Source organism: Agromyces sp. H66 (assembly GCF_004959775.1).
Lineage (GTDB): Bacteria > Actinomycetota > Actinomycetes > Actinomycetales > Microbacteriaceae > Agromyces.
On sequence record NZ_SJZG01000001.1, the window covers coordinates 111,012 to 165,241 of the forward strand.

Here is a 54,230-nt window from a genome sequence, read left to right on the forward strand (position 1 = left end):
TTCGGCCTGCTGTTCCTCGTGCTCATCATCCGGCCGCAAGGCATCTTCGGCGCTCGCAAGGTGCGTGAGGTCTAGGCATGTTCGAATACTCGTCACTGCTCACCTTCATCGCGCTGACCGCGATCCTCGCGTTCAGCTTCTACGCGGTGCTCATCGCCGGGCAGTTGAGCCTCGCGCAGGTCGGGCTCGCATCGCTCGCCGCATTCACGTCATCGCTCGTCGTCCCGAACGAGCCGCTGTTCGGGTTCATCCCCCCGCTCCTGATCGGCGTCGTGTTCGGCATGGCGGTCGGCGTCATCGCGGCATTCGTGCTCGGACTGCCGGTCATGCGACTCCGCGGGGTGTTCCTCGCCATCGCCACGCTCGCGTTCGGCGAGATGGTGCGGATCTTCCTCATCAACCAGTCGTGGACGAACGGCGCACAGGGACTCAGCTTCCCGAAGCTCGTCGGCATCGAGACGGCATGGATCGCCCTCGCGCTGGTGGCGTTCTGGTTCTGGCGGCTGTCGGGCTCGCGCATGGGCCGGGCGTTCGCCGCGATCCGCGAAGACGAGCTCGCGGCGACCACGATGGGCATCGACGTCCCCCGCTATCGCATGGCCTCGTTCGTCATCGCGGGCGCGGTGGCCGGCCTCTACGGGGTGCTCTTCGCACACTTCACGCGGTTCGCCGACCCGAACCAGTTCTCGTTCGAGGCCGCCGTCGACGGACTCGTCACCGCCGTCGTGGGCGGCACCACGTTCTTCGTCGGGCCGCTGCTCGGATCCGTCTTCCTCTCCACGCTTCCCGAACTCCAGCGAACCCTCGGCATCGACGCCGGCTGGATCCGGCCCGCGATCTCGGGACTCCTGCTGCTCGTCGTCATCCTGTTCCTCCCGGGCGGCCTCGCCGGACTCATCCCGCGGCGCAGGTCGTCCACGAAGCTGGTGAGCGATCCGGCGGCGCTCCCGCAGCTCGAGCCCCTGCCCGCACGTGGCACGGAGGTCATGAGCCTTCGCGGCCTCGGCAAGTCGTACGGCGGCGTGCGAGCGGTGCACGACGTCGACCTCACCCTCGCCACGGGGGAGATCCTCGGCCTGATCGGTCCCAACGGGGCGGGCAAGACGACGCTCGTGAACATGGTCACCGGCGTGACCGCCCCGACCGGCGGATCCGGAACGGTGCTCGGCATCGAGCTGGCCGCCAAGACGCGCGCCCACCGGCTCGCGTCGGCGGGAATCGCGCGCACGTTCCAGCAGATCAAGCTCTTCAATCGTCTTTCGGCCCTCGACAACGTGCTCGTCGGCGGCTACCGCATCAGCCGGGACACCCTGCTCAGGCGGCTGGTGTTCCTTCCCTCCGCTCGCCGGTTCGAACGGCAGGCGGCGGCTGTGGCATCCGCCCAGCTGATTCGCGTGGGGCTGGGCGACAAGGCGACGACCGCGGCCGGAGACCTCTCGTACGGCGACCAGCGCCGGCTCGAGATCGCCCGCGCGCTCGCGTCGCATCCCACGTTGCTGGTGCTCGACGAGCCGGCCGCGGGCATGAACCACGTCGAGGCCGAGCGCCTGTCGGAGCTCATCCGCTCCCTGGCCGCCGACGGCGTCGCGGTGCTCATCATCGAGCACAACGTGCGGATGATGCTCGCCCTGTGCGATCGCATCACCGTGCTCAACTTCGGCGAGGTCATCGCGGCGGGCACGCCGGAGGAGATCGCCCGGGACCCGAGGGTGCTCGAGGCTTACCTCGGAGCGGACGGGGATGCCGCAGCCGCCACCGCAGCGGAGGAACTCGCCGAGGTCGCGGCCGACGCGGTCAAGGGCCACGACGACGCGGCCGGAACGGAGGACGCACGATGAGCGAGCCGATCCTCAGCGTCGAAGGCCTGAACGTGAGCTACGGGCGCGTCGACGCGGTACGAGATGTCTCGTTCGCGGTCGAGCCCGGGGCCCTCGTCGCCCTGATCGGCGCGAACGGCGCCGGCAAGACGTCGATCCTCAACGCGATCGCGGGCCTCGTGCGCCCGAAGAGCGGCGCCGTGCGATTCAACGGCAGGGACATCACCCGGAAGCCGGCGCACCAGCTCGTCAGGGCCGGCCTCGTGCAGGTGCCCGAGGGCCGCGAGATCCTCGGCACGCTGACCGTCGATGAGAACCTCAGCCTCGGCGGCTGGCATCGCAGTCGAACGATGGCCGGCAGCATCGCCGAGGTCTACGAGCGGTTCCCGATCCTCAACGAGCGCCGGAAGCTGCCGGCCGGCGCGCTCTCCGGCGGTGAACAGCAGATGCTCGCGATCGCCCGGGCACTCGTGGCGAAGCCCGAGGTGCTGCTGCTCGACGAGCCGTCGATGGGGCTCGCCCCGAAGATCGTCGACGAGGTCTTCGCGGTCATCGCCGAGATCCGCGATGCCGGCACGACCGTGGTGCTCGTCGAGCAGAACGCGCGACGAGCACTGGCGGCGGCCGATGTCGGCTACGTGCTCGAGACCGGTGAGATCACCCATTCCGGTCCTGCCGGCGACCTGCTCGCCGACGAGCGGGTGATCGAGGCGTATCTCGGGCTGAGCTGAGGGCGCCGGGCTACTTCACCGGCGCCGGCTGGGCGGCCAGCCAATCCGCGAAGGTCGTCGTCGCCAGCTGCGCGTCGGGTCCGGGGGTGAGCTCGTCGCCCGTCAGCGTCGTGCCGAAGTACGGCGCGTCGGGGTCGGCGACGACCGAGCGGGTGTCGCCCTTCGCGGCGAGGCCGCGGCCGATGAACTCCGCCATGGAGAGCTGCTCGGGGCCGCCGATCTCGACGATCCCGTCGGCCGGCGAGCCCTCGGCGACACGCGCGACGGCGGCCGAGACATCCGCTGCCGCGATCGGCTGCATGCGCCCCGTCGACACGCGGACCGTGCCGTCGACCGTCGCCTCGTCGGCGATGCGGAGCGCGAACTCGAAGAACTGCGTCGCGCGAACGATCGTGTACGGGCGGCCGGACTCGGCGATGAGACGCTCCTGCGCGACCTTGGCGCGCAGGTATCCGCTGTCGGGCAGCCGGTCGCTCCCGACCACCGAGAGCGCGACGTGGTGCTGCACGCCCGCCGCGCGCTCGGCCGCGAGCAGGTTCCGGGTCGACGTGGTGAAGAACGCGAGCACGTCGGCGTCGGCGAACGACGGCGAGTTCGACACGTCGACGACCACGTCGGCGCCCGCGAGCGCCTCGGCGACGCCCTCGCCGGTCAGCGTGTTCACGCCCGAGTTCGGCGACGCGGCGATCGCCTCGTGCCCGCGCCCGGCGAGCTCCGACACGACCCTGGATCCGATGAGGCCGGTGCCTCCGATGACGACGATCTTCATGACCTGGTGCCTTCCGTGTGGGGCTGCGGCGGTTCCGCTGCCGTCACAAGCTCCGACCGGGCAGCCGGGGCGTCTGTGACAGTGGCGCGAGCGGATGCTGCGACCCTCCTCACTCCACGACGGGCCGACGCCGATTCCAGTGCGCGAGCCTGCCGGGCGCGGTGGTCAGCCAGAGCCGGTCGATCGCGTGGCCGCCGTCCGGCTCGCGGCCGCGGTCCGCGTCGATCACGAGCACGCCGACGACGCAGCCGTCGGGACGGCGCATCGCGAGACCGGGCCCGCCGTTCACGTGCACGATCTCGAGCGAGGCATCCGGATGCGGCATCCGCAGCCCGAGCAGTGCACGGATGACGCGCACCCGACCGCGCAGCTCACCGCCCGTCTGGTCGCCCGTGTCGGCGACCATGGCGACGTCGGGGGTCAGGAGGCTCGCCAGCGCACGCTCGTCGCGCAGGTCGAGCGCGAGGAGGAGGCGGGCGGCGAGGTCGTCACGCGGCACGGTGCGTCACGGCGCCGAGCTTGTGGGGGTTCATCATCCAGAGCACCTGGTCGATGCGCCCGGGCGACGCGACCACGGTGAGCACCGCGAACGTCGCGCCGTCCTTCGAGAGGAGCACCGAGGGCTGGCCGTTCGCGACCGCCTCGGTGACCTCCACGCCGGTCCAGAAGTGGGTGTGGAACGCTCGCACGTACTTCGCCACGGTCTCGCGGCTGCGCACCGGGAACTTCGACGCGCGCACGTAGCCGCCGCCGTCGGAGTATGACACGACGTCTTCGGCGAACAGGCGCTCGAGCGCGTCGAGATCGCCCGTCTGCGCGGCACTCACGAACGCCGTGAGCAGGCGCCGTTGCTCCTCCTGCGACACCTCGCGCCGACGCTCCCCGGCGAGGTGCTTGCGCGCGCGGCTGACGAGCTGGCGCGCGGCGGGCTCCGAGACCTGGATGATCTCGCAGATCAGCGAGTACGGGTACGCGAACGCCTCGTGCAGCACGTAGGCGGCACGCTCGGTCGGCGTGAGTCGCTCGAGCATCACCAGCACCGCGAATCCGAGGGCCTCGGCACGCTCGGCACCGAGCGTGGGGTCGTTGCTCGTGTCGACGGGCTCGGGCAGCCATGGGCCGACGTACGTCTCGCGGCGGGCACGCGCCGACTGCAGGGCGTTGATGGCGAGTCGGGTCGTGGTCGTGGCGAGGAACGCCGGCGGGTTCTCGACCACCGATCGATCGGTGCCCTGCCAGCGCAGCCAGGTCTCCTGCACGAGGTCCTCGGCCTCGGTGGCGCTGCCCAGCATGCGGTAGGCGATGCCGAAGAGCCGCGGGCGCACGGCGGAGAACGTGGCAAGGGCCTCGTCGAGGTCGGCATCCATGCGGTGATCCCAATCAGTCGGCGGATGGGGTCGAATTCGTCCCCTGCAACTGAGACCGGGTGGATCGCACGGTTGTGACAGCCCCCGCCGACTCGTTCCGGATGGCACGGACGATACTCCGGATGCCTCGGACGCGCGAGACCCGGGGTGGGTTCCGCGCGCCCGGGGCATCGGCTCGGGCTTCGGCTCGGGCGTCGATCGATGCGGGGTCCGGCGGTGCCGGCTCACGCCGCGGCGGCGCGCGCCTCGGTCACGGAGCGCACGGCGTCGAGGATCGTCGCCGCGACCGCGTCGGGCTGCGACACGGTGATGGCGTGCGAGGCGCCCTCGATCTCGGTGGTGCCGCGCGACCCGGCGCGCTCGGCCCCGGCGCGGAACACGGCGACCGGGATGTTGCGGTCCTCGCTGCCGAACACGTGCCACGACGGGCGGTCCTTCCAGCCGGGTACGGATGCCGCGACGGCATCCCGCAGCGCGGCCTCGGTGACCGGGCGCTGCGTGGCACCCATGAGGCCGGCGACCTGCACGGGCACGTCGGCGGCGAACTGCTCTCGGAACACGTCGCGACGGATCGCGAACTCGATGCCGCCGGTCGAGATCGGGTGCGCCTCGAGCGCTTCGCCGAGGGTCGATCCGGGCGCGCTCGCCGAGAGCGAGAACGCGCTGTCGCCCGGCTCGGGGGTGAACGCGGAGGCGTAGACGAGGGCGGCCACGCGGGCGTTGCCGGCGGATGCCTCGCTGATCACGAGTCCGCCGTAGGAGTGGCCGACGAGCACGACGGGCGCGTCGATCGACGCGATCACGTCGCGCACGTACGCGGCGTCGCCCGCGAGGCTGCGGAGCGGGTTGGCGACGGCGACCGAGGTGACGCCCTCGGCGTACAGGCGCTCGATGACGCCGTTCCAGCTGGCGGATTCGGCGAACGCGCCGTGCACGAGCACGACGGTCGGCTTGTGGTCTGACATGGGTGTTCCCTTCTCGATCCGGTGCCCACGGGGTGCAGGCGCGGTGTTCGATCAGCTCTGACCGGACGCGGCGGCAGGATGTGACGCGGGCTCCTCCGCGGGTTGAGGAGGCGCGCAGCGCCGTCTCGAACTCCGCGGGTTGAGGAGGCGCGCAGCGCCGTCTCGAAACCCGGCGGGTCGCGCGGGTCGAGGCGCTCCTTCGTCGCTCCTCGACCCGCGAACTCGATCACGCCTCGGGGCACCTGCGCTCAGGGTCGGCGCCGGCATCGGATCGCCGCCCGTGCGGTCAACCGTTCGACAGCGGCGTCACCTCGACGTGCACGTTGCCGAACACGAACGGGAAGAAGAACGGCTCGGTGCCGTCCCAACCGTCGAGCGGGATCGTGAAGAACGAGACCTGCGTGACCAGCGTCCAGGCGACGACGACGATGATGATCGCGACCGCGGCGCGATCGAGCGTGCGCATCGCGGCGGCCTCGCTCGCGGCGGACCGCAGGACGCGCGTGATCGCGGCGAGCACGATGATCGTGATGGCCGCGTAGACGATGCCGCCCGGCTGCAGCGTGAGCGTGAGGCATTGCGGCGCGACATCCGTCGGCTGCCCGGAGGCGTCGAGGAATCCGCCGTTGCCGGTGAACCCGCCGGGGCAGTACGACCGCGACCCCACCCCGAGCGCGGTGTAGGCGAATGCCGCGATCAGCGCCCCGATCAGCAGTCGGCGCGTGCGAAGCAGCACCGCCGCCCCGGGCAGGGTCGAGAGCGCGGCGCTCGGCCGGCGTTCGAGGATCTCGGGCATGCGGCCTCCGCGGTCGTAGGGTTGCCGCCATGCTGCCAGCGGTCGCGCTGCTCGCGCAATCTGCAATTCAGGGGTTGCAATAATTCTCCCAACCTGCAACTGTCGAGTTGCACTGATCGGGGAGAGATGATGACGGCCACCCGCAACCCGTTCGTAGCAGGCATCCGCAGAGAGGAATGATCATGGTGAGCATGACCGACAACCCGGCATCCGTCATCGACGAGGCCGCATTCAGCGTTCGTCGCACCATCCGCATCGCCGCCCCCGTCGACAAGGTGTGGCGCGCCGTCACCGAGCCCGAGCACATCTCGCGGTGGTTCGGGCAAGTGGTGCTCGACGGCGCGGGCGCCGGGGCGACGGGCACCATCACCTTCCCCGAGTTCGGCGTCGTTCCGCTGCGCCTCGAGGCGGTGGATGCCCCGCGCATGGTGTCGTACCGCTGGGGCAACGCCGACTCGGCCGGGCGCCTGCCCGACGCGATCGACGACCGTTCGACCGTCTTCACCTTCACCCTCGAGGAGGTGCCCGACGGCACCCGGCTCACGGTCGTCGAGACCGGATTCGACCTCACGTCCGATCCGGCCGCGAACATGGCGGACCACGCCGAGGGCTGGGTCCTGGAGCTCGACAAGCTGGTCGCGCTGCTCGAGGGCTCCGAGGGCTCCGACGGCTCCGAGGGTGCCGCGTGACCTCTGGAACGCTGGTTCCGGTGTTCGCGGCGCTCGGCGACGAGACCCGGTGGAGCATCCTGGCTGCGCTCGGCGAGGGAGACGCGTCGGCGTCCGCCCTCGCCGGGCGCCTCCCCGTGTCCAGGCAGGCGATCGCGAAGCACCTCGCCGTGTTGCAGGGCGTCGGCCTCGTCGAACCGGTGCGCGTGGGCCGCGAGGTGCGCTACCGCGTGATCGGGTCGCAGCTGAGCGCCACGGCCCGCCGGCTCGAGGACATCGGCGCCGAGTGGGATCGCCGCCTGGCCGCGATCAAGGAGATCGCCGAGGGGCTCTAGCCTCAGGTTGCGCCCACGGCACGACGGTGGGCCGGTTGCCCGATCGGGCAACAGCTGCTGCCCGCACGGGCAGCAGTGGTGCGGTGTCCGTGTCGCGGCGGTAGCGTCCGATCCATGCGAGGTACGGCAGGCGCGAAGCCCGGCGTGCGTCCCGGCCGGCCGGTCCCGCATCCGGTTGTGGGCGCCGCGCGTTCGCAGCGGCCGTCCGCCCCGGTGGCGGGCCGCGCCGCGACGACCGCACCGGCGCTGCCCAGGATCTCGATGAACCCTTCATCGGGACTCATGCGCATGCCGGGCGCCGACCTGCTCGCGTTGCAGCGCACGGGCGGGAACGCCGCCACCGCCCGGTTCGTCGCGGCATCCGCTCGCGACGGGGTCGGCGATGACAGGACACGGATGACCGTTGCGCGCCAGGCCACGCTCGTCGTCCCGCCCGAGCTGACGCTCACGCCGACAACGCCGACGAATCCGAACATGAGCATGGCACCGTGGGCGACCGGTGGCGGAGGTCCGGCGCCGCGCGCCGCGCCGATCGGTGCCGACGGCCGACCGCTTCCCGACCGGTACACGTCGCTGCTGCGGCCCGCTCTCGGCGAGGGCGACGCGAACCGGCTGCGGCAGGCGACCGGCGGCAGCGATCTGGTGGGCATGATCGAGCGACGTGACTCGGCCCGCCGGGCACTCGCCGACATGGAGGCCAGGGCGCGCACCGCCGGCGGTGACCAGGGCGGCCTGTTCGAGGAGTACGCCACCGCGCACGGCTATGAGGCGGACCTCACGAAGCGCATCGACGCGCGGCTGGCGCAGCTCGGTGTCGCCGACGAGGCGGCGCTGCTGCGCCTCGTGAACGAGGAGTTCCCGCGAATGGTCCTCCGCGAGGCGCGTCTCGTGGCCGACGGCATGCTCGACGCCAACGAGGAGCAGGCCCGCGCCGAGCAGGAGCGCTACTCGCAGAACGTGTGCAGCCCGGACATCGACGGGCTGCTCGACGCCGACCGCACCCTCGGCGAGATCGACCCGCACCCCATCGAGATGTCGATCCGCGTCGCCGAGGAGGCCCTGCGCCGGTTCCGCCCGGTGGCCGGCGTGCCGACGGCCGAGGAGTTCGAGGCGATGATCCCCGAGGGCGAGCGGAGCGTGCTCGTCGACATCGCGAACCTCGAGAAGAACCGGCAACTCCAACCGCAACGTCGCGCCGTCTACGATGCCGCCCGGTTCGGGTTCGGACGCGACTACCCGATCCTGCTCAACTCGACGTACCGCCCCGGCATGTTCTCGAGGGCTCCCTACGATGAACTCGGCGAGGTCGTGCGCGGACCCGTGGCCGACATCCTCGAGAACATCGCCCGGGTGCGCGGCGCCATCGCCGACGACGAGCTCAAGGTGTGGAACCTGCACAACGTGCTCCAGATCACGCTGCAGCGGCTCGGGGTCGAGGACCCGGTGCTCATCGGAGCCGTGCGACGTCGCATCGCCGAGATCGAGTCCGACGAGACCTTCCTCGGCTGGGTGAAGGTCGCGCTCGCGATCGTGACCTCCGTGGTCGCGGGCCTCGTGTTCACCCCGGCCGTCGGCATGGCGGTCGCGGCCGCGTGGGGAGCCGGCAACCTCGCAGGCAGCATCTCGGAGTACCGCACCGAGTCCGCCGCCGAGAACGTCGCGGTCGAGGAATCCGTCGCCGACATCTCGTTGAAGGAGCCGACGCTCACGTGGGTGGTCATCGACGCCCTGTCGCTCGGCCTCGAGCTCGGGCCGCTCGCGCGGGCGGTGCGTCCGAGCGCGCGGGCCCTCGGGGCGATGCGGACTCCCGAGGCGCTCGGCGCGTTCCGCGCCCGGGCGGCGACGGTGGTCGGCGACGAGGCCGCCGACGAGCTCGGCCGCAAGGCCGCGACGCGGTTCGGGGTCGCAGGAGACGCCGCGGCATCCGCCGACACCGCCGCCGCCGACGTCGCCGCCGATGTCGCGAACGCCGGCGAGCGAGCGCGGTTCCACAAGGCGACGGTCAGGGGCGAAGCATCGAAGCCCGCCGGCCACGGCGGCACCAACCGGTACGGCGACTACTGGTACTCGACGCAGGGCACGGTCGCCGAGCAGAACCTCGCGAGGTTCCACGAACAGGTGCACTCGATCCTGAGCCCGAAACTGCTCCTGTTCCGCGAGTTCCGGGCCAGCCTCGGCATGACGCTCTACAAGAAGTCCTACATCATGCGCGGCCTCGAGGAGGCCCTCGCCGAGACGGTCGCGCAGCTCCGCGTCAACGGCATCAAGGGCCTGCCGACCGGCCTGATGTTCCCCATCAAGAACGGCTACCTGACCGTGTCGACGGCGGCCGACGCGGCGCGGCTCGGGGGTGAGATCGTGCTGGGCACGGTGATCGTCTCGGGCTACTCGTACACCGTGTACTGGATCGCGACGCGCGACACCTCGTCGGCGAGCGGGGACTGAGCGGCCGGCGCGCGTGCGCCCGGGTCAGCCGGTCGCGAGCACGGCGTCGAGGCTCGCGCGCACGATGGCCAGACCCCGGCCGAGCTCCTCCTCCGAGATCGTGAGTGCCGGCAGGAACTTCAGCACCTCGTCGAAGGCGCCCGAGGTCTCGATCACGAGCCCGCGGCGGAACGCCTCGGCCGAGATGCGGCCGGCGAGGCTGCGGTCGGAATCGCACGCGAGGCCCTGGAAGAGGCCGCGGCCGCGCACGACGAGGCCCTGGTCGCGGTGGTCGGCGGCGATGCGCTCGAGCTCATCGTGCAGAACCCCCGCCTTCGCCGCGATGGCCTCGGTGAACGCGGAGTCGGCCCAGTAGGTCTCGAGCGCGACGCGTGCGGAGACGAAGGCGAGGTTGTTGCCTCGGAAGGTGCCGGTGTGCTGGCCGGGCTTCCACACGTCGACGTCGGGGCGCAGCAGCACGAGCGACATCGGCAGTCCCGAACCCGAGATCGACTTCGAGACGGTGACGAGGTCGGGCACGATGCCCGCGTGCTCGAAGGCGAAGAACGTGCCGGTGCGGCCGACGCCGGCCTGGATCTCATCGAGGATGAGCAGGATGCCGCGAGCGGCCGTGATCTCGCGGAGCCGCTGCAGCCAGGGTGCGCTCGCGACGTTGATGCCGCCCTCGCCCTGCACGGCCTCGACGATCACCGCGGCCGGAAGGTCGAGGCCCGAACCCCGGTCGTCGAGCATCTTCTCGAGGAGGTCGAGCGTGTCGACATCCGGTCCCAGGTATCCGTCGTAGGGCAGGCGCGCGATGTCGTCGAGGCCGACGCCCGCCGCCCCGCGGTAGTGGCTGTTGCCGGTCGCGGCGAGCGCGCCGAGGCTCAGGCCGTGGAACGCGTTCGTGAACGCCACCACGGTGGAACGGCCGGTCGCCCGGCGGGCGACCTTGAGTGCCGCCTCGACGGCGTTCGCACCGGTCGGCCCGGTGAACTGCAGCTTGTAGTCGAGTCCGCGCGGTTCGAGCACGAACCGTTCGAAGGCCTCGATGAACGCCTTCTTCGCGGACGTGGCCATGTCGAGGCCGTGGATGATGCCGTCGTGCTCGAGGTACTCGATGAGGGCGCGCGTGAACGCCGGGTTGTTGTGCCCGTAGTTGAGCACGCCGGCCCCCGCGAAGAAGTCGAGGTACTCGCGTCCGTCGGCGTCGACGAGCGTCGAACCGGTCGCACGGTCGAACACGGTCGGGAACGCGCGGATGTATCCGCGCACCTCCGACTCGCGACGGTCGAAGACATCCAGGGCTGCGTCGCTGCTCATGGCAGGCGTGCTCCTCTCGAGGCAGGGTAAAGACGGTGAATCGACCCTACGTCCTGCGGCCGGGCATTCCGTGCACGCCGCCGTCCCGCACCCGCTCGCGGGCCGGGTCGGGCGGGCGGGTGCGGGACGGCGCTCCGGTGCTCGCGTGCGCCGCGGAACCCTAGACCTGCCCGGCGCCGGAGAAGAACGCGGCGGTGCGCTCGGCGGATGCCCGCGCGACTTCGTCGGGCTCGCCGGCGGCGATGGCGGCGTCGCCCCACGCGGTCGCCGACGAACGGATGAACGTGAGGCCCTCGCTCGACGTCGCCCACTCGGTCGACTCGACCGGCGCCTCGGTGTCGAAGGCGAGGTATGCCGCGAGTCCGAGCAGGGCGTTGTCCCACCCGACGCCCGTCGCACCCGGGCCGAACTGGTCGTAGAACTCGTACGGCACCTCGCCGGAGTGCTGCAGCGTCAGGCGCGTGGCATCGCCCTCGGGCGCGAGCGTGACGGTGAGCTCGCTCGTGCCGCCCATGAACTCCCAGGTCGCGGTGAATCCGGTGGGAGCGTCGCAGGTGCGGATCGTTCCCGAGGCGTTGCCTTCGACGGCGTAGCTGCCGCCGACGCGGAAGTCGCCGCTCACGGGTCCGAACCAGCGCGCGAGGCGTTGCGGGTCGACGATCGCGTTCCAGAGGTCGTCGATGTCGGTGCGGTAGAGATGACTCGCGGTCAGCACGGTGGCGGCCGCGGCATCCTGCTTCTCGATGGTCACCGATCGCCGCGCCTCGGTGATGAGGCGGTCGGCCTCGGCCGCGTACTCGCTCATTCCCGTTCCTCCTTCTCCTTCGTGTTCTGCGGTTCGTCGTCGCTCGCTCGCTCGGCCCGCCTGCCGCGGGCGATCTCGGTCTCGAGCGCGAGCAGTCGCGGGGTCCAGTACCGCCGGAACGGCGTCATCCACTCGTCCACCTGCCGCATCCCCTCTGCCTCGAAGGAGTAGACGCGTCGCGGGCCCTCGGCGCGCGAGGAGGCGAAGCCGCTCTCGCGCAGCACGCGCAGGTGCTGCGACACGGCCGACTGGGTGATGCCGAACTCGTGCATCACGGCCTCGGTCAGTTCGCCCGCGCTGCGTTCGCCGTCGGCGAGCAGTTCGAGCACGCGCCGGCGCACCGGGTCGCCCAGGACATCGAACGCGTGCATGCGGTCGATTGTATTAGCGAGAGCTTATATGAGTCAAGGCTAATTCGATCGGGCCGGCAGGCGCAGCCTCGGCCGACGGGCTGGCGTCATTCCGGCGGCCGCGGCAGGATCGAGGAACGCGAACGAGGAGGCATCCCGATGACCGTGGCATTCCTGCTGACGACGCTGGTGGTGGTCGCAACCCCGGGCACCGGCGCGGTGTACACGATCGGCGCCGGCCTGGCACGCGGCCGGCGCGCCAGCCTCATCGCGGCGTTCGGGTGCACGCTCGGGGTCGTTCCGCACATGGTCGCCGCGATCATGGGTCTCGCCGCGTTGCTGCACGCCAGTGCGCTCGCGTTCGAGGTGGTGAAGTGGCTCGGCGTCGCGTACCTGCTGCTCCTCGCATGGCAGACGGTTCGCGATCGTTCGGCGATCGAGGTCGATGCCGACGGCACCCCGGTCTCCTTCTGGCGGGTGACGGGCACGGCCGTGCTCATCAACCTGCTGAACCCGAAGCTGACCATCTTCTTCTTCGCGTTCCTTCCCCAGTTCGTTCCGGCGACCGCGGCGAATGCGACGCTGACGATGATCTGGCTGAGCCTCGTGTTCATGGCGGTCACCTTCGTGGTGTTCGCCGTCTACGGCGTCTTCGCCGCGACGATGCGCCGGCAGGTGATCGGCCGACCGCGAGTGATGGCGTGGCTGCGCCGCACCTTCGCCGCGACCTATGTGCTGCTCGCCGGGCGGCTCGCCCTCGAGGCGAGGTCGTAGCGCAAATATCTACTTGCGTGTATATATACGACGGTGTATTCTAACGTCATGACCACACACAGCGCTCCAACACCAGCTCGCATCCGCCGCGTGCCCGCTGGGGTGGCCGTGCTCGGCGGCGTCGGATTCCTGGTGCTCTTCGTCGTCGCACATCTGGTGCAGCCCGGCGTCGACCCCTCGTGGCAACCGCCGAGCGAGCTCGCGCTCGGGCCGTCGGGCTGGGTGATGACCATCGCATTCCTGGCGCTCGGCGCCGGGTGCGCCGGGCTCGTCATCGCCCTCGCGTCGCAGGTCACGACCTGGCCCGGTCGCATCGCCCTGATCGCCCTCCTGCTCGCCGCGATCGGATGCCTCGTCGCCGCCGTGTTCCCGGCCGACCCGGCGATCGCACCGCCCTCCGAGGCCACCCTCAGCGGCACCCTCCACTCGATCGGCCCCGTGCTCTTCGACGGGCTGCCACTGGCCGCTGTCATCCTGGCGATCTCGCTGCCGCGGCGCAGCCCGCAGTGGCGCCGGCTCCGCCGGCTGCTCATCCTCGGCGCGGTGCTGACCGTCGTTGCCGCCCTCCTGCTCACCGTGAGCCTGGGCGTGCTCATGTCGGAGGCCGGGCAGCTCGGACCCGACGTCCCGGTCGGCTGGCAGGGACGGTTCCTCCTGGCCGTCGACGCCGTGTGGATCGCCGCGCTCGGTGCCGCCGCGCTTCGGCTGCGGCGTCACGCCGACGCGGCCGATGACGAAGCGGCTGCGGCATCCGCTCGCCCGGCCGCCGCGACCACCGGACGGCCCCGATGAGCGCCGCGACGAACGCCCCGGCGCTCGACCTCGAGGTGCTCACCGCGCTCGCGGAACCGAACCGGTTGCGCATCGTCGAGCTGCTGCGCGAGGGGGGCCGACCCGTCGGCGAGATCGCCGAGACACTGTCGCTCCTCCAGCCGCAGACTTCGAGGCATCTCAGGATCCTCGCCGAGGCCGGCCTGGTGCGCGCCGACCGGCGGGCCCAGTCGCGCGTCTACCACCTGCTGCCGGCGCCGTTCCGGTCGCTGGAGGCGTGGCTCGACACGTTCGGCCAGGTCTGGGAGACCCGGGTCGACCGGCTCGACGCCTACCTCTTGGAGCTCGAGACGCAGGAGGGCGAGCCCGATGACGAGTAGGGTCACCAAGGACGTCGAGGGACGCCGGCTCATCGTCGAACGCGACTACGGGGCATCCGCCGACCTCGTGTGGCGCTGCTGGACCGAGGCGGCCCACCTGCGGCGCTGGTGGGGGCCGCACGGCTGGTTCGTCGACATCTTCGAGCTCGACGTGCGCCCGGGCGGGCTCTGGCGCTACCGGCTGCGCCCCGACGGCGAGCACGAGCTCGACGATGAGCACTGGGGGAGGGCCGTGTACCGCGTCGTCGACGCGCCGCGCCGGCTGGAGTTCGACGACGCCGTCGCCGATCCCTCGGGCGTGCCCGTCGAGGGCAGTGAGATGCCGACGACCGTGGAGATCGGCGCCGAGGGCGGCCGGACGTCGGTCACGATCGTCGTCGCGTTCGCCGCAGCCGAGCAGCTCGAGGCGGCCGAGGCGATCGGCATGGTCGAGGGGTTCACCGACGCCCTCGAGCGACTCGAGGCCGCGCTCGCCGAGGCGGCGGACGCATGATCCCGCCTCGGTCGGCGACGCCGCGCGACGCACGAACCCTGTCCCGTCCAGGAACGGAGTGATGACGATGAAGACGAAGACGGATGCCGCGACCGGCCGCGCCGAGGGAACGGTCGTCTCGGCCGACGGCACCACGATCGCGTACGAGCGATCGGGAGCCGGCCCGCTGGTCGTGCTCGTCGCGCAGGCCCTGTCGGACCGGTCCGACAACCGCCGGCTCGCCGCGTTCCTCGCGGCGTCGTTCACGGTCGTGAACTACGACCGCCGTGGACGCGGCGCCAGCACCGACGCGGGCGACTGGGCGATCGCCCGCGAGGTGGAGGACATCGAGGCGCTCATCGACGCGCACGGTGGAACGGCCGCGCTGTTCGGCGCCTCCTCCGGCGCGGTGCTCGCGCTCGACGCGGCGGCCGCGCTGCCCTCGAAGATCTCGCGCGTCGTCGCGTACGAGGCGCCGGTGATCGTCGACGACCGTCGCCCGCCGGTGCCCCGCGACCTCGCCGACCGCCTCTCCCGCCTGGTGGGCGAGGGGCGCGACGCGCAGGCCGTCGCCGAGTTCAACACGGCGGCGATCGGCGTATCGCGATCCATGGTGGCCGCGATGAGGCTCATGGTGCCGATCTGGCGGTCGATGGTCGCGATGGCGCCGACCACGGTCTACGACGTGCGGCTGTGCGCCGGCCTGCAGGACGGCACGCCGCTCACCACCAGTCGGTGGGCGGCGCTCGACGTGCCGGCGCTCGTGCTCGTGGGCGGCAGGGGCGAGCCGTTCATGCAGAGCGGGGGCGCGGCGCTCGCGGCGCACGTCGGCGCGGAGCACCAGGTCGTTCCCGGCGCGCATCACGCGACGCCCATGATGAAGCCGGCGATGCTCGTGCCGGTGCTGAGCCGGTTCCTCGCGGGTCACGCCTGAGCCGAACGATCGATGCCCACGTCGGCGGTGACCGCCGCTTCGTCCTGCGCGAGAATGGACGTCGACGCGAAGGGGTTTCGACATGGGTGATCACCCGATCGGTTCGACGACGGATGCCACGACGCCGACGAACCCGGATGTGCCTGCCGCCGCGCACGAGCCCGGACATCACGCCATCGGCTGTCCCGAGTGCTTCGAGGAGCTGCAGCGAAACCACGACTGGTGGAAGGCGCGGCCCGAGGGGTCGCGGCTCGTCGGCCTCGTGGTGCCGCGCGACGACATGCCGCCGATCCTCGAGCAGCGCAACGACCTGACGCGGTTCGGCGTGCAGATCCTCGACTTCCGGTATCCCACGCCCGAGGTGCCCGAGTCGTGGGAGCAGCGCCTCGCCCGCCTGTTCGAGACGCTCCGGGCGGGCGACGTGCTCGTGGTCGTGAACGAGCGTGCGCTCGGGCGAACGTCCGACGAGGTCGCGCGCACCATCCGCACGCTTCGCCGGCACAACCTCGTGGTCAAGGTGCTGAGCCATGGCGCGCCGCACCTGGAGGATGCTCGGGCATGACCTCCGATCGCGACATCGCACGCTGGCGACTGCACTCGCAACTGCTCGCCGCCCCGGTCGCGGGTGCGGAGCAGGTGGTGTCCTCGCTGCTCGCCGTGCAGGCGGAGAATCCGTCGCAATCGGCATGGGCGGTGGCCACGCGCACCGCCGCGCCCCGCCACGACGACCTCGCCGAGGCGATCGCGAGCGGCCGCGTGCTGCGCACCCACGTGCTGCGGCCGACCTGGCACTACGTGCACGCGGATGACGCGGGGTGGCTGCTCGAACTCACCGCGCCGAGGGTGCTGCCGGTCGTCGACCAGCAGTTGCGGCCGATGGCCGAACGGATGTCGCAACTGACCGATGCCGTGATGTCGATCCTCGCGGAGAGCCCCGACCGCACGCGGGGCGACCTCGCCGACGCGCTGGCCGAGCGCGGGATGGACGTCACGGGCCAGCAGCTCATGCTGCTGCTCGCGGGCCTCGAACTGCGCGCGCAGGTGTGCAGCGGCGTGCCGCGCGACGGCGAGCACACGTACGCGCTGTTCGCCGATCGGGTGCCCGACCCGCGGCGGCTCGACCGCGATGAGGCCCTCGCCGAGCTCGCCGTGCGGTACTTCACGTCGCACGGTCCCGCCACCGAGCGGGATCTCGCCTACTGGGCCACGCTCACCCTGACCGACGTGCGCCGCGGGATCGCGGGCGCCGCCGACCGGCTCGCCTCGTTCGAGCACGACGGACGCACGTTCTGGCACGCACCCGGCGGCGGCGCCCCCGATTCCGTCGACCCGGCCGGTCACCTGCTGCAGCTGCTCGACGAGATGTACCGCGGCTACCAGGATTCACGCATGGTGATCGACGCCGATGGGCTCGCGCCGCGTGGCCGCGAGACCGCCATCGGCATCGCCCTGGTCGACGCCCAGCTCGTCGCCGGCATGCGGCGTACGGTCACCGCGAAGGCGGTCACGTTCGCGCTGCACCCGCTGCGCGACCTGCGTCGGCGCGAGCTGGACTCCATTCACGATGCCGCCGGCCGCTACGCCGACTACCTCGGCGTGGAGCCCCGGGTCGAGGTCGTCGAGAGCTGACGGGTCTCCGCACGAATCTGCCGGGTGCGGGATCTCGGCGGCCAGGGGGCCGAGTCGGTGCCGCCTCGATGCGCGGGCGTGTGACCGCGGTCGAGGGCAGACACGTCAACCCAGCTTCGCGAGGAAGTCGAGCACGCGCTGCGTGAGGAGCTTCGTCGCGTCGGCGTCGTAGCTCGGCAGGCTGGAGTCGGCGAAGTAGTGCTGGTCGCCGGGGTAGAGGAAGAGCTCGGCGTCGTCGGCCGACTCGACGAGGTCGCGGGCGGCGTCGACGTCGCCCTCCTCCATGAAGATCGGATCGGCGTCCATCCCGTGGACCTGCGCCGGCACGCCGGCCGGCCACTCGCCGAACTCCGCGACGGGGACGCAGGAGGAGAAGAACAGCGCGCCCTGTGCGCCGGTACGGTTCTGGGCGAGCCATTGCGCGGGCATGACGCCGAGCGAGAACCCGGCGTAGACGAGTTCGTTCGGCAGCGACTCGGCCGCGCGCTCGCCGCGTGCCATGATCTCACCCCAGCCGACGTCGCCGGCGTAGGCGACACCCGCTTCGATGGTGTCGAAGGTGCGGCCCTCGAAGAGGTCGGGCGCGTGCACGGTGTGGCCCGCCTGACGCAACTCATTCGCGAAGGCGTCGAACCCATCGGTGGGCCCCAGTGCGTGGTGGAAGAGCAGTACCTCGGCCATCGTTCCTCCCGGCGTGCACCCCATTGTGCACCCGACCACCGACGGTGCACCGACCCGCTCACTCCGAGACGCGCACGCTCGTGACGCGAAGCACCTCGCCGTCGGACCGGACCATGCACCGGAGCGCGGCATGATGGTCGGCGCCGGCGTCATCCAAGAAGGTCACGGTGCCCGACACGCGCTGGGCGTCGCCCGCCGTGGTGAGCTGCAACGATCGGGCCACATCGATGTCGGAATGCCCGCGTGATTCGAGGTGCACCGTCACGGCCGAACCGCACAGGGCCTCGGGGGTCGCCGGTGGCGACGATCCCGCCGCCATGAGGCTCGCGACCACGGCCGTGCCGCCCGCGACGACGGCGACGGGCACCGCGATACGCGCCCACGGCGGGATGCGATCGAACCACGCTGATGCTGTGGTGGGCCCCTCGAGGGCGGGCCTGCCGGATTCGGGTGTCATGGGCGTGAAGCTACGCGTGCCGGGTCGGCGCGGCATCCGTGTGCCGCACGGATCTTGGCGCGGCCCGACCGAGGTCGACGGGGCGATCGGGCGATCGAGGGCGCGAGCCGACGCGGATGTCGCGATCGTGCGCGATCCTCGGTCCTCCAACCGGCGATGGCCGGATAGGTTCGTGGCGTGCGCCAGAACATCGCCGTCGCCGTCACGGCGTTCGCCCTCCTGTCGGCCCTGACCGGATGCTCCGTGCCCGCCCCCGTGGCGACGCCCACACCGACCGCGTCGCCGGAACCGACGCCCGCGGCATCCGGCCCACTCACCTGCGACGACCTCGTGACCGTCGACCTCGTGGCCGCGGCGCTCGAGGGTGCCGACGGCGTGCCGGTCGAACCGGTCGCCGCAGCGAATCGGCTCGACGTCTTCGACGCCGTGCTGCTCGAGGGTGCGGGCGGCCTGCCCTGTTCGTGGCGGGTCGGCGGCGGCATGCCGGAGTACAACGCGCCGAGCGACTGGGCCTACCTGCGCATCGACGTGCTGCCCGGGGCTGCCGACCAGTGGGTCCCCATCCAGCTCGGTGATGCGCCATCGGACGTGACCCGGGAGATCGCGGGCGTCGAGGCATCCGTCGCGGGCGGCGACCCCGGGTGGTCGATCTCGGCGCCGGTCGGCGACAGCTGGGTGGTCGCGAGCATCAGCGCTGCCGCGCTGACCTCGACCGGCGGCCGGTTCGCCGGGCTGGGCGCCGACGTGATCGTCGACCGCCTGGCCGACGTGGCGGAGGCCGCGTTCACGACGCTGCAGCAGGCGACGCCCGACCAGCTCGACTGGCCGGCCCTCGAGCTCCGACAGGCGGATGCGATCTGCAACGGCGGACTCGACGAGCAGGGCATCGTGGCTGCGTTGCAGCTGCCGGCCGGCGCGGTCGTCGAGTACACCGCGTCGGACCCGACCACCGAGCCGCCGATGTCGTTCGCCGGGGCGGTCGGTGCTGCGGCGCGCGCGTTCACGTGCGAACTCGAGGCCGATGACGGGACGCAGCTCTGGTGGCTCACGATCACGGCGGCGCGCGGCCTCTCACCGCTCTTCGATCGCTACAGCGAACCCGATGCGGATGTCGCGCTGAGCCCGCTCGAGCTCGCCGATGCGCCCCGGGACGCGGAGGCACTGGTCATCGGCAGCGGCAGTGGCAGTGGCGACGGACGCGCGTCGACCGTGTACCTGAGCCTCGGCGGCACGCTGTACGAGATCCAGGGCGACCGCGCCCCGGAGGTCGCGCAGGCGATCGTCGCGCAGACGTACTGATCCGCCGGCGCCTCGCCCGTGGGGCGCCGCGACGAGCCTCGGGCGGTGGCATCGCGAGCCTCGCGGGGCGCCATGGCGAGCATCGGGCGGTGCCATGGCGAGCGTCGGGCGGTGCCATGGCGAGCCCGGGTGGTGCCATGGCAAGCCCGGGTGGTGCCATGGCGAGCCCGGGTGGTGCCATGGCGAGCCCGGGCGCGCCACGGCGAGCCTCGGGCGACAGCACGGCGAGCCTCGGGTGCGCTCGGGGCGAGCCCTGGGCGGTGCCCCGGCGTGCCGTGTCATGCCGCCCTGCCCTCACGCACCTCGAATCGTGCGCGGCCGCCGAGTCGTGGAACCTGCTCGGGGTCGATGTGTGGTGGCGGGGTGAACCAGATCTCGGATGGGTTCGCGTGGATTTGCCATCCGTCGCGGTGGATCATGTGGTGGCAGGGAGTGCAGAGGAGGACTCCGTTGGTGAGGTCGGTGGGGCCGGTGTCGCGTTCCCACCAGTTGATGTGGTGTGCGTCGACGTAGGTGATGTTCTGACCGCAGGACGCGCAGCCGCCGTCGCGTTCGGCGAGCGCGAGTCTCTGGGCTTTGGTGAAGAGGCGGGCGGTTCTGCCGAGGTCGAGGGGGAGGCTGTCGCCGCCGAGGACGGCGGGGATGAGTTCGGCGTCGGCGGACATGCGCCTGGCGGTGCGGGCGGAGATGGGTTGGTCGATGCCGTCGATGCGTGCGTGCCCGAGCCCGGTAATGAGGGTGTCGTGGTCGAGGCGCACCACGACCGTGGTCTTCGCGAGCGGGGTGAGGGTCTGCTCGCACCCCAGGGAGTGGCGGCAGATGGCGGCGAGGGCGTCGGCCTGGATCTGCGGGATCGACCGTCGGTCGTCCACGACCGGTGCCGGGCCGGGTTCGCCGGGTTCGCGGTGGCGGAGGGTGTCGGTGACGAGGGCTTCGATCGCGGTCTTGATGGGGGCGGCGGTTTCGGGGTCGAGGCGGGCGTGCAGGTGCAGCATGCCGTGCCCGTCTTCACGGATCGTGAGGGACCGCTCCATGCGGAGGTGTTCTTCGCGCGGTTCGACGCCGTCGGGATCGAGCCGCGCTTCGGCCTCGCGGACCCCGCGGTTGAGCAGGTCGAGCGGAACCCGTGCGGCGAGGTCGACGAGCGCCGCTTCCACGATGTCGGCCTTGGACGAGACGGCCCTCGCTGATGCGCGGTCGAGCATCTGGGTGATCGCGGATGCCGCCTCGACACCGATGCGACCAGATTCCAGGGCTGCGGCGACGTGCGGGTGCCGCGACGGCAGCCGCTCACCGGTGAACGTCTGCCGCTGCGCGGTGGCGGTGCCGACGGCGATCAGTCGCTGTGCGTCGGCGCGGGACGCCCCGGTGGACGCGGCGATCAGCCGGGCCGGGTTGTGGAAGCCGTGCGCTTTCGCGAGCCCGACATCGCCGAACTCGGGCCCGGATCGTTTCGTGACCTCGGCGGCGACCGTGGCGAGCAGCACCTCGATGTCGCGGCGCGTCTTCGCGAGCGCGTCGGTGACCTGCACGAGCCCGGCGTCGCTCATCTGCTCGATCTCGACCTGCGCAGCGCCGCCGATGGCACCGAACGCGGGCATCGAGCCCGCCCACACCTCACGCAGCGCCGCGACGTCACGCTCGAGCGCGACCAACGCCAACGGCACCTGCTGCTGGTGCGGGGGCTGTTCCATGCTTCGATCCTGCACCCACCCACCGACATTCGATCGAGCGCGAAAAGCACCGGTGATCAGCAATTCTACCTGTGGAGAACTCGCCCCGACGGGCCCCTGTGGAGGACAAGTCGACCGGTCGAGGCATCCGTCGCCTCAGGCAGGCCGATGCTGGCGCCGGGCCGACCGGTCCGGCGCCGCGGACGGCGGCACGCCGCCGTCCGCCGACACCGACCGCCGGCTCGCACGCGCTCGTGAGCCCTACCGCAGACGAAGCCGACCGGGCAGGAACGGGAGCACCGGTGCGCGGTACACGAGCGCGGGCGGATGCTCCGGGCTCAGGGCGAACTCGGCCCTGCCGAAGCGCCAGACCCGGTTGAACAGGAACACCTTCACGATGACCGTCTCGTCGGCCGGAACCTTCCACGTGCCGACTCCCCACTGCGCCGGCTGGCCTCGTCCGCCGACCACGACGGTCGGCCTGATCCCCGCAACGAGCGAGAACCACGGCTTGTGCAGGTTCAGTTCGATACGGCGGGATGCCGGTGCGTCGCGGGATGCCGGTGCGTCGCGGGATGCCGGTGCGTCGCGGGATGCCGGTGAGCGGCGGGATGCCGGTGAGTCGGCGTTCATGGCGTTACGCGACGAGCTCGATCTCGACTCGGGCGCCGAGCGGCAGCCCGGCGACCGCCACCGTCGTCCGAGCCGGATACGGGGCGGCGAACACCGTCGCGTACACGCGGTTCATGGCGGCGAAGTCGTCCATGTCGACGAGGTACACGTTCACCTTGACCACGTCGTCGAAGGTTCGGCCCGCCGCGGCGAGCACCGATTGCAGGTTCGCGAAGACGCGGCGCGTCTGCTCCTCGACATCGCCCTCGACCAGGGAGCCGCTCGCGGGGTCGATCGGCGTCTGGCCCGACAGGTACAGGGCTCCGGTGCCGCTCACCGCGGCATGGGAGTACGGGCCCACGGGCTCGGGGGCGTGCGGGTCGGTGATGGTCGAACGGGTCATGAGCGAAGCCTAGAAGCGGATGCGTCCGTTCGCGTAGCCACGACTGCCGGTGGCCGACATACCCTGACGTGATGGACGCCTGCACCGCCCTCGCCGAATCGATCGACCGCCTCGCCGAGCGCGGGTACTCGAGTCGACGGTTCCTCAAGGAGTTGGGGCGTGCGGCCGGGGTGCGTCGAGGACCGCTCTGGCTGACGGACGCGGCATCCGGTGGTCGCAATCGGCTTCGCGGTCGAGGATTCCACCCGACGCTCGACGACGACACCGAAGGGCAGGCGCGGCACTTCGCCGGTACCGTCGCAGTGGCCGCCCGCCTCGGTGGCACCATCACGCGCTGGCTCGTCGTGCACGTGCTGCGGGATTCGCCCGACAGCCCGGACGGCCGGCTCAGCGACGAGGCGATCGAGTTCGTGCGGCTGGTCCGTTCGGGTGAGCTCGCGCAGACGGATGCCGCGGGCTGGGTGCGTCGGCGGCTGTGCCACGCCCACGCGGCATCCGAGACGGAATGAACCGCACGCGGCATCCGCTCGGCCATCCGACCTAGCATGGGCGGGTGGACTTCTCCTTCGCCTTCACCCCCGACCTCATCGCCGTCTTCCTGACGCTGTTCGTGCTCGAGATCGTGCTCGGCGTCGACAACGTCATCTTCATCTCGATCCTCGCGTCGAAGCTCCCGAAGGAGCAGCAGGCCCGGGCACGGAACCTCGGGCTCACCCTGGCCATGGTGATGCGGGTCGTGCTCGTGTTCTTCGCCGGGTGGATCATCACCCTGAAGGACGACATCGTCGAACTCTGGGGCATGGGCTTCTCGGTGAAGGACTTCATCCTGATCGCCGGTGGCCTGTTCCTGGTCTACAAGGCGGTCACCGAGATCCATCACAAGCTCGAGGGAGCCGAGGAGGAGCACGGCTCGGCGCCCAAGAAGATCACGTTCGGCTCGGTCATCGCGCAGATCCTGGTGCTCGACATGGTGTTCTCGCTCGACTCGGTGATCACGGCGGTCGGCATGACCGAGAACCTCCTCGTCATCATCACCGTGGTCGTGCTCTCGTTCGGGATCATGTTGTTCGCGGCGCGGTTCATCTTCACGTTCGTGAACCGGCACCCCACGGTGAAGATGCTCGCGCTGTCGTTCCTCCTGCTCATCGGCGTGTTCCTCATCGCCGAGGGCTTCGGCGTCAAGATCGACAAGGCGCTCATCTACGCGCCGATGGCGTTCGCCATCCTCGTCGAGGCGTTGAACCTCGTCGCCGCCGCACGCAAGGCCAAGCGCGAGCATCGACGCCGGCAGGCCGTGCAGCTTCGCCCGCAGTACCCCGACGTCGACGAGTCGGTCGCGGTGGCGGCCGCGACCTCGAAGAGTGCGGGCGCAGGGTCGGTCGGCCTGTCGAGCCGCCCGGTCTCGGGCGAGACGGATGCCGCAGAGGAGCGCGCCGGGCTCGGGTGAGCGCCGGGGGAGCGCTGCACACCTCGCACCGCCCGGATGCGGTTCACGGATGCCGGCTACGCGTACCGCGGGCGGCCGTTCGGACGGTAGGTCTGCGCCAGGATGCCCGTCGGGAACCGCCGCGATTCCAGCAGCTCGAGGGCGAAGTCCTTCCCCTCGTCGGGGAACAGTCGTGTGCCCGCGCAGACGATCAGGGTCAGCTCGTCGACGAGCTCGCGTTCGAGCAGCCAGCGGATCAGCTGCCCGCTCCCGTGCACCTGCAGCTCTCCGCCCGGCTTCGCCTTGAGCTCACGAATGCGCGCTTCGAGGTCTCCCGAGAGCACGGTCGTGTCGGCTCACTCGGGGTCGGTGATGGTGTTCGAGGCGACGTACTTCGGTCGCGTGTTCAGCGAGCTCACGAACGGGCTGTCGAAGTCGTCGCGCACACCCCAGTACCCGGCGAAGAGCTCGAAGGTGCGCCGGCCGAACAGGAACGCGTCGGCGCGCAGGTAGCAGTCGCCGATGTACGCGTCGGACTCCTCATCGCCCAGCGGCAGCGCCCACCCGCCGCGCTCGAAGCCCGGATCGAACTCCGGATTGTTGCCGCCGTTCGCCTGCATCACGCCGTCGACGGTGATCTGGGTGTTGGTGATGAGCTTCATGGCCGTGGTTCCCTTCCCGGGGCGCCCCCGCGGAGGCCTCTCACCACTGCCACGAACGACCAGGCTGCGATCCGACAGGGCCCGCATCTCGGTCGACGCGCTCCAGGAACTCGGTGATCGCCCGGGCGAGCGCGTCGGGCGCCTCCATCGCGACGTAGTGCCCCACGCCCTCGAGCAGGACCGACGTGACCTCGCCCTCGGTGACCTGCCGCATGGTCGCCTCGGTGAACGGGCCGCCGAATCCGCCGACCGCGAGCACCGGCATGCGCAGCGGGTGGGATGTCGCGAGCTCCCTGAGCTCGTCGCCCTCCGCGAGCATCGACCGATACAGTCCGACCGCGCCGCGCCAGCCGCCCGGTCGCGCGTAGGTGCGAGCGAATTCGTCGAGGTCCTCCTCGCCGATGGCGCCCGGCACCGCCGTCATCGACGGGAATGCCCACGTGCCGAGCAGCTCTCGTTCCCGTCCGGTGAACAGGAGGTCCGCGATCCCCGGGGCGGCGAGCACGCCGATGTGCCACGAACCGCCGTGCGTGACATCCGCGAATCCTTCGAGCCCGAATCCGGCCAGGCCCATCTCGGTCGCGGTGAGGCTGATGACATCCTCCGGATGCGTTGCCGCGAGGCGGAAGACGGCGCTGCCGCTGATGTCCTGTGCCGCGAGGTGGACCGGGCCGACGCCCAGGTGCGCGATGAGTCGGTGCAGGTCCTCCGCGGCGGTCGCGCTGCTGAAGTCGTCGCCGTCGTTCGCGGAGTCGCCGAAGCCGCGCAGGTCGACCGCGAAGACCCGATGCCGCCCGGCGAGCAGGGGGATCAGCTTGTGGAACGCCCACCAGGTCTCGGGGAAGCCGTGCACCAGGAGCACCGGCGAACCTTCCGTGCCGGCCGACACGTAATGCAGGGCGGTGCCGTTGACGCCGGCCGTGTGGTGCGCGATGCCGGTCACGGTCGGGGCCGACGTCGTGGTGTCCGTGTTCATGTCCATGTTCTCGGTTTCGCCTTTCCTTGGATGGTCAACCATGTTGTCCATCATAGACAACATGGTTGTCGTTCGGTACGCGGTCGTGAACGTAGGCTTGGCTCATGTCGCGATCGGGTGCCGAGCTGGCGTTGCTCCTCCTCGGCGCGTATCGGCGCATGGTCGACGAGGTGGTCGCAGGGCTGGCGGCCCAGGGCTACCCCGACGTGCGGCCCGTGCACGATTTCGCCATGCGCGCGATCGCCGATGGCGCGGACAGCGCCTCCGAGCTCGGGCGACGCATGTCGGTGTCGAAGCAGGCGGCGGCCAAGACGATCGCGGTCCTGGTCGAGCGCGGATACGTCGACCGCGAGGCCGATCCCGCGGACGCCCGCCGGAAGCGCCTCGACGTCACGCCGTTGGGGTTCGAGGTGATGCGGGCCGGCGAGGCCCTGTTCGACGAGCTGCGCGAATCGTTCGCCCGCGAGATCGGTGCCTCGGGGCTCGCCTCGCTGGAGGCGGCGTTGCAGACGCTGGTCGGAGATTCCGTCGTCAGGATCGAGACCCCCGGGTGGGTCGCGCAGGAGCTCGACTGAGTCGCACGCCCCTGCGCGTCGAGCCCGTCGTGGCCGTCGTGGCCGTCGCCGAGCGTGCTCCATCGGGGTTGGAACGACGGGTCATCGAGGAGTCAGGGGCCTTCCTCTGGCCGTGACCGCGACCCGCCGCTCAGCGAGTGGCGCGCTCGAGGAGCTCGAGGATGTGCACGTACGGCGCCCCGGTCGCGCGGGTCATGCCGATCTCGCACGTGCGGTTGCAGGACGCATGCGCGTCGAAGCCGCGTTCCGAGAGTTCCGCCGCCTCAGCGGCCGTCGCCGATTCCGTCAGCTCGGGGTGCAGCATGCCCCGGTCGCCGGCGAACCCGCAGCAGCCCCAGGCATCGGGAACCACGGCTTCGGCGGCGAGGGCGTGCGCGAGTTGCCGGAGGTGATCGTTGGAACCCAGCCGGGTGCTCGAGCACGTCGGATGCAGCGCGACCGATTCGAGGCGCTCGCGAATGTCGAGCGCCGGCAGCAGGTGCTCGGCGGCGAAGTCGACCGCGTCGATGATGCGCAGCGAGACGGGTTCGCCGTCGAGCTCGGCCGTGTTCTCGATCGCGTGCACGAGCCCCTCCGTGCACGACGAGTTGTCGCAGACGATCGGCAGCCGGCCGCCATCGGATGCGGCGAGCAGGGCTCGCACGGTCTTCTCGATCGCCGTGCGATAGCCCGCCGCAAGGCCCTTCGACTTCCACGGTGTCCCGCAGCACAGGCCGTCGATCCCCTTCGGCGTGACGAGCGCGACGCCGGCCCGTTCGCAGAGCAGCCGGAACGAGGCCGCCGCGCCGATGCCGCCGTCAGCGGGGCCGAACATCGAGCCGACGCAGGCTGAGAAGAAGACGACGTCGCCGCTCGCAGGGGAGCTGTGCGCGCGTCTCGCTCCGCCGCGTGGCAGGTCACGTGTCCACCGCGGCACCATGTCATCGCCGAGCACCGCCCGCCCGATCGTGCTCGCCGCCGTGGCGACCGGCGGGACGGCCTTCGCCGCCGACAGCGCGAGCGAGGCGCCCCGGCTCACGGTTCGCCAACCGTCGGCCAGGCCCGCCGCGATCGCGCGTGTCGGCCCGTTCGCGTCCTGCTCCCGCAGTCGGCGCACCAGGTCGCCGGTGTTGATGAGCACCGGGCACGCGGTCTGGCACATGCCGTCGGCGGCGCACGTCTCGACGGAGGCGTACTCCTCGGCGGCGGCGAGGCGGGCGTCGAGCGAGGTGTCGCCCACGGCCCGGGCGGCGGCGCGTGCGCTGCGCACGGCGATGCGCTGACGGGGTGTGAGCGTGACATCCTTGCTCGGGCACACCGGCTCGCAGTATCCGCACTCGACGCAGCGGTCGACTTCGGTCTCGACTGCGGGCGTGAGCTTCAGGTGTTCGAGGTGCGCCGTCGGTGACTCGGTGAGCAGTACGCCGGGGTTCAGCACGTCGCCGGGGTCGCAGAGTTCCTTGACCTCGCGCATCACGGCGTACAGCTCGGAGCCGAACTGTCGCTCGACGAAGGGAGCCATGATCCGGCCGGTGCCGTGCTCCGCCTTGAGGGTTCCGCCCGCGCCGAGCACGAGCTGCACGAGTTCCTCGGTGAAGCGCTCCTGCCGGTCGATCGCACCATCGACGGTGAAGTCCTCGGTCAGGAGGAAGTGGATGTTGCCGTCCTTCGCGTGCCCGAAGATGACCGCGTCGACGTACCCGTGTCGCTCGAACAGCTCCTGCAGCCCGGCGCACGTCGACGCGAGTCGCTCGACCGGCACCGCGATGTCCTCGAGCAGCGCGGTGGTGCCCGACCGGCGTGCCCCGGCGACCGCGGCGTAGAGCCCCTTGCGGACGTGCCAGAGTCGGGCGCGCTCCTTCGGATCGCGGGTCACATCGAGTGCCGGTGCGCCGGCCGCGGTGAGTGCCGCGCCGGCGCGGTCGAGCTGCTCGGCGAGGTCGGCGTCGTCGGTGCCGTGGTACTCGACGAGCAGCGCGGCGTGCCCGTCGATGACGAGGTCGTCGACGATCCCGGATGCCGCGGGGTCGGCCTGGATGACTCGCAGCGAGGCGGCGTCCATCAGCTCGAGGGTGGCGGCGCCCGTGCCGACGAGCACCGGCAGGACGCCGGTCGCCGCCTGGAGCGAGGGGAACACGACGAGGGCGGTGGCGACGCTCGGCGCGATCGGCACCGTGTCGAAGACGGCTTCGGCGACGAATCCCAGCGTGCCCTCGCTGCCGACCATCAGGTGCGCGAGGATCTCGACCGGTTCGGTGAAGTCGAGGAACGAGTTGAGGCCGTACCCCATCGTGTTCTTGCCGCGGTACTGGCGCTCGATCTCGGCGCGCAGGTCGGCGCGCCCGCGCACCAGGTCGCGCAGGCGGGCGATGCCGGCGTGCAGCTCGGGTTCCGCGTCGGCGAGCCGTGCGTCCGCGTCGCGATGCGACGTGTCGACGACGGTGCCGCTCGGCAGCACGAACGTCATCGACGCAAGGGTGCGATAGCTGTTCTGGTGGGTGCCGCACGCCATGCCGCTCGAGTTGTTGGCGATGACGCCGCCGATGGTGGCGGCGATCTCGCTGGCCGGATCGGGGCCGAGCTTCCGGCCGTACCGGAGCAGTCGCGCGTTCACCTGGCGCACCGTCGCACCCGGCTGCACCCGCACGCGCAGGCCGTCGTCCTCGGATCGGATGCCGCGGAACGCCGAGCGCGTGTCGAGCAGGATCCCCTCGCTCGAGGCCTGACCCGACAGGCTGGTGCCACCCGACCGCAGGGTGACGCCGAGGCCGGCGTCGGCCGCGAACCGCATCACCGCCGCGACGTCGTCGACACTGCGCGGGGTCACGACCACGGCCGGGGTCAGCAGCACGTGGGAGGCGTCGACGCCCGCGACGATGCGGTCGAACTCGGCGACCGAGACATCCGGCCCGCTCGTGCCGAGGAGTCGGCCGAGCTCGGTGGCGAGTCGGGTGTCTCCGGGGGAGACGGTGGAGCGCTGGGCGGTGGCGGACGGAGTCATGCGGTGCGGCTTCCTGTGGTGACCGTTCGGGGCGTTCGGATGCGGGTGGCCGACAGCACGGCGATCGCGAGGCGGAGGAGGTCGGTCATCGCGTGCGCCGCCGGCGCGGCGGTGGCGATGAACGGCGAGGCGGGGGCGGCCGGCGCCCGATGCGCCCCGCTCACCGGTGGACGCGGAGGTGGTGGACGGCGGCGTACGTGTTGCGGATGGCCTCCATCGACTGGTCGTAGCTGGCCTGCGCGACGCCGATGAAGATGCAGTCGACGACCATGAGCTGCGCGATACGGCTGCCGAGCGCACCGGAGCGGAACCCGGTCTCACGTGCCGCAGTGGTCAGCACGATGTCGGCGTGCTCGGCGAGCGGCGAGCCGTCGTGGTTGGTGATCGCGATCGTGGTCGCTCCGGCCGCGCGCGCGATGGCGAGGAACTCGACGGTGTCGACCGTGCTGCCGCTGTGGGAGACGGCGATGGCCACCGCGTCGCGGCCGAGCGTCGCCGCCGAGGTCCACGCCGCGTGCGGATCCGACCAGTTCAGGGCCGTGCGGCCGATGCGGGTGAGCTTCTGCTGCAGGTCGAGGCCGACGAAGGAGCTCGCCCCGACACCGAAGATGTCGACGCGGTGAGCGTCGCCGACCGCGTCGACGGCCGCCTCGAGGGCGTCGATGTCGAGCGACTTCGCGGTATCGGCGATCGAGAGCGTCTCAGCCGTCGAGACCTTCGCCACGATGTCCTCGAGGCGGTCGTCGCGGTCGATGTCGCCCGAGACCTCGGGGAGGCCGGCCGTCTCGAACGTCTCTCGGGCGACCTCGCGAAGCATGTCCATGCGCAGGTCCTTGAGGTGCTCGTAGCCGATGCGCTTGCAGAAGCGCACGACCGACGTGGTCGACGTGCCGCAGCGTGCCGCGAGTTCGGCGATGGAGAGCTTCGCGATCACGCTCGGCTCGGCGATGAGCAGCGATGCGATGCGCTGTTCGCTCGGTCGCAGTTCGGGCAGCATCGCTCGGATGCGCACCAGCACCGGGCGTTCGTCGGCGGCTTCGGTGCGGACCTCGCGTGCGGGCATGGCTCTCCTCGTGGACGACGGTCGGTTCCCGTATCGGGCCTGTGGAGACCACAGTAGAAGAAATTTTGTTACATGGGTAGTCGATGTGATGTACTTTTGTGACCCAATGAGATCACCGTTGCTCTTCGGCCCGGCGCCCACAGCGAAGTACCCACCGGACGAGGCAGCACACAGCACTGAGGAGTTCCCCCATGAACGGTGGCACCCGCGGCACACGCGGCGCCCTCGCGGCGGTCGGCCTGGTAGCAGCCGTCGCCCTGACCATCACCGGCTGCAGCTCGGCCGATCCGGCGCCGACCGAAGAGGGCGCCGCCGGCGGCACGCTCGTCGTCGGCGTCACCAGCGACCCCGACACCCTGTTCCCGTGGAAGGCCACGCAGTTCCAGGCCGTCAACGTGTTGCAGAACCTGTACGGCACCCTGACCGAGTTCGACGCCGACCTCAACGTCGTGCCGGGCCTCGCGGAGTCGTGGGATGTCTCGGACGACGGCCTCACCGTGACCTTCAAGCTCCGTGAGGGCGTCACCTTCGCCGACGGCAGCACCTTCGGGTCCGAAGACGTGAAGTTCTCGCTGGACGCCATCGGCGACGAGGCCACGGCCGCCGTCGCGCGCACCTCGCTCGCGTCGGTCGCCGCGGTCGACGCCCCCGACGAGAACACCGTCGTCGTCACGCTGACCGCACCCGACGCCGCCCTGCCGGCGAACCTCGCCGTCATCAACATGGCGATGCTCTCCTCCGACGACACCGAGGCCGGCCTCAACACCACCCCGAACGGCACCGGGCCCTTCGTGCTCGAGGACCGCACGGCGAGCCAGTCGCTCACCCTCGCCAGGAACGACGCGTACTGGGGAGACACCGCGAAGCTCGACACCGTCGAGTTCCGCGTGATCCCCGACGAGTCGTCGATCGTCTCGGCCATGCAGTCCGGCAACGTGCAGCTCGCCGTGTTCGACGACCCGCTGGTGGCGCAGACCGCCGAGAGCGGCACCGTCGCCGTCGAGGAGACTCCGCAGCTCAGCTACCACGTGCTGCAGTTGAACGCCCGTCGCGGCGATCTCGCCGACGTGAATGTGCGTCTCGCGATGCAGTGCGCGATCGACCGCCAGGAGGTGCTCGACACCGCCGCCCTCGGCGAGGGTGAGGTGACCGGGCCGATCACGTCGCCGGCGTATCGTTCGGACCCCGACGCTCGGCCCTGCCCCGAGCGCGACCTCGACAAGGCCGCCGAGTACCTCGACAAGGCCGGCAAGTCGGCCGGCGTGACGATCAAGACGATCGTCTCGCAGGGCGAGTACGCCACGAGTGTCAACGAGGCGCAGAACCTCAAGGCGCAGCTGGCCGAGGCGAACATCACCCTCGAGCTCGAGGTGCTCGAATCGGGCGCGTTCGTCGACCGCTGGATCGCGGCAGACTTCGACGCCGCCGTCGCCCTGAACGGCGGACGGCCCGACCCCGACGGCATGTACGGCCGCTACTTCACCAGCACGGGCAACCTGAACCAGGTCGCCGGCTACAGCTCGCCCGAGCTCGACGAACTGTTCGCCGAGGGCAAGCAGAGCTCCGATCCCGATGAGCGCAAGGCGATCTACACCGAGATCTCGGAGCACCTCGAAGACAATGCGGCATGGATCTGGCTCTTCACGAGCTACACCTACACCGCGACGGCGTCGAACGTGCAGGGCTTCACGCCCATGGCGAACGGTTCGCTGCAGTACCTCCGCACCACGACGGTCAACTAGCCCCCGAACGGCGCGGCGCCCCACACATGCGCCGCGCCGTTCGGCCCGACCCACGGAAGACCATGCTCCGACGATTCATCAGGAACCCGGTGCTCCGGCGCGTCCTCGCCGCACTGGCGACGCTGCTCGGGGTTGCGGTGTTCGTCTTCATCATGTTGCGGGCGATCCCCGGCAACCAGATCACGGCCGGACTCGGCACCGAGGCCGCCGCTCTCACCCCCGCGCAGAAGCAGGCCCTCGAGGCGTACTACGGACTCGATCAGCCGCTCATCGTCCAGTTCTTCAGCTGGCTGGGCAACATCTTCACGGGCAACCTCGGCTTCTCGGCCCGCGCGCAGCAGAGCGTGCTCGAACTGACCGCGCAGTCGCTGCCCGTCACCCTCGAACTGGCGGTCTTCTCGATCGTCCTCGCGCTCGTCATGGGCATTCCGCTCGGCATGCTCTCGGCGTCGAAGCCCGACTCGCCGCGCGACGCGTTCGGGCAGCTGGTGGGCCTGGCCGGCCTGTCGATCCCCGCGTTCCTCCTCGCGACCACGCTCCTCGCGTGGCTCGCCGCCTCGCTCGGGTTCAACCCGAACGGCAAGGGCTTCGCGTACTTCTTCGAGGACCCGTGGCTGAACCTCCAGCAGATGCTGCTGCCCTCGATCGTGCTCGGCTTCGGCATCGCCGCGCCGATCATGCGCACGACGCGCACGGCAGTGCTCGAGATCCGGTCGAACGACTTCATCCGCACCGCGAGGGCCAAGGGGGTTCCAGCACGCCGGCTCCAGGTCGAGCACGTGCTCGGCAACGCGCTCGTGCCCATCGTCACGATGACGGGCCTGCAATTCGGCTACCTGCTGGGCGGCGCGGTCGTCGTCGAGCAGATCTTCTCCCTCCCGGGCATCGGCCGCCAGGTGCTGCTCGGCATCCAGCAGAAGGAGTATGCACTCGTGCAGAGCACCGTGCTCGTGATCGCCCTCGCGTTCGTGATCGTGAACCTCCTGACCGACGTGCTCTACCGCATGATCGACCCGCGGGTGCGCGCCGCATGACCGACATCACGCAATCGGCCGAACTCGCCCCCGGCGGCGGACGCACCATCGAGCGCGTCCGGCTCCTCCTGCGCAGCCGGAGCGGCCTGGTCGGGCTCATCCTGATCGTCATCCTCGGGGTGCTCAGCCTCCTCTCGGCCTTCAGTCTGCTGCCGTACGATCCGATCGCGCAGGATCCGCCGTCGCGACTGCAGCCGCCCTCGGCCGAGCACTGGTTCGGCACCGACCAGTTCGGCCGCGACGTCTTCGCGCGGGTCGCCGCGGGGGTCGCGAACTCGGCGCTCATCTCGATCGTGGCGGTGGCGTTCGCAACGGTGGTCGGCACCCTCGCCGGCATCATCGCCGGGTTCTACCGCGGCGTCTCCGACGGCGTCATCTCGGGCGTCACGAACGTGCTGTTCGCCTTCCCGCCGCTGCTGCTCGCGCTCTCGCTCGCGTCGGTGTTCGACCGCAACTGGTTCACCATCGCCGTGGCCATCGCGATCGTGTACGTGCCGATCTTCATCCGCGTCACGCGCGGCCCCGTGCTCTCGCTGCGCGAGATCGAGTACGTCAAGGCGGCCACGAGCACGGGCCAGAGCCGGGCGATGGTGATGTTCCGCCATGTGCTGCCGAACATCACCTCGATCATCATCGTGCAGGTCACGCTCTCGCTGTCGTGGGCGGTGCTGACCGAGGCGTCGCTCAGCTTCCTCGGTCTCGGAACTCCGCCCCCGGCGCCGTCGCTCGGCTCCATGATCTTCGAGGCACGCACGCTCATCGGCATCGCACCGTGGACGATGTTCGCGCCCGGTGTCGTCGTCGTCCTCCTCGTCGTCGGCCTGAACCTCCTCGGTGACGGACTGCGCGACGCACTCGACCCCAGAAACAGAGGAAAGAAATGACCACCCTCGACGGCGACCTGGCGAACCTCGCCACCGAGACGAGCCACCCGCGCTACGCGGAGCTCGACCGGATGAGCGTCGCAGAGCTCGCGGCCGTCATGAACGAAGCCGACATGACGGTTCCCCGCGCGGTCGGGGCCGCCCTGCCGCAGATCGTTCCCGCGATCGAGGCCGCGAGCGAGCGGATGTCGCGGGGCGGACGTCTCGTGTACGTGGGTGCCGGCACGCCCGGTCGCATCGGCGTGGTCGACGCATCGGAGTGCCCGCCCACGTTCAGCACGCCGCCCGAGCTCGTCTTCGCGATCATGGCGGGCGGCCCGTCGGCGATCGTGACGCCCACCGAGGGCGCCGAAGACGATGCCGAAGCCGGCGCCGCCGCGATCGACGAGGCGCGCATCGGACCGCTCGACACGGTCGTCGGCATCGCCTCGAGCGGGCGCACGCCGTACGTGATCGCGGCGATCGAGCGGGCACGCGCGCTCGGCGCTCTCACGGTAGGGCTCTCGTGCAACGTCGACACGCGACTGAGCGCCGTCGCCGAGTTCCCGATCGAGATCGCCGTGGGGCCCGAGGTACTCGCCGGTTCCACCCGGTTGAAGGCCGGCACGGCCCAGAAGCTCGTGCTCAACATGTTCTCGACGATCGTGATGGTGCGGCAGGGAAAGACCTACGGCAATCTCATGGTCGACCTGAAGCCCACGAACCACAAGCTCCGGCACCGGGCGGTGCGGATGGTGGCCCAGATCGCCGAGGTGCCGCGCGAGCGGGCTGCGGCGACCCTCGTCGAGACCGACTACGACGTCAAGGCGTCCGTGCTGATGCTCGCCCGCGGCGTCTCCCAGGCCGCGGCGGTCGAACGACTGGCCGCGGTGGGCGGCCGGCTCCGTCCGGCGCTCGAGGGGGCATGATGCGTGTCCTCGGCATGATCTCGGGCACCTCGCACGACGGCATCGACGTCGCGGTCGTGGAGTTCGACGAGCACGACGGCGCGCTCACGGGTCGCGTGCTGCACGAGGCGAGCACCCCATATGCGCCCGAGTTGCGGGAGCGGCTGATCGCGGCACTGCCGCCCGCGGCCACGACGCTCGCCGAGATCTGCGAACTCGACACCCTGATCGGCCAGGCGTTCGCGGATGCGGCGGTGGCGGCATCCGATGCGACGGGCGGGGTGGACGCCGTCACCTCGCACGGCCAGACCGTGTACCACTGGGTCGACGGGGGCCACGCGCTGGGCACGTTGCAGATCGGCCAGCCCGCCTGGATCGCCGAGGCGCTCGGTGTGCCGGTGGTCTCCGACGTGCGCATCCGCGACATCGTCGCCGGCGGGCACGGCGCACCGCTCGTGTCGTTCCTCGACGAGCTGCTGCTGCGGGGCCGCGCGGGGGTGTCGGCGGCGCTCAACCTGGGCGGGATCTCGAACATGACCGTGGTCGCCGACGGCTCGGTCGTCGCCTACGACATCGGCCCCGCGAACGCGCTCGTCGACGCGGTCGTGGTCGACGGCGCACTGAACGCGCTCGGCTACGACGAGGACGGCCGCATCGCCGCCGACGGCGGCGTCGACGAGGAGCTCCTCGCCGCGCTGCTCGACGACCCGTACTACGCCCTCCCTGCGCCGAAGAGCACCGGCAAGGAGCACTTCCATCTCGCATACGTCCGGGCGGCGGAGGCCCGCATCGGTCGCTCCCTCGAGGTCGCCGACCTCGTGCGCACGCTCACTGAGCTCACGGTGCGCACGGTGGCGCGCGACGTGCGTGCGGCCGGCATCGGCTTCCTCGCGGTCTCGGGCGGCGGATGCCGCAATCCGCTGATCCTCGACGGGCTCCGCGCCGCGCTCCCCGGGGTCGAGGTGGTCCTCGCCGATGAGCTCGGTGCTCCGGCCGACAGCAAGGAGGCGATCGCGTTCGCGCTGATCGGGTGGTGCACGCTGCACGGCGTCGCGGCCACCGTGCCCGGAGGCACGGGTGCCGAGGGGCCGCGCATCCTCGGCACGATCACCCCGGGCGCCGGCCCCCTGGTGCTGCCGCCGCCGCTCGAGGGCGGTCTGCGTTCGCTCGTGCTCGGGACGGGACGCTGACATGCCGGTGACGCTGCGGCCCGCGACGAGCGAAGATCGCGACGCGATCGTCGCGGTCTTCCTCGACTGCTGGCGCGAGAGCTACGTCGGCGTCCTGCCGAGCGCCGCGATCGAGGCGATGACGGATGCCCGTGCACAGGCGCTCTGGCGCCGGGTGCTCGCGTCCACCGAGGGCACCGTGCTCGTCGCCGAGCGCGACGGCGTGGTGCTCGGCGTGACCCGGTTCGCGGCCTCGCCCGAGGGCGACGACGGCGCGGTGCACTCCCTCTACGTCTCTCCGCGGGCGCGTGGGCTCGGCCTCGGCACGATGCTGCTCGACCGCGCGTACGAGACGTTGCGGGCCGGCGGCGCGCGGTCGGTGGCGCTCTGGGTCTTCGAGGCGAACGCCCCCTCGATCGCGTTCTACCGGGGGCGCGGCTGGCTGCCCGACGGAGGATCACGCACGCAGGACGAGTTCGGCGAGCCCGAACTGCGGCTGCGCCGTGGTGGCGAGGAGCCCGCATGAGCACCCTCGCCGAACTGCGCGTGCACCGCGTGCCGAGTCCCCTCGTGCGCCCGTTCGTCACGGCGATCCGCCGGGCGGAGCACCTCGACGTGCTGCTCGTCGAGGCCGTCGACGCCGACGGCCGGAGCGGTTGGGGCGAGGCCCCCACGAGTTGGCGGGTCACGGGGGAGAGCCCCGAGAGCGTGCGCGCGGCGGTCACCGGGCCGCTCGCCGAGGCGGTGATCGGCGTACCGACCGCCGAGCGCGAGCGCTGGTCCACGGCGATCGCCGCGGCCCTGATCGGCAACAGTGCTGCGAGGAGCGCCGTCGAGTGCGCGCTCACCGACCTGGCCGCCCAGACGGCCGGATGCCGCGTGGCCGACCTGCTCGGCGCCGCGCCCGGTGTCGACCGGGTGCGCACCGACATGACCCTCTCGGCCGGTTCCGCCGAGGACCTGGTCGCGTGGGCTCGCGGCCACGTCGATGACGGCTTCGGATGCCTCAAGGTCAAGGTGTCGGCGAACGAGGCGGCGCTGCCGGCCCTCGTCGCGCTGCGCGCCGAGCTCGGCCCCGTCATGGCCCTGCGCGTCGACGCGAACCAGGCCTTCACGCCGAGCGCCGCCATCCGGTTCATCCGCGACGCGGAGGACGCCGGCATCGACCTGGAACTCGTCGAACAGCCCGTGGCCGCAGCCGACCTCGACGGGCTCGCGCTCGTCACGGCCGCCGTCGACACGCCGATCCTCGCCGACGAGTCGGTGTGGACGACCCACGACCTGCGCCGCGTCGTGCGTCGCCGCGCCGCCGACCTCGTCAACGTCAAGCTCGCGAAGACCGGCGGCCCGACCGAAGCACTCCGTCTCGCGGCGGAGGCCGTGGCGAACGGCGTGGGGGTCGTCGTGGGCTGCATGATGGAGAGCACCGTCGGCGTCGCGTCCGCCGCCTCGCTCGCCGCGGCGATCCGGCCCGGTGCCGTGCACGATCTCGACGCCGGGCTCTGGCTGCACGACTCGCCGGTGGCGGGCGGACTCCGCTACGCGGGCGAGCACGCGGTGCTCGGCGACGGCCTCGGTCTCGGCATCCGTGCCCTCAGCGGGCGGGTGGCCGCATGAGCACCCGGGAGAGCCTCCGCGAAGCCGCCGAAGCCATGGTGGCCCCGGCCGCCTCGGCACCCGCCGGGTGCGTCATCGGCGTCGAGGTCGACGGCGAGCGGACGGTGGCCGCGGCCGGCGTGGCCTCGCCTGCGCCGGCCCGCACCCCGATGCGCCGGGAAACGCTCCACGATCTCGCCTCGGTGACGAAGGTCGTCGGCACGACCACGGCGCTGCACCGTCTCGCCTCCGAGGGAGCCCTCGCGTTCGACGATGCCGTGGTGCGATACGTGCCGAGCTTCGGCGGCGCGGACGACACGAGCATCCGCGACCTCCTGCAGCACCGCGCCGGGCTCTGGGAGTGGCAGCCGCTCTACCTCGCGCCGCAGGCCGACCCCCGTGCGGCGCTCGATGCGCTCCCGCTCCGCTACCCCGCAGGAGCCGAGCGGCACTACTCCGACCTCGGGTTCATGACGCTCGGTCGGGTCGTCGAGGTCGCGGCCGGCGAGCCCCTCGACGCGGCGGTCGCCGACCTCGTCGCGCACCCGCTCGACCTCCGAACCCTCGGCTACGGTCCCGTCGACGGGGCGGCCACGAGCGCGGGCGGCGACGATGCCGAACGCCGAATGGTGGCGACGGGGCATCCGTACCCCGTCTCCTGGCACGACGACGGATTCGTGTGGCGCACCCGACCCATCGCCGGCCAGGCGAACGACGGCAACTGCTTCCACGCGTTCGGAGGCGTGGCCGGGCACGCCGGGCTCTTCGGATCGATCGACGACCTGCTCGACGTGACCGCCGCCCTCAGCCGGGCCGACGAAGCCGGGTACTGGGACCCCGCCGTGACGGCTGACGTCGTCGCCGCCGGCCTCGACCCCGAGCAGGCGCTCGGCTGGCGCCGCCGCGAACTCGTCGTGCACGGCGAGCGACTCCCACTGCTCTGGCATCCGGGCTTCACCGGCTGCGCGGTGGGCTTCGTGCCCGGCCGGGGCATCGCTGTGGCCCTCGCGAGCAACCGGCTGCTCGCCGCGCAACCGGCACCGACCGACATCCTCTGGCGCGACGTCGTCGACACGCTCGCCTCGATCCTCAGCACACAGGAGTGAACCCACCATGACCACGAACGACCCGGTCCTCCGCATCAGCGGGCTTTCGGTCGCCTTCCGCACCGGCGGCCGCCTCGTGCCGGCCGTCACCGACGTCTCCATCGACGTGGCCGCCGGCGAGACCGTCGCCGTCGTCGGCGAGTCGGGCTCGGGCAAGTCGACGACCGCCGCAGCGATCAACCGACTGCTCCCCGAGAACGGCGTCATCACCGCGGGCAGCATCCGGTTCGAGGGTCGGGAGATCACCGGGCTCGGAGAGAACGAGCTCGTGCGCCTGCGTGGCGCGGGCATCGGGCTCGTGCCGCAGGATCCGATGTCGAACCTCAACCCCTTGATGCGCATCGGCGACCAGATCGGCGAGGCGCTCGAGGTGCACGGGTTCGGTACGGCAGCCGAGGTGTCGGCGCGTGTGCTCGAGCTGCTCGAGCTCGTCGGGATCCCCGACCCGGAGCAGCGCGCCCGCCAGTACCCGCACGAGTTCTCGGGCGGTATGCGCCAACGCGCCCTCATCGCCATGGGCCTGGCCTGCCGGCCCCGGCTCCTCATCGCCGACGAGCCGACCTCGGCACTGGATGTCACGGTGCAGCGACGCATCCTCGATCAGCTCGACGAACTGACCGGTGCGATGGGCACCGCCGTGTTCCTCATCACCCACGATCTGGCGCTTGCCGCCGAGCGAGCCGATCGCATCGTGGTGATGTTCCGCGGCGCCATCGTCGAGACGGGCACCTCGGCCGAAGTGCTCGAGAATCCGAAGCACGACTACACGAAGCAGCTCATCGCAGCCGCGCCGAGCCTCGCTTCCCGGCGGGAGCCCCTGCCCGTCCGGGGCGGCGACGTCGAGGCCGGCCCACTCGTCGAGGTCGTCGACCTGCGCAAGGAGTTCCCGCTGCGCTCGCCGAAGGCGGGCGAGCCCACGACGTTCACGGCCGTCGACGGGGTGAGCTTCACGATCCCCCGCGGCAAGACGGTCTCGATCGTGGGAGAGTCGGGTTCGGGCAAGTCGACGACCGCGAACCTGGTGCTCGGGCTCGAACCCATCACCTCGGGTCGCATCGACGTCGACGGCACCGACCTCACCACCCTGAAGCGCCGCGAGCTCTTCGCGTTCCGGCGCCGCGTACAGCCGGTGTTCCAGAACCCCTATGCCTCGCTCGACCCGCGCTACACGGTCGAGGAGTCGATCGCGGAGCCGCTCAAGGTGCACCGCGTGGGCAACGCAGCATCGCGTCGCGCGCGCGTCGCGGAGTTGCTCGAGCAGGTCGCGCTCCCGGCCGCGATGGCCTCGCGCCTGCCCCATGAGCTCTCGGGCGGGCAGCGCCAGCGCGTCGCGATCGCCCGTGCCCTGGCCCTCGAGCCAGAGCTCGTGGTGCTCGACGAGGCCGTCTCGGCGCTCGACGTGCTCGTGCAGGCGCAGATCCTCGAACTGCTCGCCGGGCTCCAGGCTCGCCTCGGCCTGAGCTACCTCTTCATCAGCCACGACCTCGCGGTCGTGCGCATGATCTCCGACGAGGTGCATGTCATGCAGCGCGGACGCATCGTCGAGAGCGGCACCCCTGAGCAGATCTTCGATGCCCCGCAGGAGTCCTACACCCGCGAGCTGCTGGCGGCGATCCCGGGCGCCCGGCTGGCATCCTGAGCCGCAGGTAGCCGCAGCATGATCATCCACATCCTTCCCGACGCCGACCGCCTGGGCGCGCTCGCGGCTCGCCACATCGAGGTCGCGCTTCTCGGCGTCGCCGATCCCGTGCTCGGGGTGGCGACGGGCTCGAGCCCCGAGCCGGTCTATGAAGCGCTCACGGCTCGCGCGACGGCGGGAACCTTCCGCGTGGAGCGCCTGCGGGCGTTCGCGCTCGACGAGTACGTGGGCCTCCCCGAGGACCACCCGGAGCGCTACCGAAATGTGCTGCTGCGGGCGTTCGCGGATCCGCTCGGCGTGCCGGCCGATCGCGTGGCCGTGCCGGGCGGCGCCGGAGCCGACCCCTCGGCGGCGGCCGCCGAGTACGAGCGCGCGATCCAGCGCGCCGGCGGCATCGACCTGCAGCTGCTCGGCATCGGCCGCAACGGGCACATCGGGTTCAACGAGCCCGGCAGCGACTTCCGCTCGGCGACGCGCGTCGTCGAGCTGGCGCCGTCGACGCGTGCCGCCAACGCGCGGTTCTTCGCGGACATCGACGAGGTGCCGAGGCACTCGATCAGCCAGGGGCTCGGCACGATCATGCGAGCGCGCGCGGCGGTGCTCATCGCCTCGGGAGCCGAGAAGGCGGCGGCCGTGGCCGAGGCGTTGACCGGCCCGGTGTCGACCGAGCTTCCGGCCTCGGTGCTTCAGCGGCATCCGCGTCTGAGCGTGTACCTCGATGGCGACGCCGCCGGGCTTCTCGACCTGTCGTTCCTCGGCTCCATCTCGGTTGTGCACGACTGGCGCTGAGCAGCGGCTCCTCGCTCTCCGCCCGCCCGGCGACGGCGACTCCGCGGCATCCGCCCCCCCCCGGTCACGGGGGATGCCACGACTGACCCCCCGGCTGGGCGAGTTGATGCCATCTGCACCGCTGGTCGGCGCCATCGGTGCAGATCGCATCCACTCGCGTTTCGAGCACTGCCACGAGGAGGCCGCGCAGCGCATCGTCGAGAGCGGCAGCCGGCTCTGGGTGTTCTTCATCCCGCTGTTCACGTTCGCGCGCCGCTACGTCATGGTGTGCTCGCACTGCGGCTGGACCGTCGAACTGAGCCGCGAGGCGGCGATGCACGCCGCCGACCTCGCCGCGCAGAGCCGGCCCCCGGCCGCCTGATCAGCACAGACCGGAGGTCACGCCGCGCGCCCCGCTCACCCGACCTGTTCGGCCAGCGCGAGGATGATGCCCGAGGGCCCGCGCAGGTAGCACAGCCGGTAGGCGTCCTCGTAGTTCGCGATCTCGCGCAGCAGCTCGGCGCCGTGCGGGCGCAGGCGAGCGAGCGTGTCGTCGAGGTCGTCGACGGCGAACATCACCCGGTGGAGCCCCAGCGTGTTGGGCGGCAGCGCGGCCGGTGAGGTGGCGGATGCCTCGGGGTGCAGGTATCTCGTCAGCTCGAGCCGGCCGTGGCCGTCGGGCGTGCGCATCATCGCGATCTCGCTGCGGATGCCGTCGAGGCCGACGGCCTCGTCGGCGAAGCCGCCCTCGATGTGCGCGTGGCCCTCGACCTCCATGCCGAGTTCGGCGAAGAAGGCGATCGCCGCGTCGAGGTCGTCGACGACGATGGCGACGTTGTCCATGCGTTGAATGGTCATGGGGCGACTCTTCCGCGGTCGGTGCGAAATGCCAAGGTCGCGATACGCGTCACTCAGGTGGAGTCGCGTGTGACGAGCTCGATCGGCACGAGGGTGACCGGGTCGATCGTTCCGCCCTGGATGAGCTCGACGAGCTTCTCCACCATCGCGGCTCCCTTGTCGGCGGTGTGCAGGTCGACCGTGGTCAGCTGCGGGCTGGTGTTCGTCGAGAAGGCGTTGTTGTCGAGCGTGGCGATGGCGACGTCTCCGGGCACCTCGAGTCCGCGCTCGTTCAGGACGACCAGTGCGCCCGCCGCCATCTGCGCGGACGCGATGAAGACGGCGTCGAAGGGCGTCGTGCTGTCGAGCAGCCGTCGGGCGGCCGCCGCGCCGCCCGACGGCGTGTAGTCGCCTTCCTCGCACGCGCCGGGCACGAGCCCGGCGGCGGTGATGGTCGCGCGCCATCCCTCGAGCCGCTCCCGCCCGGCCGACGTGTCGAGCGGACCGGAGATGGTTGCGATCCGCGTGCGGCCGCGATCGATGAGGTGCTGCGTCGCGAGCGCGGCCGCCGCCGTGTTGTCGACGTCCACGATGTGGATCTCGGCGTCGATGTCGCCGGTGGGGCGCACGCCGAACACCACCGGAATGGATCGCGACAACTCGAGGTACGCCGACGAGGCGCTGAAATGCGACAGGATCAGCGCGCCGTCGACGTTCCCGCGCCGGAGGAACTGGTGCGTCTTCTCGGGGGCGCTCTCCGACTCGATCAGCAGCGTCAGCGAGTAGTCGGTGGACGACGCGTACATCGCCGCCCCCTGGATGACCTCGGCGAAGTACGGGTCGGCGAAGAACTCCGCCGTGCGCTCGGGAATCACCATCGCGATCATCTGCGTCCGCCGGCGAACGAGGCTGCGGGCGGCGCGATTGGGCACGTAGCCGAGCCGAGCGATCGCATCGTTGACCCGGGCCACGGTCTGCTCCGTGACCTGGGGCGACCCGTTGATGACCCGCGACACCGTCGAGCTGGACACGCCGGCCAGCGCCGCGACGCCTTCCAGCGTCGGGCTCAGGGTCGTGTCATGGGATGTCTCCGTCGTCACGTCTCGTCTCCTGCCGCCGGGCGGGCGGCTCTGGTTCCTCGGATCACATACGGCACAGCATCACCGTACGTCACAACGAATCGGCGATTCATCCCGGGATCACGCGGGATTCGATGAGCGAGGCCAACCAGCGCCCGCTGTCCTTGACGGTGCGCTTCTGGGTGGCGTAGTCGACGTGCACGATGCCGAACCGCTTGCTGAATCCGTACCCCCATTCGAAGTTGTCGAGCAGCGACCACACGAGGTACCCGCGGAGGTCGACGCCCTGCTGCATCGCACGATGGGCGGCGGTGAAGTGCCGCCGAAGGTAGTCGGTGCGCTGGTCGTCGAACACCCGGTCGCCGATCACCTCGTCGTCGAACGCCGCTCCGTTCTCGGTGATCATGAGCGGCAGCCCGGGGAACCGGCGGTGGAGCGAGAGGAGGAGGTCCTCGAACCCGTCGGGAGCGATGTTCCAGCCCATCGCGGTGTACGGTCCGTCCTGGCGCAGGAACTCGACCTGATCGCTTCCGGGCCACGGCGACCCGCCGGCCGCCTTGTGCCCGTCGGCCCGCTCGCGCGGCGACACGCCGTCCCACATGCGCACGCGTGTCGTCGAGTAGTAGTTGACCCCGAGGAAGTCGAGCGGTTGCCGGATGATCTCGGCGTCTCCCGGCAGCACGAACGACCAGTCGGTGACGGATGCCGTGTCCTCGATCAGGTCGGCGGGGTATCCGCCGTTCAGCATCGGTTCGGTGAAGGCGCGATTCGCCAGGGCGTCGATGCGGCGCACGGCCTCGGAACTCGAGTCGTCGGCCCCGCGAACGACGTGGAAGTTCAGCGTGACCGACACCTCGGCCCGGGGCACGACCTCACGCAGGACCTGCACCGCGAGGCCGTGCGCGAGGTTGAGGTGATGCATGGCGCGGAGCGCCGCAGCGCCGTCGGTGCGCCCGGGCGCGTGCGCCCCCGATCCGTAGCCCAGGAAGGCGCTGCACCACGGCTCGTTCAAGGTCGTCCAGACCGGCACGCGGTCGCCGAGCGCCTCCGCCACGTGCCGCGTGTACTCCGCGAACCGGTAGGCGGTCTCCCGGTCGGTCCACCCGCCCGCGTCTTCGAGCGCCTGGGGGAGGTCCCAGTGGTACAGCGTCGCGATGGGGCGGATGCCTCGGGCGATGAGCCCGTCGACGAGCCGGCTGTAGAAGGCGAGGCCGGCCTCGTTCACGGCTCCCGATCCGAGCGGCTGGATGCGCGGCCACGCGATCGAGAAGCGGTAGGCCTCGAGCCCGAGTTCGGCCATCAGGTCGAGGTCCTCGTCGAGGCGGTGGTAGTGGTCGTCGGCGACGGCGCCCGTGTCGCCGTCGACGATCTTGCCGGGGGTGGCGCTGAAGGTGTCCCAGATCGACGGACCCCGCCCGTCGGCCGTTGCCGCGCCTTCGATCTGGTACGCGGCCGTGGCGGAGCCGATGAGGAACCCGGTCGGGAACTCGAGTCCCGAATCCCGGTAGTCGTGGCTCTCCCCGGTGCGTGTCGAACTCTCGATGGTCATATCAGCCTTTCACTGCGCCTTGCATGATGCCCGCCACGAGCTGTTTGCCCGCGACGACGAAGAGGATGAGGAGGGGGATCACCGACAGCACGGCGCCCGCGAGCACCATCGCGTTGTCGGGATTCTGGCCGCCGGCGGCGCTCAGCGCGGCCAGCGCCGTCTGCACGCTCGGATTCCGGGGGCTGAGCACGAGGAGCGGCCACAGGTAGTCGGTCCACGCGGCCATGAAGGTGAACAGTGCGAGGACGGCCATCGCGGGCCGTGCCGCGGGGAGCGCGACGTGTCGGAACGTTCCCCACATGCTGGCCCCGTCCACGCGGGCGGCCTCGATGAGCTCGTCGGGGATCACGTCGACGAGGTACTGACGCATGAAGAAGACCCCGAACGCCGTGACCATGCCGGGCACGATGACGGCCTGGAGGGTGCCGACCCAGTGCCACTCCGCCATCAGCATGAACAGCGGGATGATGCCGAGCTGCGTCGGAATCGCCATGGTGGCGATCACCGTCACCATGAGGCCGTTCCGGCCGCGGAAGCGCAGCTTGGCGAACGAGTACCCCGCGAGCGTGGAGAAGAACACCACCGAGACGGTGATGGCCCCCGAGATGACGACGCTGTTCAGCAGGCCCTGGAGGAACGGGACCGTGTCGAAGACCTTTGCGGCGTTGGCGAGGAAGTTGGGACCGGGCAGCACGGCGGGCGGCACGAGGTTCGTGTCCGACGATTGGCGACTGCCGATGACGAACGACCACCACAGCGGGAACGCCGAGCCGAGGAAGAAGGCGGCGAGGAGTGCGTAGGTGAGCACCCCGGGCCGTTCGTAGGCGCGCTTGCGTCGGGCGCGACGTTCGGCGTCGACGAGTCGGCGGTCTTCGAGCGACGGCGACCCGGGTGACTTCTGCGACTTGGGCGACTTCGGTGTCGAGATCGTGGCGGTCATGATTCTCCCTGCTGAGCGCCGACCGGGGCGGCGCTCGACCGAGCCGGTTTCACGTCGGCGGTGCGGATGGCACGGGTGATGGCGAAGCTGATCAACCCCACGAGCACGATGATGAGGAACAGGATCCACGCGGTCGCCGACGCCTGGCCGAAGTCGCGCCTGGGGAACGCGAGTTCGTAGAGGTAGAGCACGATCGTCTGGAACTGGCGATCGCCGCCACCGTTCGTCCGGCTGTCGAAGAGCTTCGGCTCCGTGAAGATCTGCAGCCCGCCGATGGTGGCGGTGATGACGACGAAGATGAGCGTCGGCCGGATCATCGGGATGGTGATCGACCAGAAGCGGCGGAGCTTGTTCGCACCGTCGATGGCGGCGGATTCGTACACGTCGCGGGGAACGGCCTGCATGGCGGCGAGCAGGAGAAGGGCGTTGTATCCGGTCCAGCGCCAGTTCACCATGCTGGCGATGGCGATGTGCGACGGCAGCACGTCGAACGCCCAGCGGATCGGGTCGAGCCCGAACAGCTCGAGGAGTCCGGCGATGGGGCCGCGGTACTGGTTGAAGATCTGGAGGAAGATGACCGTGACCGCGACCGGCGCCACGATGTAGGGGAGCAGGATGCTCATCCGCCAGAAGGTCTTTCCGCGGATCGCCTGGTCGAGCAGCGCCGCGATCCCCGTGGCGATCACGAGCTGGGGGATCGCCGACAGCAGGAAGATGCTGACCGTGTTGCCGAACGCGTTCCAGAAGAACGGGTCGGACAGCACGGAGACGTAGTTCTCCAGCCCGACGAAGTCGCCCTGGCCCTTGAGCAGGTGCCAGTCGTAGAGGGAGACGTTCATCGTGTACACGATCGGGAAGACGCCGATCGCCGCGAACAGGATGAAGAACGGCGCGACGTAGAGGAACGGGGAGAACGCGTAGTCGAAGCGACTGACCTTCTGCCGGAAGGTCAGGTCGGAGCGGGCCGGTCGGCCCAGTGTCGAGCTGGTCATCGTTGAGCCAATCCGCGAGACGATGAATGATGCGGCGAACGGGGGGTGGGCGGCTCGACGCGGTGCGTCGAGCCGCCCGGACGGACTAGCCGACGAGCTGGTCGAGCAACGTCATGGCTTCCTCCCACGCGGTGTCGGCGTCGGTGATCTCGCCCTGGCTCACCCGGTCGAAGATCGGCCCGAACACGTTGTCCTGGATGTTCGAGTCCTCGGGGCCCTTGACCTGGGCGATCACGCCCTCAGCTCGGGCGGCGAAGATCTCGCCGACGGGGGCGTCGTTGAAGAAGGCGTTCGTGCTGTCGGCGACGAGCTCCTGGCCTTCGAGCGTGCTCGGGAACGGGCCGGCCACCTCGAACGCCGCAGCCTGCTGCTCGGGAGCGGCGAGCCAGAGGGCCAGCTTCGCGGCCTCCTCCTTGTGCTCGGACGACTCGGAGACGCCGAGGAAGGCGCCACCCCAGTTCGCCGCGCCGCCCGGGAGGACGTCGGCGAAGTCCCAGCCGCTGTCGGTGGTTCCCTCGTCGTAGTAGCCCTGCACGATGCCGAGCATCCAGCTCGGGCACATGTAGACGGCGAAGTCGCCGGCCTTGGCCTCGGGTCCGACCTCCCAGCCGGGCAGGCCGGCGCCGAGTCCCGCCAGTTCGGCCTCGACGATCTTCGCGTGGTGCGCCTTCAGCGCGGCGTTGTCCTCGATGTTGAGGGTCTCGCCGTCCTTCTTGTAGTAGCCCTCCTCCTGTTGGTTCACGAAGGAGTTCCAGAAGAATCGGGGGCTGTGCCAGAATGCCTTGCCGCTCGCGTCGACGTACTCCTTGCCGACCTCGAAGAAGCGATCCCACGTGGCATCCTCACCGCCGAAGTAGGCGGCGACTTCTGAGCGCTCGCTCGGCAGGCCAGCGGCCTCGAACAGGTCGCCGCGGTAGCAGAGCCCCTGTGGGCCGATGTCGAGGCCGGCGCCGATGACCTTGCCGTCGGGGCCGGTGCCCTGGTCGTACTTCCACTCGAGCCAGGTGTCCTTCACGTCTTCGATGCCGTAGTCGCGCAGGTCGACGAAGGAGTCCGACACCTCGAAGATCGTGCCGAGCCATCCCTCCTCGATGGCGACGACGTCGCTCAGGCCGGTTCCGGCGGCGATCTTCGCGTACGCGTCGTCACGGGCCGCGCCGCCACCCTCGAGGTTCGTCGCCTCGATGGTGATGTTGGGGTTCTCCTCCATGTACTTCTCGTAGTTGGCGTCGACGCCCATCGTGCCGAACGTCGTGATGGAGAGCGTGATCTTCTCGTCGTCACCTCCGCTCCCGCCGGATGAACAGCCGGTGGTGATGAGGGCCAATGTTGCGACACCGGCGATGGATGCGGCGATCCTGTTTCGTGATGAGATCACGGTCACTCCCTTGTGTGCGTTCTGTGGTGCGTTGGCAGGCCGTGGGTGCGCTCCCATTTGCGTTCATGGGAGCGCGCCCACGAGGTCTCACACACCGTAGGGCCTCATCGGGATCCGCGTCAATAGGCGGATGGGAGCGCACCCATGAATCCGCACGGTTTGCGACCACATGTTTCCAGCAGGCGGAAGGAATAGTTCGCTCGGAGAGGCTTCCCGGGTCCGCCATCGCGGACGCTTCGGATCATCCGCCGCCCTGCTTTCAGACGGGGCGTTCCGCCTGCCAGACTGGACCGGATGTCCCTCCACCCCGATGAGCTCGCGATCGACGCCGACCTCGCGGCATCCATCGTTCGCCGAGAGCGACCCGACTGGGCCCACCTGCCGCTGACGCTCGCCGGCGGCGGCAGCGACAACCTGGTGTTCCGGCTCGGCGACGACCTGCTGGTGCGGATGCCGCGCACACCGGGCGGCGTCGCCTCGCTGCGCAAGGAACGCGAGTGGATGCCGCGGCTGGCGCCCGCGCTGCCGGTGCGCATCCCGGAGCCGGTGCATGCGGGTGCGCCGTCGGACGCGTACCCGCTGGAGTGGTCGGTGTACCGCTGGATCGAGGGCGCCCCGCCGGCATCCGACACGGTGACCGACTGGGCGCGGTTCGGGGCCGACCTCGCCGGGTTCGTTCGCGAGCTGCACCGCATCGACCTGATGGGGGCCGAGCGGGCGGGGGAGCTGAGCTGGTACCGGGGCGGGAGCCTGCGCGAGACCGGATCGTGGGTGGCGCCCGCGTTCGCGGCATCCCGTCCGCTGATCGGTGCCGACCTCGACCTGGACCGGCTCGAGCGGTGGTGGCGGGAGGCGCTCGCGCTGCCCGACTCGCCGGCGGCGCACGTGTGGCTGCACGGCGATCTGCGACCGGGCAACCTGCTCGCCCACGACGGTCGCCTGCATGCGGTGATCGACTTCGGCGCGATCATCGGCATCCCGTACTACTGGGACACGCTGCCCGAGTTCGTCGCCGAGTGCCGGGCGCGACTGGAGGCGATCCTCGCCTACGGCGAGCGGTGACGACGGATGCCGCGGAGGCTGCTCACGGTGGATGCACCGACAGCGCGGCGCCGCGGCCCTGCTCCGATAGATCGTGCAGTTCCGTCGCGTCAGCGCCGCCTCACGTGAGGCGGCTTCGACACGAGCCGCGGGGGACCTGACTCCCGGGTCACCGACGCGCCCGGTCGGTGCGCGCTCGAACGCTCTACCACCCGAGCGCGCACAATTGGGACATGGTCGAGGCATCCGTCACCACCCGGCCGGCCGGTACGCTGGGCGGATGTCAGTGGAGCGGCGACAGGCGTTGCGCCGGAAGTACCTGAGCCTCGGGCTCGGCGAACTGGTCGCCGCCCTGGTGTTCGCGATCGTGGCCGCCGCGTCCATCACGCCCCGGTTCAGTGGCGACTCGGATGCCGCGGCGCTCTGGTCGGCCCTCATCCCGTTGCTCGTCGTCCTCGTGCAGGCGGGTGCGTACTGGCTCGCGGCACGTGGTTGGGTGGAACGCGCGCCCATGCCGGCCGGCTGGGCGAGCACCTACCGGATGTTCCGGCTGGCGGATGCGGCGATGCTGGCAGCCGGTCTCCTCGGCGTGATCGTCTGGTGGCCCGAGTCCGTCGGCGCCACGCTGGTCGTGCTGGCCGTCTGGACGTTCGGAGTGCTCGAGTACGTCAACTACTTCGTGGTGCGACTGGCGTACCCCGTCAGCCGCTGGTTCACGACGGTCGGTCAGTGGCGTACGCCGCGGCTCGTGCAGGACCTCAGGGGCGCAGCACCGGCGCTCCGCTGACATGCGGCCGCCCGCCCTTGAATCCTTGCCGCGATCGGCGCAGAGTGAGAGGAGCGAGGGAGGTTCCCATGCGCAACTCGACGGCGTACCCCGATGTCATGCCGATCCTGTCCCCGGGCCGGCACCGCTCGCCCCGGCGCGGGGCGTGCTTCATGGAATTCGCGTCGTACCTGGCGGGCGAACGATGGAGCGACCACCCCGCATGCACGCACGGCACCCTCGCGCATCTCGCCCGGATGGTGAACGACCGCACGACTGACGCCGGACGCGCGCGACTCACGCCGCTCATCCCGACGGTCGTCGGCCTGACGAGCGACGATCCGCTGCTCGATGTCCTGCTCGCCGTGCAGGCCGCCCACTCCGCATTGCCCATCGCCGCGGAGGAGCGCCAGCGATCGCTGGCCGTCGCCGTGCATGTCGCGATCTCCGCGCTCGCGGTTCACGGTGACGCGGCTCACGGTGGCGCGTTCGCCGTGGAGGGGAGGGAGTTGGCGGGGTCCGCCCTCCGCGCAGCACCCGGCGCCGCCGCGTGGGCCACCAGGTTCATCGACGAGGTCGGCGCGCCGCGGCGCGCCGGAATGAGCGTCAGGCAGTGCCGGGATGTCGTGACCGGCGCCGTCGACGGAATCGCGCGGGCGTGCGTCAGCGACGCCGACGATCGGCTCGTCTCGCTGCTCACGGCGGCCGTGTCGGACACGGAGCGCTTCGTGGGCGCGGAGCGTGCGGCGGCGGAGGTTCCCGTCCGCGCGGACGCGCCCATCGCAAGCTAGGTGCGCCGACGACACCATCGGAGCAGAGGCTCCGGATGCTCAGGTCTACGCCCGCGCCCGCGGCGCGTCAATGCGTCGGCGACCCATCGGGTCGGATGAACATCGGTCCTCCCGGCCATGCCGACGTGGATTGGTAGGGTCTCATCGTGGATGACATCGTGCCGGACCCCCGCGGGGAGCCGGCGACCGCGCGCCTCAACTACAGCGCGTACCGTCTGGCTCGCGCGCTGAACCGCTTCGCCGAGAACGCCGCTCTCGCGCACGGGGTGACGTTGTCGCAGTTCCTGGTGCTGCAGGTGCTCGGTGAGGGCGTGCCGCTGTCGAACGCGCACCTCGCGCGTCGAACGTTCGTCAGCGCGCAGGCGGCCCACAACGTGTCGAACGAGCTGATCGAGTCGGGGCTCGTCGAACGTGGGGCGCACCCGTCGAACAAGCGGATACGACTCGTCCAGCTGACCGAGCAGGGCTGGGACGTGCTCGGCCAGTGCCACGCCGAACTGCGAGCGCATGAGGATCGACTCTCGGAACTGCTGGGTGGCGAAGTGCACGGCTCGTTGGCGGAGGCGCTCGACCGCAGCGCACAGGCGCTGGCGGGTGGGTACTTCGGCGACGACGAGGCGGAGGTGGCGGCGATCGCACGGCGCCAGACGTCGATCCGGCCGCGGCAGATCCCGTCGCGGCTGGCACGGGCGCGCATGCGCGCCGCCGCATCCGCCCACGACGAGGACGACGACGAGGCACAGCCGGCCGGCTGACCGCGTCAGTCGCCTTTCGGCGCCCGAGTCGCGACGAGCAGCGTGCACGCCAGCGCCGCGACCCCGCCGACGAGCAACGACACGCGGCCGGATGACGCGTCGATGACCCATCCCATGAGGATCGCGCCGAACGGCGCCATCCCGTAGTTGCCCAGCGTGACGAGGGACATCAGACGACCGATCGCCTCCGGCGGGGCCGACGACTGGGCCGCGGCGTTGAGCACGCCATGGTAGTACCCGATGCCGAGACCCAACACGGGCGCCGCGAGCAGGAACAGTGGCAGCGTCGGGGCGGCAGCATTCAGGATCAGCGCGGTTCCCAACGCCGACGTTGCGAGGATGAGCGATCGCACCGTCACGCGGGGGAGCGCGGCGGCGATGAATCCGCCGATGATCGCGCCGATGGCGTTCAGGGCGTGCACGGCACCGACGCTCGCGGCGTCTCCGCCGTAGGAGAGGTTCACGGTCGCCGTGAGCACCAGGCCGAAGTTCAAGGCGAGCAGCGCGATGACCGCGTTCGCGATCAGCAGTGTCGAGATCGACCGGTCCCGAAGGAAGTCGATGGATCGCACGGGCACGGTGGAAGAACGGGCGGGGCGCGGATGCATCGAACTCGGGCGTATGAGCAGGAGCGAGAGCCCGACGAGCAGGAAGGAAGCGGAATTGAGCAGCATGCACGCCGCCGCGCCGAGGGTCTGGAAGGCGAGTCCCGCAAGGCCTGGGCCGATCGACCGTGCCGCCGCGAGGGCGATCGTGCTGATCGAGACGGCGCTCGCCAGCTTCGCCGGCCCCACCAACTCGAAGATGATCGCCTGGGCGGCAACCCGATCGAAGGCCTGAACGGTGCCCAGGACGGCGATCAGCGCGTAGATGTGCCAGAGGTTCGGCTCGTCGCCGGCGACGACCAGGGCGAGGGCCGCGGCGACCGCGGCAGCCAGCGCCGACGTGATCACGAGGATCGTGCGGGGCCGCATCCGATCGGCAAGCCGACCGGCCGGCACTCCGAACACGAGGAGCGGAAGGAACTGCGCCACGGTCACGCCGCTCAGTGCCTGCGCACTCCCCGTGGACTCGAGCACGACGAGCTGCAGGGCAAGGTTCTGGAACCACGTTCCCGTGTTCGACGCGACCTGTCCGGAGAAGTACAGCGCGAATCCGCGTTCCCTGAGCGGCCCGAAGGCACCCATCGCGGCGTCAGCTTCGCTCGGGCACGCGCGCGCTCAGGAACTCGGCGATGCGCTCGGGAATGCGGGCGGCTCGCACCGACCGTGCGTCCGAGTTGTTCGCCCGGATTTCCAGCACGGGGATGCCGGCCGCCTCCAGCGCCTCGGTGATGAACCCGGGCCCCGGGGTGTCGTCGGCGACGAGGTGCACGACGCCATCGACACCATGCCCGAGCGCTTCCTTGACGTACCAGTCGGATGACCACGGGGGAACGTACAGCTGGTCGGTGAATCCGACGAACCGCGCGGCGAGCGCGCGCATCGGGTCGTCGCCGTACCGCGGGTAGCCGTCTGCGGCGATCGCGAGGTACATCGACCACACGAACACGGCACCGAACTCATCGTGGAATCGCCGGTACATGGCGAGGTCGGTCCAGAGCCCGCGTCCGATCCACATGAGCCGTCGCCGCTCGCCGGTGCACACGGCGTGGCCCGCCTCGACGCGAGCTGCGACATCCTCGTACAGGGAACGCGCCGCATCGACGGCCCACTGGGTGCCCCGGTGCCACTGCGGCACCATGACCGCGGGCATCGTGTCGTTCACCATCACCGGGGTCGGGCGCGCGGTCGCGATGAGGTCGCGAGTGCGGCGGTTCCACTCGGCCTGCTCGTTGCCGAGGGCCATGATCTCGGCCAGGCGGCCGGTATCGAATCGGCGGCCGGTGCGCTCCTCCAGCCACGCGACCAGCTCCTCGAGTTCGGCCTGCAGCAGGTCGAGCCGGTCGGTGCCGAATGCGGTCTCCCAGTCGCGCGGCACCAGCTCCCACCACCGGGCGGGAACCGGGTCCGCGCCCGTGCGGGAGAGCAGGAACGTCTCGGTGCCGGGGCGCTCGCCCCACTGCTCGAAGATCTTCTGCGTGACATCCCCGCTGCGTTCGGCGATCGCGAAGTCCGGTGCCGGGAGTCCGCCCCACGGGCGCTGCTCGGCGGGCAGGTCCTGCTCGCCAAGCGGCATCGCGTCGTACTGGAGGCTGAAGTCGGGAAGGCCTCGGGCGACGAGTCGCTCCATGGCCGCGGGGCCGGCCTGCTTGGCCGCGATGATCGACGACCACCACTGCGTCACCACGTAGGGGATGTCGAGGGCGCGAAGGATCTCGTGCGGGGCATCCGCGTTCACGAGCGCGATCGGCTCGCCGGAACGGGCGCGCTCGGTGGTCTGCGCGAACCAGTCCTTCTGATGTCTCGTTGCCGCGACGGCGGAACCCAATCGATCGGTGGTCATCGCGTCACCTGCCCCGCGGCGGCGAGCTCGCCGGCGAGTGCCGACGCGACCTCTTCGGCCTCGACCAGCGCGGCTTCGGGCGCGATGCGAGCGCGCGACGCGATGGGCAGCCCACGTCGCTCGGCGACGGCGCGCTGCCCGGGAAGGTCCCACACCGGGCCGTCATCGAGCTCGCGCACCAGGGCGAGCACCCCCGAGGCATCCGTTTCCGCGAGACGCCGTTCGAGTTCGGCCGCGCGTTCGCGGGTGCGTGAGCGTGCGGCGAGCGGCGGGCGAGCGGCATGGCGTTGCGCGAGCCGCCCGACCGCCTCGTCGCGGTCACCGGTGTCGACGGCGTCGCCGATCCAGGCCGCATCTGCGGTGTCATGGTCTTCGCCGACCACGACGAGTCCGGCCGCCTCGATCACGCGGTAGACGGATGCCTCGGGGTGCGCGCTGCCGGTGACGAACACGGGCTCACCGTCGCGCGCGTCGGCCGAGGCCGCGTCATCCACGATCGCCATCGCGTGCTCGGGCGGCAGGGTCGCGGCGGCGACGTACGCGTGGAGTGCCGCAGCACCGCTGCACTCGCGAGCGCGGCGGCGGGCACGCAGCGCCGTCAGGGCCCGGCCGAGTTCGCGTTCCCGTCGGGCGGCGAGTCTCAGGCCGGCGGCGTCGATGCGCTCGCCGGTGAGCGATTCGCAGAACGCGACCAGACGGTCGTACTGGCGCCCGA

The 54,230-nt window shown here is 70.9% G+C and carries 60 protein-coding genes (2 of these 60 cut by a window edge); 32 read left to right on the top strand and 28 right to left on the bottom strand.

Annotated features, from left to right (window positions below; genetic code table 11):
- The 3 genes in view from EZM51_RS00565 to EZM51_RS00575 are tightly spaced (at most 2 nt apart) and all read left to right on the top strand, a layout consistent with a single transcriptional unit that may run on beyond the window.
- Positions 1–75, top strand: partial view of a branched-chain amino acid ABC transporter permease gene (locus EZM51_RS00565; protein ID WP_136706137.1) — the end only. The gene continues 801 nt to the left of window position 1, outside the view; the window shows 75 of its 876 coding nt (coding positions 802–876); the start codon falls outside the window, past its left edge; its stop codon occupies positions 73–75.
- Between the two features lie 2 nt (positions 76–77).
- The gene (locus EZM51_RS00570) at positions 78–1,838 is read left to right on the top strand and encodes a branched-chain amino acid ABC transporter ATP-binding protein/permease (RefSeq protein WP_136706138.1); all 1,761 of its coding nucleotides are present in this window, start codon (positions 78–80) and stop codon (positions 1,836–1,838) included.
- Positions 1,835–2,548, top strand: coding sequence for an ABC transporter ATP-binding protein (locus EZM51_RS00575; protein ID WP_136706139.1), 714 nt, complete (start codon positions 1,835–1,837; stop codon positions 2,546–2,548). The genes EZM51_RS00570 and EZM51_RS00575 overlap by 4 nt, the downstream gene beginning before the upstream one ends.
- A gap of 10 nt (positions 2,549–2,558) precedes the next feature.
- Here EZM51_RS00575 and EZM51_RS00580 read toward each other — a convergent pair whose 3' ends face one another.
- From EZM51_RS00580 to EZM51_RS00600, 5 genes are all read right to left on the bottom strand, one after another.
- The gene (locus tag EZM51_RS00580; protein WP_136706140.1) at positions 2,559–3,317 is read right to left on the bottom strand and encodes an SDR family oxidoreductase; all 759 of its coding nucleotides are present in this window, start codon (positions 3,315–3,317) and stop codon (positions 2,559–2,561) included.
- Between the two features lie 109 nt (positions 3,318–3,426).
- A complete protein-coding gene (locus tag EZM51_RS00585) occupies positions 3,427–3,816 on the bottom strand; it encodes a hypothetical protein (protein ID WP_136706141.1) in 390 nt (129 codons plus the stop codon).
- The gene (locus tag EZM51_RS00590; RefSeq protein ID WP_136706142.1) at positions 3,806–4,684 is read right to left on the bottom strand and encodes an RNA polymerase sigma-70 factor; all 879 of its coding nucleotides are present in this window, start codon (positions 4,682–4,684) and stop codon (positions 3,806–3,808) included. Before EZM51_RS00590 ends, EZM51_RS00585 begins: the two co-directional genes overlap by 11 nt.
- A 224-nt stretch (positions 4,685–4,908) precedes the next feature.
- Positions 4,909–5,649 (bottom strand): alpha/beta hydrolase, encoded by a 741-nt coding sequence (locus EZM51_RS00595; RefSeq protein WP_136706143.1) that lies wholly within the window; start codon positions 5,647–5,649, stop codon positions 4,909–4,911.
- Positions 5,650–5,935: 286 nt separating this feature from the next.
- A complete protein-coding gene (locus EZM51_RS00600; RefSeq protein WP_136706144.1) occupies positions 5,936–6,445 on the bottom strand; it encodes a hypothetical protein in 510 nt (169 codons plus the stop codon).
- A gap of 191 nt (positions 6,446–6,636) precedes the next feature.
- On the opposite strand from EZM51_RS00600, the gene EZM51_RS00605 reads away from it, so the two are divergent.
- From EZM51_RS00605 to EZM51_RS00615, 3 genes are all read left to right on the top strand, one after another.
- A complete protein-coding gene (locus EZM51_RS00605; protein ID WP_248305385.1) occupies positions 6,637–7,134 on the top strand; it encodes an SRPBCC family protein in 498 nt (165 codons plus the stop codon).
- Positions 7,131–7,448 (top strand): metalloregulator ArsR/SmtB family transcription factor, encoded by a 318-nt coding sequence (locus tag EZM51_RS00610; protein WP_136706146.1) that lies wholly within the window; start codon positions 7,131–7,133, stop codon positions 7,446–7,448. The genes EZM51_RS00605 and EZM51_RS00610 overlap by 4 nt, the downstream gene beginning before the upstream one ends.
- A gap of 261 nt (positions 7,449–7,709) precedes the next feature.
- A complete protein-coding gene (locus EZM51_RS00615; protein WP_136706147.1) occupies positions 7,710–9,893 on the top strand; it encodes a hypothetical protein in 2,184 nt (727 codons plus the stop codon).
- A 24-nt stretch (positions 9,894–9,917) separates the two neighbouring features.
- On the opposite strand, the gene ectB is transcribed toward EZM51_RS00615, so the two are convergent.
- From ectB to EZM51_RS00630, 3 genes are all read right to left on the bottom strand, one after another.
- Complete coding sequence (ectB, locus tag EZM51_RS00620; protein ID WP_136706148.1) at positions 9,918–11,195, bottom strand: diaminobutyrate--2-oxoglutarate transaminase; 1,278 nt, start codon at positions 11,193–11,195, stop codon at positions 9,918–9,920.
- Positions 11,196–11,355: 160 nt separating this feature from the next.
- Positions 11,356–12,000, bottom strand: a complete 645-nt coding sequence (locus EZM51_RS00625; protein ID WP_136706149.1) for an SRPBCC family protein — start codon at positions 11,998–12,000, stop codon at positions 11,356–11,358.
- On the bottom strand, positions 11,997–12,371 hold the full coding sequence (locus EZM51_RS00630; protein WP_136706150.1) for a metalloregulator ArsR/SmtB family transcription factor: 375 nt from the start codon (positions 12,369–12,371) through the stop codon (positions 11,997–11,999). The genes EZM51_RS00625 and EZM51_RS00630 overlap by 4 nt, the downstream gene beginning before the upstream one ends.
- 138 nt (positions 12,372–12,509) lie before the next feature.
- Here EZM51_RS00630 and EZM51_RS00635 point away from each other — a divergent pair, with 138 nt between their 5' ends.
- The 7 genes from EZM51_RS00635 to EZM51_RS00665 all read left to right on the top strand — a co-directional run bounded on the left by EZM51_RS00635 (position 12,510) and on the right by EZM51_RS00665 (position 17,310).
- Entirely contained in the window at positions 12,510–13,124 is a 615-nt protein-coding gene (locus tag EZM51_RS00635) for a LysE family translocator (RefSeq protein ID WP_136706151.1), read from the top strand.
- A 48-nt stretch (positions 13,125–13,172) separates the two neighbouring features.
- The gene (locus EZM51_RS00640) at positions 13,173–13,916 is read left to right on the top strand and encodes a DUF998 domain-containing protein (protein ID WP_136706152.1); all 744 of its coding nucleotides are present in this window, start codon (positions 13,173–13,175) and stop codon (positions 13,914–13,916) included.
- Positions 13,913–14,275, top strand: coding sequence for a metalloregulator ArsR/SmtB family transcription factor (locus tag EZM51_RS00645; RefSeq protein ID WP_136706153.1), 363 nt, complete (start codon positions 13,913–13,915; stop codon positions 14,273–14,275). The genes EZM51_RS00640 and EZM51_RS00645 overlap by 4 nt, the downstream gene beginning before the upstream one ends.
- A complete protein-coding gene (locus tag EZM51_RS00650) occupies positions 14,265–14,768 on the top strand; it encodes an SRPBCC domain-containing protein (RefSeq protein WP_136706154.1) in 504 nt (167 codons plus the stop codon). Before EZM51_RS00645 ends, EZM51_RS00650 begins: the two co-directional genes overlap by 11 nt.
- 61 nt (positions 14,769–14,829) lie before the next feature.
- A complete protein-coding gene (locus EZM51_RS00655) occupies positions 14,830–15,681 on the top strand; it encodes an alpha/beta hydrolase (protein ID WP_211195771.1) in 852 nt (283 codons plus the stop codon).
- Positions 15,682–15,763: 82 nt separating this feature from the next.
- Positions 15,764–16,243 carry a dehydrogenase gene (locus EZM51_RS00660; protein ID WP_136706155.1) on the top strand — a complete coding sequence of 160 codons (480 nt, stop codon included), beginning with the start codon at positions 15,764–15,766 and terminating at the stop codon, positions 16,241–16,243.
- On the top strand, positions 16,240–17,310 hold the full coding sequence (locus EZM51_RS00665) for a winged helix DNA-binding domain-containing protein (RefSeq protein ID WP_136706156.1): 1,071 nt from the start codon (positions 16,240–16,242) through the stop codon (positions 17,308–17,310). Before EZM51_RS00660 ends, EZM51_RS00665 begins: the two co-directional genes overlap by 4 nt.
- Before the next feature lie 105 nt (positions 17,311–17,415).
- On the opposite strand, the gene EZM51_RS00670 is transcribed toward EZM51_RS00665, so the two are convergent.
- Both EZM51_RS00670 and EZM51_RS00675 read right to left on the bottom strand, forming a co-directional pair.
- A complete protein-coding gene (locus EZM51_RS00670; protein WP_136706157.1) occupies positions 17,416–17,991 on the bottom strand; it encodes a dienelactone hydrolase family protein in 576 nt (191 codons plus the stop codon).
- A gap of 58 nt (positions 17,992–18,049) precedes the next feature.
- The gene (locus EZM51_RS00675) at positions 18,050–18,448 is read right to left on the bottom strand and encodes a hypothetical protein (RefSeq protein WP_136706158.1); all 399 of its coding nucleotides are present in this window, start codon (positions 18,446–18,448) and stop codon (positions 18,050–18,052) included.
- A gap of 177 nt (positions 18,449–18,625) precedes the next feature.
- Between EZM51_RS00675 and EZM51_RS00680 the strand changes: the two genes are divergently transcribed.
- Positions 18,626–19,747: a hypothetical protein gene (locus EZM51_RS00680; protein WP_136706159.1), complete on the top strand. Its 1,122-nt coding sequence runs from the start codon at positions 18,626–18,628 to the stop codon at positions 19,745–19,747.
- 278 nt (positions 19,748–20,025) lie between these two features.
- Here EZM51_RS00680 and EZM51_RS00685 read toward each other — a convergent pair whose 3' ends face one another.
- The 3 genes from EZM51_RS00685 to EZM51_RS00695 all read right to left on the bottom strand — a co-directional run bounded on the left by EZM51_RS00685 (position 20,026) and on the right by EZM51_RS00695 (position 22,435).
- On the bottom strand, positions 20,026–21,441 hold the full coding sequence (locus EZM51_RS00685) for an HNH endonuclease signature motif containing protein (protein ID WP_136706160.1): 1,416 nt from the start codon (positions 21,439–21,441) through the stop codon (positions 20,026–20,028).
- 240 nt (positions 21,442–21,681) lie between these two features.
- Positions 21,682–22,053, bottom strand: coding sequence for a hypothetical protein (locus EZM51_RS00690; protein ID WP_248305386.1), 372 nt, complete (start codon positions 22,051–22,053; stop codon positions 21,682–21,684).
- A gap of 4 nt (positions 22,054–22,057) precedes the next feature.
- A complete protein-coding gene (locus EZM51_RS00695) occupies positions 22,058–22,435 on the bottom strand; it encodes a Rid family detoxifying hydrolase (protein ID WP_136706161.1) in 378 nt (125 codons plus the stop codon).
- 71 nt (positions 22,436–22,506) lie between these two features.
- On the opposite strand from EZM51_RS00695, the gene EZM51_RS00700 reads away from it, so the two are divergent.
- Both EZM51_RS00700 and EZM51_RS00705 read left to right on the top strand, forming a co-directional pair.
- Complete coding sequence (locus tag EZM51_RS00700) at positions 22,507–22,944, top strand: hypothetical protein (RefSeq protein ID WP_136706162.1); 438 nt, start codon at positions 22,507–22,509, stop codon at positions 22,942–22,944.
- Positions 22,945–22,988: 44 nt separating this feature from the next.
- Complete coding sequence (locus tag EZM51_RS00705; RefSeq protein ID WP_136706163.1) at positions 22,989–23,882, top strand: TerC family protein; 894 nt, start codon at positions 22,989–22,991, stop codon at positions 23,880–23,882.
- A 56-nt stretch (positions 23,883–23,938) separates the two neighbouring features.
- On the opposite strand, the gene EZM51_RS20955 is transcribed toward EZM51_RS00705, so the two are convergent.
- Genes EZM51_RS20955 through EZM51_RS00715 form a run of 3 tightly spaced genes read right to left on the bottom strand, consistent with a single transcriptional unit; the run spans position 23,939 to position 25,499 of the window.
- Positions 23,939–24,205 carry a dihydrofolate reductase family protein gene (locus EZM51_RS20955; protein ID WP_248305387.1) on the bottom strand — a complete coding sequence of 89 codons (267 nt, stop codon included), beginning with the start codon at positions 24,203–24,205 and terminating at the stop codon, positions 23,939–23,941.
- A 12-nt stretch (positions 24,206–24,217) separates the two neighbouring features.
- A complete protein-coding gene (locus tag EZM51_RS20960; RefSeq protein WP_248305388.1) occupies positions 24,218–24,523 on the bottom strand; it encodes a hypothetical protein in 306 nt (101 codons plus the stop codon).
- A 40-nt stretch (positions 24,524–24,563) separates the two neighbouring features.
- Positions 24,564–25,499 (bottom strand): alpha/beta hydrolase, encoded by a 936-nt coding sequence (locus tag EZM51_RS00715; RefSeq protein ID WP_136706164.1) that lies wholly within the window; start codon positions 25,497–25,499, stop codon positions 24,564–24,566.
- Between the two features lie 104 nt (positions 25,500–25,603).
- Between EZM51_RS00715 and EZM51_RS00720 the strand changes: the two genes are divergently transcribed.
- Positions 25,604–26,074: a MarR family transcriptional regulator gene (locus EZM51_RS00720; protein ID WP_136706165.1), complete on the top strand. Its 471-nt coding sequence runs from the start codon at positions 25,604–25,606 to the stop codon at positions 26,072–26,074.
- Between the two features lie 130 nt (positions 26,075–26,204).
- Here the strand turns inward: EZM51_RS00720 and EZM51_RS00725 are convergent, their stop codons facing one another.
- Genes EZM51_RS00725 through EZM51_RS00730 form a run of 3 tightly spaced genes read right to left on the bottom strand, consistent with a single transcriptional unit; the run spans position 26,205 to position 30,117 of the window.
- Positions 26,205–29,054, bottom strand: a complete 2,850-nt coding sequence (locus EZM51_RS00725; RefSeq protein WP_136706166.1) for an FAD-binding and (Fe-S)-binding domain-containing protein — start codon at positions 29,052–29,054, stop codon at positions 26,205–26,207.
- The gene (locus tag EZM51_RS20405) at positions 29,051–29,218 is read right to left on the bottom strand and encodes a hypothetical protein (RefSeq protein WP_169053729.1); all 168 of its coding nucleotides are present in this window, start codon (positions 29,216–29,218) and stop codon (positions 29,051–29,053) included. Before EZM51_RS20405 ends, EZM51_RS00725 begins: the two co-directional genes overlap by 4 nt.
- Positions 29,215–30,117: a MurR/RpiR family transcriptional regulator gene (locus EZM51_RS00730; protein ID WP_136706167.1), complete on the bottom strand. Its 903-nt coding sequence runs from the start codon at positions 30,115–30,117 to the stop codon at positions 29,215–29,217. Before EZM51_RS00730 ends, EZM51_RS20405 begins: the two co-directional genes overlap by 4 nt.
- A 191-nt stretch (positions 30,118–30,308) precedes the next feature.
- Between EZM51_RS00730 and EZM51_RS00735 the strand changes: the two genes are divergently transcribed.
- From EZM51_RS00735 to EZM51_RS20410, 11 genes are all read left to right on the top strand, one after another.
- Positions 30,309–31,859: an ABC transporter substrate-binding protein gene (locus tag EZM51_RS00735; RefSeq protein ID WP_136706168.1), complete on the top strand. Its 1,551-nt coding sequence runs from the start codon at positions 30,309–30,311 to the stop codon at positions 31,857–31,859.
- 62 nt (positions 31,860–31,921) lie between these two features.
- A complete protein-coding gene (locus tag EZM51_RS00740; protein WP_136706169.1) occupies positions 31,922–32,893 on the top strand; it encodes an ABC transporter permease in 972 nt (323 codons plus the stop codon).
- Positions 32,890–33,777 (top strand): ABC transporter permease, encoded by an 888-nt coding sequence (locus tag EZM51_RS00745; RefSeq protein WP_136706170.1) that lies wholly within the window; start codon positions 32,890–32,892, stop codon positions 33,775–33,777. Before EZM51_RS00740 ends, EZM51_RS00745 begins: the two co-directional genes overlap by 4 nt.
- A complete protein-coding gene (gene murQ / locus EZM51_RS00750; RefSeq protein WP_136706171.1) occupies positions 33,774–34,685 on the top strand; it encodes an N-acetylmuramic acid 6-phosphate etherase in 912 nt (303 codons plus the stop codon). The genes EZM51_RS00745 and murQ overlap by 4 nt, the downstream gene beginning before the upstream one ends.
- Positions 34,682–35,854 carry an anhydro-N-acetylmuramic acid kinase gene (locus EZM51_RS00755; protein ID WP_349236050.1) on the top strand — a complete coding sequence of 391 codons (1,173 nt, stop codon included), beginning with the start codon at positions 34,682–34,684 and terminating at the stop codon, positions 35,852–35,854. Before murQ ends, EZM51_RS00755 begins: the two co-directional genes overlap by 4 nt.
- 1 nt (position 35,855) lies before the next feature.
- Positions 35,856–36,359, top strand: a complete 504-nt coding sequence (locus tag EZM51_RS00760; protein WP_136706173.1) for a GNAT family N-acetyltransferase — start codon at positions 35,856–35,858, stop codon at positions 36,357–36,359.
- Entirely contained in the window at positions 36,356–37,450 is a 1,095-nt protein-coding gene (locus EZM51_RS00765; protein WP_136706174.1) for an enolase C-terminal domain-like protein, read from the top strand. The genes EZM51_RS00760 and EZM51_RS00765 overlap by 4 nt, the downstream gene beginning before the upstream one ends.
- On the top strand, positions 37,447–38,535 hold the full coding sequence (locus tag EZM51_RS00770; protein WP_136706175.1) for a serine hydrolase domain-containing protein: 1,089 nt from the start codon (positions 37,447–37,449) through the stop codon (positions 38,533–38,535). The genes EZM51_RS00765 and EZM51_RS00770 overlap by 4 nt, the downstream gene beginning before the upstream one ends.
- Positions 38,536–38,542: 7 nt before the next feature.
- Positions 38,543–40,174 carry an ABC transporter ATP-binding protein gene (locus EZM51_RS00775; protein ID WP_136706176.1) on the top strand — a complete coding sequence of 544 codons (1,632 nt, stop codon included), beginning with the start codon at positions 38,543–38,545 and terminating at the stop codon, positions 40,172–40,174.
- A gap of 18 nt (positions 40,175–40,192) precedes the next feature.
- A complete protein-coding gene (locus EZM51_RS00780) occupies positions 40,193–40,963 on the top strand; it encodes a glucosamine-6-phosphate deaminase (RefSeq protein ID WP_136706177.1) in 771 nt (256 codons plus the stop codon).
- A 106-nt stretch (positions 40,964–41,069) separates the two neighbouring features.
- Positions 41,070–41,324, top strand: a complete 255-nt coding sequence (locus EZM51_RS20410; protein WP_169053730.1) for a zinc-ribbon domain-containing protein — start codon at positions 41,070–41,072, stop codon at positions 41,322–41,324.
- 35 nt (positions 41,325–41,359) lie between these two features.
- Here the strand turns inward: EZM51_RS20410 and EZM51_RS00790 are convergent, their stop codons facing one another.
- From EZM51_RS00790 to EZM51_RS00815, 6 genes are all read right to left on the bottom strand, one after another.
- The gene (locus tag EZM51_RS00790; RefSeq protein WP_136706179.1) at positions 41,360–41,800 is read right to left on the bottom strand and encodes a VOC family protein; all 441 of its coding nucleotides are present in this window, start codon (positions 41,798–41,800) and stop codon (positions 41,360–41,362) included.
- A gap of 53 nt (positions 41,801–41,853) precedes the next feature.
- Positions 41,854–42,879, bottom strand: coding sequence for a LacI family DNA-binding transcriptional regulator (locus tag EZM51_RS00795; protein WP_136706180.1), 1,026 nt, complete (start codon positions 42,877–42,879; stop codon positions 41,854–41,856).
- Positions 42,880–42,967: 88 nt separating this feature from the next.
- On the bottom strand, positions 42,968–44,407 hold the full coding sequence (locus tag EZM51_RS00800) for a GH1 family beta-glucosidase (RefSeq protein ID WP_136706181.1): 1,440 nt from the start codon (positions 44,405–44,407) through the stop codon (positions 42,968–42,970).
- 1 nt (position 44,408) lies between these two features.
- A complete protein-coding gene (locus tag EZM51_RS00805; protein WP_136706182.1) occupies positions 44,409–45,347 on the bottom strand; it encodes a carbohydrate ABC transporter permease in 939 nt (312 codons plus the stop codon).
- Entirely contained in the window at positions 45,344–46,339 is a 996-nt protein-coding gene (locus tag EZM51_RS00810) for a sugar ABC transporter permease (protein WP_136706183.1), read from the bottom strand. The genes EZM51_RS00805 and EZM51_RS00810 overlap by 4 nt, the downstream gene beginning before the upstream one ends.
- An 85-nt stretch (positions 46,340–46,424) precedes the next feature.
- Positions 46,425–47,714: an extracellular solute-binding protein gene (locus EZM51_RS00815; RefSeq protein WP_248305438.1), complete on the bottom strand. Its 1,290-nt coding sequence runs from the start codon at positions 47,712–47,714 to the stop codon at positions 46,425–46,427.
- Between the two features lie 297 nt (positions 47,715–48,011).
- On the opposite strand from EZM51_RS00815, the gene EZM51_RS00820 reads away from it, so the two are divergent.
- From EZM51_RS00820 to EZM51_RS00835, 4 genes are all read left to right on the top strand, one after another.
- Positions 48,012–48,779, top strand: coding sequence for a phosphotransferase (locus tag EZM51_RS00820; RefSeq protein WP_136706185.1), 768 nt, complete (start codon positions 48,012–48,014; stop codon positions 48,777–48,779).
- Positions 48,780–49,038: 259 nt separating this feature from the next.
- Entirely contained in the window at positions 49,039–49,545 is a 507-nt protein-coding gene (locus EZM51_RS00825; protein WP_136706186.1) for a hypothetical protein, read from the top strand.
- 68 nt (positions 49,546–49,613) lie between these two features.
- Positions 49,614–50,315, top strand: a complete 702-nt coding sequence (locus EZM51_RS00830) for a hypothetical protein (RefSeq protein ID WP_136706187.1) — start codon at positions 49,614–49,616, stop codon at positions 50,313–50,315.
- Between the two features lie 146 nt (positions 50,316–50,461).
- Entirely contained in the window at positions 50,462–51,070 is a 609-nt protein-coding gene (locus EZM51_RS00835; RefSeq protein WP_136706188.1) for a MarR family transcriptional regulator, read from the top strand.
- A gap of 5 nt (positions 51,071–51,075) precedes the next feature.
- Here EZM51_RS00835 and EZM51_RS00840 read toward each other — a convergent pair whose 3' ends face one another.
- The 3 genes in view from EZM51_RS00840 to EZM51_RS00850 are tightly spaced (at most 7 nt apart) and all read right to left on the bottom strand, a layout consistent with a single transcriptional unit that may run on beyond the window.
- The gene (locus tag EZM51_RS00840; RefSeq protein WP_136706189.1) at positions 51,076–52,257 is read right to left on the bottom strand and encodes an MFS transporter; all 1,182 of its coding nucleotides are present in this window, start codon (positions 52,255–52,257) and stop codon (positions 51,076–51,078) included.
- A gap of 7 nt (positions 52,258–52,264) precedes the next feature.
- Complete coding sequence (locus EZM51_RS00845) at positions 52,265–53,515, bottom strand: 2-hydroxyacyl-CoA dehydratase family protein (RefSeq protein WP_136706190.1); 1,251 nt, start codon at positions 53,513–53,515, stop codon at positions 52,265–52,267.
- Positions 53,512–54,230 carry the 3' portion of a 2-hydroxyacyl-CoA dehydratase family protein gene (locus tag EZM51_RS00850; RefSeq protein WP_169053731.1) on the bottom strand. The gene runs 379 nt beyond the window's last position, so the window shows 719 of its 1,098 coding nt (coding positions 380–1,098); the start codon falls outside the window, past its right edge; the stop codon is at positions 53,512–53,514. The genes EZM51_RS00845 and EZM51_RS00850 overlap by 4 nt, the downstream gene beginning before the upstream one ends.

Coding starts and splice junctions, on each gene's coding strand:
- EZM51_RS00570 (WP_136706138.1), top strand. CDS start 78: ATGTTCGAATACTCGTCACTGCTCACCTTCATCGCGCTGACCGCGATC.
- EZM51_RS00575 (WP_136706139.1), top strand. CDS start 1,835: ATGAGCGAGCCGATCCTCAGCGTCGAAGGCCTGAACGTGAGCTACGGG.
- EZM51_RS00580 (WP_136706140.1), bottom strand. CDS start 3,317: ATGAAGATCGTCGTCATCGGAGGCACCGGCCTCATCGGATCCAGGGTC.
- EZM51_RS00590 (WP_136706142.1), bottom strand. CDS start 4,684: ATGGATGCCGACCTCGACGAGGCCCTTGCCACGTTCTCCGCCGTGCGC.
- EZM51_RS00595 (WP_136706143.1), bottom strand. CDS start 5,649: ATGTCAGACCACAAGCCGACCGTCGTGCTCGTGCACGGCGCGTTCGCC.
- EZM51_RS00600 (WP_136706144.1), bottom strand. CDS start 6,445: ATGCCCGAGATCCTCGAACGCCGGCCGAGCGCCGCGCTCTCGACCCTG.
- EZM51_RS00605 (WP_248305385.1), top strand. CDS start 6,637: ATGACCGACAACCCGGCATCCGTCATCGACGAGGCCGCATTCAGCGTT.
- EZM51_RS00615 (WP_136706147.1), top strand. CDS start 7,710: ATGAACCCTTCATCGGGACTCATGCGCATGCCGGGCGCCGACCTGCTC.
- ectB (WP_136706148.1), bottom strand. CDS start 11,195: ATGAGCAGCGACGCAGCCCTGGATGTCTTCGACCGTCGCGAGTCGGAG.
- EZM51_RS00625 (WP_136706149.1), bottom strand. CDS start 12,000: ATGAGCGAGTACGCGGCCGAGGCCGACCGCCTCATCACCGAGGCGCGG.
- EZM51_RS00630 (WP_136706150.1), bottom strand. CDS start 12,371: ATGCACGCGTTCGATGTCCTGGGCGACCCGGTGCGCCGGCGCGTGCTC.
- EZM51_RS00635 (WP_136706151.1), top strand. CDS start 12,510: ATGACCGTGGCATTCCTGCTGACGACGCTGGTGGTGGTCGCAACCCCG.
- EZM51_RS00640 (WP_136706152.1), top strand. CDS start 13,173: ATGACCACACACAGCGCTCCAACACCAGCTCGCATCCGCCGCGTGCCC.
- EZM51_RS00645 (WP_136706153.1), top strand. CDS start 13,913: ATGAGCGCCGCGACGAACGCCCCGGCGCTCGACCTCGAGGTGCTCACC.
- EZM51_RS00650 (WP_136706154.1), top strand. CDS start 14,265: ATGACGAGTAGGGTCACCAAGGACGTCGAGGGACGCCGGCTCATCGTC.
- EZM51_RS00655 (WP_211195771.1), top strand. CDS start 14,830: ATGACGATGAAGACGAAGACGGATGCCGCGACCGGCCGCGCCGAGGGA.
- EZM51_RS00660 (WP_136706155.1), top strand. CDS start 15,764: ATGGGTGATCACCCGATCGGTTCGACGACGGATGCCACGACGCCGACG.
- EZM51_RS00665 (WP_136706156.1), top strand. CDS start 16,240: ATGACCTCCGATCGCGACATCGCACGCTGGCGACTGCACTCGCAACTG.
- EZM51_RS00670 (WP_136706157.1), bottom strand. CDS start 17,991: ATGGCCGAGGTACTGCTCTTCCACCACGCACTGGGGCCCACCGATGGG.
- EZM51_RS00675 (WP_136706158.1), bottom strand. CDS start 18,448: ATGACACCCGAATCCGGCAGGCCCGCCCTCGAGGGGCCCACCACAGCA.
- EZM51_RS00685 (WP_136706160.1), bottom strand. CDS start 21,441: ATGGAACAGCCCCCGCACCAGCAGCAGGTGCCGTTGGCGTTGGTCGCG.
- EZM51_RS00690 (WP_248305386.1), bottom strand. CDS start 22,053: ATGAACGCCGACTCACCGGCATCCCGCCGCTCACCGGCATCCCGCGAC.
- EZM51_RS00695 (WP_136706161.1), bottom strand. CDS start 22,435: ATGACCCGTTCGACCATCACCGACCCGCACGCCCCCGAGCCCGTGGGC.
- EZM51_RS00700 (WP_136706162.1), top strand. CDS start 22,507: ATGGACGCCTGCACCGCCCTCGCCGAATCGATCGACCGCCTCGCCGAG.
- EZM51_RS20960 (WP_248305388.1), bottom strand. CDS start 24,523: ATGAAGCTCATCACCAACACCCAGATCACCGTCGACGGCGTGATGCAG.
- EZM51_RS00715 (WP_136706164.1), bottom strand. CDS start 25,499: ATGAACACGGACACCACGACGTCGGCCCCGACCGTGACCGGCATCGCG.
- EZM51_RS00720 (WP_136706165.1), top strand. CDS start 25,604: ATGTCGCGATCGGGTGCCGAGCTGGCGTTGCTCCTCCTCGGCGCGTAT.
- EZM51_RS00725 (WP_136706166.1), bottom strand. CDS start 29,054: ATGACTCCGTCCGCCACCGCCCAGCGCTCCACCGTCTCCCCCGGAGAC.
- EZM51_RS00730 (WP_136706167.1), bottom strand. CDS start 30,117: ATGCCCGCACGCGAGGTCCGCACCGAAGCCGCCGACGAACGCCCGGTG.
- EZM51_RS00735 (WP_136706168.1), top strand. CDS start 30,309: ATGAACGGTGGCACCCGCGGCACACGCGGCGCCCTCGCGGCGGTCGGC.
- EZM51_RS00740 (WP_136706169.1), top strand. CDS start 31,922: ATGCTCCGACGATTCATCAGGAACCCGGTGCTCCGGCGCGTCCTCGCC.
- EZM51_RS00745 (WP_136706170.1), top strand. CDS start 32,890: ATGACCGACATCACGCAATCGGCCGAACTCGCCCCCGGCGGCGGACGC.
- murQ (WP_136706171.1), top strand. CDS start 33,774: ATGACCACCCTCGACGGCGACCTGGCGAACCTCGCCACCGAGACGAGC.
- EZM51_RS00755 (WP_349236050.1), top strand. CDS start 34,682: ATGATGCGTGTCCTCGGCATGATCTCGGGCACCTCGCACGACGGCATC.
- EZM51_RS00760 (WP_136706173.1), top strand. CDS start 35,856: ATGCCGGTGACGCTGCGGCCCGCGACGAGCGAAGATCGCGACGCGATC.
- EZM51_RS00765 (WP_136706174.1), top strand. CDS start 36,356: ATGAGCACCCTCGCCGAACTGCGCGTGCACCGCGTGCCGAGTCCCCTC.
- EZM51_RS00770 (WP_136706175.1), top strand. CDS start 37,447: ATGAGCACCCGGGAGAGCCTCCGCGAAGCCGCCGAAGCCATGGTGGCC.
- EZM51_RS00775 (WP_136706176.1), top strand. CDS start 38,543: ATGACCACGAACGACCCGGTCCTCCGCATCAGCGGGCTTTCGGTCGCC.
- EZM51_RS00780 (WP_136706177.1), top strand. CDS start 40,193: ATGATCATCCACATCCTTCCCGACGCCGACCGCCTGGGCGCGCTCGCG.
- EZM51_RS20410 (WP_169053730.1), top strand. CDS start 41,070: ATGCCATCTGCACCGCTGGTCGGCGCCATCGGTGCAGATCGCATCCAC.
- EZM51_RS00790 (WP_136706179.1), bottom strand. CDS start 41,800: ATGACCATTCAACGCATGGACAACGTCGCCATCGTCGTCGACGACCTC.
- EZM51_RS00800 (WP_136706181.1), bottom strand. CDS start 44,407: ATGACCATCGAGAGTTCGACACGCACCGGGGAGAGCCACGACTACCGG.
- EZM51_RS00805 (WP_136706182.1), bottom strand. CDS start 45,347: ATGACCGCCACGATCTCGACACCGAAGTCGCCCAAGTCGCAGAAGTCA.
- EZM51_RS00810 (WP_136706183.1), bottom strand. CDS start 46,339: ATGACCAGCTCGACACTGGGCCGACCGGCCCGCTCCGACCTGACCTTC.
- EZM51_RS00820 (WP_136706185.1), top strand. CDS start 48,012: ATGTCCCTCCACCCCGATGAGCTCGCGATCGACGCCGACCTCGCGGCA.
- EZM51_RS00825 (WP_136706186.1), top strand. CDS start 49,039: ATGTCAGTGGAGCGGCGACAGGCGTTGCGCCGGAAGTACCTGAGCCTC.
- EZM51_RS00830 (WP_136706187.1), top strand. CDS start 49,614: ATGCGCAACTCGACGGCGTACCCCGATGTCATGCCGATCCTGTCCCCG.
- EZM51_RS00840 (WP_136706189.1), bottom strand. CDS start 52,257: ATGGGTGCCTTCGGGCCGCTCAGGGAACGCGGATTCGCGCTGTACTTC.
- EZM51_RS00845 (WP_136706190.1), bottom strand. CDS start 53,515: ATGACCACCGATCGATTGGGTTCCGCCGTCGCGGCAACGAGACATCAG.